Origin of the sequence: Novosphingobium mathurense, assembly GCF_900168325.1 — a bacterium.
In the GTDB taxonomy this organism is placed as follows: domain Bacteria; phylum Pseudomonadota; class Alphaproteobacteria; order Sphingomonadales; family Sphingomonadaceae; genus Novosphingobium; species Novosphingobium mathurense.
In genome coordinates, this window is record NZ_FVZE01000014.1 from 1 (window position 1) to 57,671 (window position 57,671).

Genomic DNA, 57,671 nt, shown 5'->3' on the forward strand with positions numbered 1-57,671 from the left:
GATCGGCCGCGAGGTTCAGATTGCACCCGTGACAGTTGCCGTGCCGCAAATGGCTCACGCTAGAACACCGCGCGGATTTCCACGCGCCGTTCGGCTTGGCCGACCATCCCATCGACGTCGGCTTCAGGCTGATCGCCAGGGAAAGCGCCTGAGCGCAAGCCTTGCGCTCAGATGCGACCTTGCCTGCTCGCTTCCGACCTTTCGGTTTCAGCGCCGGGCGCCTGCGAACACGCCGGCAGCCTCGTAGATGCCCTGAAAGGCCGGCGGGAACGCTGATCCGGAGGGGATTTCGATGGGGACTTGCCAGCGGCCGCCGACTTCTGCGGCGTCCGGGCCCATGAAACGGCCTTCGAACGTGGCGGGGCCGGTCAGGCCAGCAGGGGCGGTGAAGTCGCCGGAGAAGGTCGTACTGCCAACCGGATGGACGCCGTTGGCGACCGGGTAGGCCCCAATGGATTGGTATTCCCCGGTCCCGTCACTGGCCGTGAGGTCCATTTGCCCTGACAAACCGTTTGAGGCGAAATCGAAGTTGAGCTGGAGGGTGCCCTTGATGTTGGTCGCCGCGGTCGATTGGCCTCTCACCTGCGCGGAATACCGGGCAGACCCGGCAAGGGGAATCTCGGCTTGCGGGGTGGGAATTCCTGTGACGAACTCCAAGTAAGCGCCTCTCCAGGAAAAATCTCCGACGGCGGTATAGGTCAAGTTTATCCTTACCTTCTTTTCGACTGATACCCAACCTACCCGGGCGCCTTGGGGATCGATCACGTCGAAGTAGCGAAACCCGGGGCTTGGAGTGGCGTCTGTCGTGTTCTCGGCGGTGCGACCGGCAATCTGGCCAGGGATGGCAATCGTGTAGTCCTGTGTCGCAGGATCATAGCCGATCTTCATTTCGTCGGAGCCGTAGGTCTCAATGGTTTGCGTCTGCATCGAACCTTCACCGGTTTGCCTTATTCCTGCGACCATGGAAACGAGCGCAGCGTCGCTGTCCAATGGGTAGAAACCGGCCGGTCCGGACGTATCGAAGGCCGGGCCCGGCGAAGGGGTGTCAGTCGGGGAGGGGGCGCTTGCCACGCCGCCACTGCCACCTCCCCCGCAGGCGGAGATCAAGCCTATAAGCGGAAGGGCCCAGATGGCGCGCTTTGTCCGATCGTGCTGCATGATCAACCTCTCGTTTGAACCGGAGAAGATGATCGCGTCTTGGGCCGAAAGGGAATGATGGCGACCCGATGGTTTGCCGATATTCTCGCGCTGGTTCCGCTTTGGGCCCACGCCATCCGATGTAAGAGACATGGGCTGGGGCGTTCGATGCGAACCGGCCATATCCGGTGTCTCCCCAAGTGGAATTGTACTACGGTAAGCCAGCGCGCAAAGGGGCATACCTGCGTGAGCAAGGGGGCTGGCTCGGTCGATCATGCTAGATGCACTGCTTCTCGCTTCGGCTCTTGCAGACGGGGTGCCTCCATCGGCCCCGGCCTCTGTCGACGAAATCATCGTCACGGGCGAGCGCATCGCCCGGAGCCTGCAGCAGACCGCTTCCAGCGTCGCGGTCGAAACCCGCCGCATGATTGCTGACAAGGCAGCCCCCGATCGCATCGAGCAACTCCTGCAGCAGGCAGTGAACGTCCAGCTGGGCTCCGGCGGGGAAGGACCGGTCATTCGCGGCCAGGATTCGACCGGGGTCGTGCGCGACCTGGCCGCTTTCCTGAGCGGGTCGAGGCCGCGCGCCACGATCCAGGTCGATGGCCGCGCGGCATCCTACTACGAGCTGGCATTCGGCCTGACCCCGCTCTGGGATGTCGAACGGGTGGAGATATTCCGCAGCCCCCAGACCACCACGCAGGGCCGCAATTCCATTGGCGGGGCGATCTTCGTCGAAACGCAGGACCCGCAATTCGAGTGGGACGGCAAGGCCCGGCTGCTTGCCGGAGAGGCCATGACACGACAGGCTTCGGCAGCGGTTTCCGTACCGCTCGTAGCGGACCAGCTTGCCTTGCGCCTGTCTGCCGATCTGCGCCGCAGCCGCACGGCCAGTCGCATCACGAGTCCGGCGGCAGGGATCGATCCCGAGCGGGACGATTCCGATATGGTGCGCGCCAAACTGTTGTTTCGGCCCGCAGCGCTGCCCGGTGCCCGATTGCTCGTCACTTACGCGCATGGCCGTTCGCAGATGCCCCAGATCGAAGGCGTCGAGGAGCCGTTCCGGGCCCGCCGCAATCCCGATGCGGGTTACGGGATCTTCGCGATCAACACCGATTCCCTGACCGGGCGCTTCACTTACGCACCGGGGAATGCATTCGATGTCAGCGCCACGCTGAGCTACGGCGATGCCGATGTGCGCCGCTACGCACCGCCGGGTCTCGGCCGTGCCCGCATCGCGACGCAGGATGTCTCGGTAGAGCCGATCGTGGCCTGGCATTCGCAATCGGGCGCGCGCCTGAGTGCAGGGCTCCATCATACCCGGGTGACGCTCGACCAGACCATCGACATATCGGCCCTGCTGCTGGGCATCGGCACGTTCTCCGACCTGCAGAAAAGCACAGGAGTGTTCGGGGAAGCGCTACTGCCCCTGACCGGCACCCTCTCGCTGACCGCAGGGCTGCGCTATCAGACCGACAGCCAGGTGCGGATCGGCGACTTGCGCGGGGGCCTGCGCACGCTGCAACTCGATTATGACCGCACCTTCAGGGCTTGGCTGCCCAAGGTCTCGCTCGCGTGGGAGGCGGCGTCGGGACTGCGCCTCGGCCTGCAGGTACAGCGCGCCTACAATCCGGGAGGCGTGTCGCTGAATACGCAGAGCGGACGGGCGGAGTTCTTCGAAGCGGAGTACCTGTGGGACTATGAAGCCTTCGTCCGGGCCAGACTGGACGACGGCCGGTTGTCGATCTCCGTCAATGGCTTTGCCTACGACATGATCGATGCCCAAAGGACCCAGACGATCGAGTTCTTTGCCGCCAACGGCCAACTCACGACCGCAGTGCAGGTGAGCAATGCCCCGCGCGCGTGGACGCGGGGGCTTGAGCTGGAAGCGGACTGGCAGCCATCCACGCGCTTCAGCCTGCGCGCAGCTATCGGCCTGCTGGGCACGCGGATTACCCGGACGCAGGTGAAATCGGACCCGATGCTCGGCAAGGAGTTCCAGAGGTCGCCGCATCTCAGTGCCTCTGCGGCCCTTGCCTGGCAGCCGGTACCCCCGCTTAGGCTGACGGCGCAGGTTCGGCATTACAGCGGCTACTTCAGTGACGATATCGAAACGCCGGACCGGCGCGTTTCCGGCTCCACGACTGTCGATGCCAAGGCCGCGTGGACCCTCGGGCGGCTTACGGTCTTCGGCTATGCGCGCAACCTGTTCGATGAATTCCATCTTACTTACAGGTTCTCGGTCATCTCCGGACTGGCGACCGCAGGCGACCCGCGCGAACTGGGGCTGGGCATGGAGCTCAGCTTCTGATCCGGCATAAGAAAGGCATCGGGACCGGCGCCGCGCGCCTGCCAGTAGCGGGTCAGACCGATGCCCTCGCACAACGGGGCAAAGCGGGGGTCGGCGCGCATCGCCATCGTCGCCGGGGTGAACAGGTTCATCGTGCGCCGCCAGCGATCGTCAGGTGAGATCATCTGGTTCTGCGCGGGCCAGATGGAGCCGACGAGAGGTCCCTTGCGCAAGAGGAAACCCTGCGCGACGGCAAAGGCCGCATCAAGGTCACCCAGGGCCGACAGAAACATGACGGCCTGAACCGCGAAACCGGGCCTGGCTTCATCTGCCAGGGCGCGGCGCACTTGCGCCAAATTGCCTGCGGTGGGCGCTTCGAGTGCGGTAAGCGCGACCTGCCAGCGCTCTTCGAGTTGGCTCGTGAACATGGCCGGGCGCAGGCTCCTGTCCTTGAGCAGGGTGAGCGCGGCCTGCGTTCGTCCGGTAAATGCAAAGATGTAGAGGCGCGCGCTCCAGATCGCCGGGTACTTCGGCCAAAGTTGCATGGCGCGATCGATGGTCAGGTCGGCTTCGGCGATATCGCCGAATATCCAGTACTTGAGAGCCTTGCGGAACTGGTGCGGGGGCGAGAGCGGTTCCTTCGCGATCGCGCGTTCGTTCAGATCCCACGAGGCCCGCGCATGCCCGACAGATTGCAGCAATGTGACGAGATGGAGCAGCACATTGGGATTGTCCGGGGCGACTTCCAGTACGCGGCGCATGCGGTCTTCGGCCGCTTCCCAGTCACCAAGGTAAGGGCGCAGGGTGGCGAGCGCGGCGAGGGCATTGCCTTCATTCGCATCGAGCGCCAATGCGCGCCGTGCCGCCTCTTCGCACCCGGTGACGGCAGCGGAAACCCTGTCGGGCGGGGCTCCTTCCGCGACATTGCGCCAGGCCATGGCAAGCAGGCCCCAGGCCTTGGCATTGCCCGGCTCGATCTTTACGGCCTCGCGCAGCACTTCGACGCCGCGCTCATCCTGATCGGGCCAGAGTTCGCGCAGGATGCGGCGTCCTTCGGCGATTTGCCGGGCCGCGGACCGGTTGCCGCTGCCTTCGGCCATCCACCATGTCGATCCGCTTGCCGCGGCAAGGACCGTCAACCCACCGGCTAGCCATGTGCGCCGGTCCAGTCCCGGCCTGACGTCAACATCGCCAGGCGATGCTTCCACCGCGGGCTGCACCGGGACGCTTTCGATCTCGCCGACAAGGCGAAAGCCGATGCGGGGAATTGTCTCGACCACGAACCCGGCGCCGGTCTCACGGGCAATGCGCCGCAGTTCGCCGATGACGCGATTGACGGCATCGTCGCCGACAATTCTTCCGGCCCAGCAGACCTCAAGCAGATCCGCCCGGCTGAGAACCGCGCCTCTCACATCGGCCAGCGCCATGAGCACCTGCATGACCCGCGGCTCTGCGGTGAGAGTGGCAAGCGGTCCCTCCACGGTACGCAGGGAAGGGCGCACGAGGGCGCGGCCCAGACGAAAATCCTCGCGATGGGCAAGCTGCATGGAACCCGGCGGCCTCGGCTCGGCCGCGATTGGTTCGTTCATCGGCAAACCATCGGCCAAATATCATGCCCCCGTCATTCACTTCGGCCTGACTTGATAGCACCTTGGGGGCATTTCAGGGAAGCGGCAGGAATTACCCATGACGCATGAGGCCGCGGCATTTTGCCAACCGATCGACCACGACGCACACGCGCCGGTTGCCGGTTTCGCCAGACGTTCGGGCGAGGACTTCGGTATCGACGCGTGCGGGAAGAATGGGGCGGGCTGGCGCAGCGGCGGTCACTGAAAGTGGAGAGCGGAAGAATGAGACAGGTACCGCTTGCATTCGCCTTGGCACTCTCGACCGCATGCACTGCGCTTGCCGGATGTGGCGGGAGCAGCGGCGGCGTCTCTTCCACGCCCACGCCATCTCCTTCCCCGACGCCAGCACCCCCTCCGGCACCGGTCATCATGCCCGAGCATATCGGCCTCGTCAGTAGCGAACCCTTCAGCGTCTTGGGGTTGGGCCACGAGTTCAGGCCGGAAGACGCGGTCGAGACGCAGCCGGCCTCGCAGGCCCAGCAAGTTGAAATCAGCTACAACGCCGCGGACGAGACGTACCTGATTGGGCTTCCGGGCTTCGAAGCGGGCGCGCTGAACACACTGAGCTACGACGGCACAGGCGGCCAGGTCGCCACGTCGACGTGGAACAGCATCGAACCGTCCGGGGGAGGCTCGCAAAGTGTGCGAGTATCCCTGCAAGTGCCAGGCAGCGGCTTTTCACCATGGACCTATACCAGTCTTGGATCCTGGTACGATGAAGCGGAAGATGACGAAGGCCGTATCGTCCGACGCGAAGGTGTGTTCGCTTATGGTATTCCTACCAGTCCCTTGGACATGCCGCTTAGCGGAACCGCTAGTTATGGCGGGGACGTGATCGGCCGGACGGCGGACGGAAACTACGTCGGCGGCACGGCGGCGCTCGATTTCGATTTTGGCAGCGGTACGCTGACCGGCTCGATGCATCCGCTTCTTTCGGACGGTTGGGACCTGTCCATCGATCTTGGAACCTATGCCTTCAAGGACACCAGCTTTGCCAAAGGCAGCACGACGTTCTCGGGCAGCTTCGACGTCCCGGGCCTGCCGGGCGAGCCGTCATGGTTCGAAGGGGCATTCAACGGGCCTCAGGCGGCCGAAGTGATGGCGCGCTGGCAGGCCCCGTATCTCCTCGAAGGCAAACAGGGCGCGATGTTCGGCATCATGATCGGAGAAAAGTGATGCGGCCGCTGCCCTGTGCCGCCACGCGACCGAGACAGGAGGAGGCAGGTGCTTCGTTGCGGCAGGGCCTTGGGTGAGCTTGCGATCGCCGGGCTTGCCCTGGCTCTGGCAATGCTGCCTGTGCCTGCAAGGGCGCAAACCGCGCAAGATCGCGGCGGCAGCGACCAGTCCGCCCGGCTGAGTGCCGCGGAATTGCTGGCCTTTGCGAACCGGGCGCTCGAGCAAGGCAGGACAGACGTGGCAGAGACCGCATTGCGGGCGCTGACCGCCGATCCCTCTGTCAATGTGCGCAGCGAAGCCCGCTTTCGATTGGCCATGCTTTGTGTCCGTCAGCGCCGTTATACGCAGGCGGCCTTGTTGCTTCGGCAGATTCTCGACGAGCAGCCCGGAGCCCAGCGGGTACGCCTCGAACTGGCCCGTGTGCTGGACCTTATAGGCGACGAAGCCGGAGCGCGGCGGGCCCTGCGCGAAGTGCAGGCCGGCGACCTGCCTCCCGAAGTCGCCCGTTTCGTGGACCGCTATTCCGCGGCGCTCCGCGCGCAGAAGCCGGTTGGCGCAAGTCTCGACCTCGCGCTTGCCCCGGACAGCAACATCAATCGTGCCACCCGGTCATCCACGCTGGGCACCGTCATCGGGGATTTCGTCCTCGACGAGGATGCGCGTCAGCGTTCCGGCCTCGGGCTGGCCTTGCGCGGTCAGGCCTATGCCCGCTTGCGGCTCAGCTCCAAGGTCAACGTGCTCGGGAAGATTTCCGGTTCTGCCGATCTCTACCGGTCCGGCGATTTCAACGACATTGCCGTGGCGGCAACGGTCGGACCCGAACTGCGGCTCGGTGCGGACCGTCTTGCGCTGGAGGGTGGGGGGCTCCTGCGGTTCTATGGCGGGCAACCCTATTCGCGCGCGGCAACAGCCGGATTGACCTACCTGCATCCCCTGGGCCGCAAGGCGCAGCTGCGCGCCGTGGCAAGCGTTGCCTTCATCGACAATCGCCGCAGTGCCCTGCTCGATGGCGAGAGCTATTCGACCTCGGTGAGCTACGAGCGCGCCCTGTCGAACCGGTCGGGCGCGGGCCTGACCGTTGGCATCGACCGTCAGGCCACGCGCGATCCGGGCTATGCGACATGGGGCTGGCGAACCTCGGTCTTTGCCTATCACGAACTGGGATCGGTCACTCTCGTGGCGACGCTGGGAACAGGCGGACTGAAGGCGGATCGCAGGATCCTGCTCTATCCAGCCAGGCGTTCGGACCGCAGCTACCGTGCCAGCCTTGGCGCGACCTTCCGATCCCTGCGCATCGCCAGCTTCGCACCGTTCGTCAGGGCCACCTGGGAACGCAATCGCAGCAGCGTGGAAGTCTACGATTATCGCAGGGTCCGCACCGAATTTGGCTTTACGCGATCGTTCTGAAGGGTCGCCAAGCGCCGATCGATCAGGCTGCAGGATATCAACAGCTGGCACGTTCGAATTTCCGGTAGGGCAGACCGTCGCTTCATATGGACAATTTGCGCTCGTTTGATAGCTGCAGACTTCGGGAATAGGCGGATCGATTTCCCGGCGCAGCAAACAAGCTGTTTGCTCTGCCGCTTCCGTCGATGGGGCGGGACGCAACGCTTACTGCCTTGTCGGCATCGAACGTAGTGATCATGCGTTCACTACCCTGCTGGCCGTTATGTTCGAATGTCGGTCTCGCCAGACAGTCCTGTAGTGATCTGCGATCGTATTCGGAGACGATCTGGCGTTTGCCCAACAGCACCAGTGCAGCGCCTTTTCCATCGCATGTCAGGATTCTTCTTCGAAGCCCTGCAATGCAAATGGATTGAGGAACTGGCGCCCCCACAGAAATTCCTGGTCGACCTGGGGTAGGGCGGCCTCGTTGCAGATATCCATCCACTTCGCGCGGATGGTTTTGATCTGCTTTTTAATGATCGCGCGGGCCTGCGCTTCGGTGAGCAGGAAGTTCTTCGAGGTTTTGATGCAGGCGTTCACTTGGCTAAGCCGCACATCGCTATGGATAAGCATGGCTTGCGTTGCCTCGCCACCCGTGCGTCCTTGCGGACAAATGTCATAGGCTGGTGTCAGCGTCAGCGCCTTGCCATCCCAGAACGCCGCATGGTTGCGGGCATGATCATCCGTGTTGCCCGACAGGATGTTGAACACGATCCGCCCGAACATCTCTTCGAGCGTTTCCTTCGGATCGGTGAAGCGGTGGCGGATCAGTTCCGCCAGTTCCTCGTAACTCGCATAGCGGGCTTCGGTCTCGTCGAGGCCCAGCATCGTCAAGGCCGAGACGATCGCTTTTCGCGCCCAGCTATTTGCGGCTGGCGCTCGGTCAAATCGTTCAACGAGCAGCACGTCCTTGCCGAGGCCTCTGGTGAGTTCAACCGGAGCCACGTCGAGCCCGACTTCCTTCGCCATACGCATGGCGATGAATTCTGCTTTGACGACATTGTACAGGTCGTTGCTCGCCGAGAACTTCGCAATGAACTTGCGGCCCTGATCATCGATCAACGCCTTGGGGCGGGCACCACCCAGCGATGTTCCATGCTGCAAAGCCAGATCGAGTTCCGGTGAAAGCGGCAATCCCTGGTCAACGCGTTCGGCGGCGGCGGCGAGTTCGTCCAGAGATGCATTCTTGCGTTGGCGCGGCCGGTAGTCGGTGGCCGATGCCTGAAAATCGAGCGCACCAATCCGGTCCGATCCCGATTCCATCAGGTGCGTAAGCTCATCCAGATCGATCAGATCCGTTTCGTCCGCCTTTGCACCCGTCACGCGGTTGATGATCACCCTGCGGCCCCAGGCATCAGGCGAGCCATCGCGGATGCAGCTTGGCATTTGCATGCGTGCGGACGGCTCGATCAGGCCTGCGCGCAGCGGCAGCTCCGGATCATAGATCGGGATCGCATCATCGCGTTCCAGGTAGCTGCGGCCATAGTTGAAGCCGAAACGTCCATCACGCTGGCGGCTGAGCAAGCCCGCCACCACCGGCTTGCGCGCGCCCGGCAACCAGATCCAGACATAGGCTTCGTCGTAAGGGCGTTCAGAAGTCATCCTTCACCACGGTCTTTTTCTGGCGCACGGATTTAGGCATCAAGCGTAGCTTGTTTGCCTGCTCGGCTACGCGGTAGGCGAGCCGGCCGCGATCCTCTTCGAACAAGGGCACGCCAACCACGCTGGCCGCTTCGAACACAATACCGATCGTGCAGCGTGGATCGCCATGTTCGATCCGCTGGATCATGTCGCGGGACACGCCAACTCTGTCGGCGAGCTCCTGCACGCTCCACTGGCGTTCCAGGCGGTTGGTGCGGATCAATTGGCCGAGCAGGGTGACGGCCTCGCGCCCGTAGCGCGATAGCGTCCATTTTGCTGGCGATTTTTCCCGCTTTGGCATGTCTCACCTTCCTTCTAGGATTATACCTTGAATCAGGATGAGACTCAATATTACGTCTTATAAATAAGTCATAATGTGCTTTATGACGTTAATATAAGTCAAATCTGATTTGGAAAAATTCATCCTCCGAAGGTGCGCGGACTGATGGCAGATCGCAGGGTCCGCACCGAATTTGGCTTTACGCGATCGTTCTGAAGGGTCGCCAAGAGCCGATCGATCAGGCCGCAGGATATCAACAGCTGGCACGTTCGAATTTCCGGTAGGGCAGGCCGTCTACTTATGGCCCTGGGAGCTTCGATCGCCTGAGAATGCGCAATACGCTGTTCCGACCGGCGCGCATGAAGGGATAGCTGACCCGTGCGACCATTTTGGAACGAAACAGAGCGCCGTTCAGCTTGTTGAACCAGGATTGCCCGTCGCTCAAGAGGGCCATGACGTTGAGCGCGTCCGCGCCGTGATAGAAGGATCCGGAATAGTGGAAGACCATTCCTTCGTTGAGATCCATGCCCATGTTCCGGACGCGGGCGACTTCCGGTCCACCTTCGCGCGCATCGATCAAACGAACCGGGCCCACCGTTTCGCGCAGACGCATGAATTTCACGTATGATGAACAGAAGGGACACTCCCCATCATAGATGAGATAGGTGTCACCAGGGGCGACGCCGGTCCCGGCATCCGCTTCCGAGGCGGGGTTCTTGATCATCGCGTGCTCGCTTCGCCAAGGCCCATCTCGGCCTTTGGGCGCTCTGGCATCCATTTCATGTAAGTCAGCGCCGCTGACCAGGGAATGAACACCAGATAGAGGGCAGTCCACTGCCAGAATGGCGCCTTGAGCATCAGATAGATGCCGATGTGCATGGCCATCCCTATGGGTACATATAGCCATTTCAGCTTCGGAAAGATGAGCGAAAGGAAAAACGTGCTCTGGAAGATGAGCACGGCCCATTGCCCGATGACGCAAAGCCAATGGAACTGACTGAGCCAGACGCCGAGGAGTGAATTCCAGCGCAGGCCGTCCATCGCGAGATAATACTGAAGCGTGAAGCCATTCGGCCAGTCGACGCCGCCAATGGACAGCTTGGAATATGATGCCGACAGGTACATCAGGCCAAAGAGCCATTGGACGATCAGTATCGGCCATTTTGCTTCCCTGCTCGAACTTGTCACTTGCTCCCGGAAGGTGGTGCGCCCGGAACTCCGCCGCAACCACGCATCGAGCGACAGGACAGCTCCGGCAGGTGACAATGCCAGGACGCCCAGCGCGATCATCATTGCCGCTTCGGGATGGTGTATGTCTCCATGCGAGAGCGCCCAGAGCTGCACGAGGATAACGCCTGCCGCGAAGAGGAACAGGGTGACCCGCGTCCAGAGACCCACCAGCGCGGCAAGACCGACTGCGATTGCTGCAATGTGGATGGTCTGGATTTCCGAGATCGTGAAGGTATGTCCGCCCAGGATCGCAAGGATGGGTCTGAAGAAGGGCAGGGGGCGATAGAATGAATCCGGCAGTTCGCTGATCTCGCGCAAACTCGCGAGGCCATAGCGACTGTCGAACACCATCAATGCCAACTGCGTGCCGACGGCAATCACGCGAAGGATCGCAAGGTCGAGCAAAGGCGCTTCCGGGAACCAGTACCGGTCCCACTTCTGTGTGAGAGAAAGCGTCGTCATTTCAGGGCCTCCTCAACCTCGGCCCGTGAGATGGCGGCGATAACCTGCCTTTGCGCCTTCCGCGGTCCATTCCTGGTGATGATCAACGGATAATCTTCGACTTGTAGCTCGGTAAAAGTGGGATAGCGCTCGACGACCATTTCCAGGATCGGCCTGATCCTGTCCAATTTCCTGTCCCGCAGAGGACGGGCAAAACGTCGCTCGTACCTCCAGAAATCGATTTTCAGATCCCTGGAGGGATCGATGTACTGCCGGTCACCGTTCGGCGTGACTGCGTAAATGCGATGTTCGATATTAATGCGCTCACCGTCGAAATGCGCTGTCGCATACATGGGATACCACATGAACGGGAAGAAGCGGTTCGCATGGCCGAATGATGCTACCAACTGAGCGCCAAGCACCAGAATGATAATCAGAGAAAGCAAACGGAAGCGATATAACTCGATCTGAAGTCGCATAGCTTTCACCTTCCGCGTTCGCGTCCTGCCTGCTTTCAACTCATGACTGACTTCAAAAAACTCACCGTACCGTCCGGGATGCTTCAGCCGTAATTGGTCTTCGCGCCGGTTGGGACCGACACAGTCACGGTTCCAGCGGCGCGGAAATCTTGCCTATCTGCGCTTCTTTCCGGATCGCGGCACATCCCTGAAGGTTCACGCGGTGCTGCCAGCGGTAGACGTAGAAGCCGGGAATTCGCGGCTGCCCCAACCGGGTCCTGGCACTGATGAACTCTGCTATCGGCGCATCGAGGAACCCGTATTGCAGCCAGCGCCGCGCCGGTACCAGCAGTACGCCGCGATCGATGCATGAGAAGACCTTCTCCAGATCCTTCACGTTCTCGATGACGGGACGGCCGTTGCGTTTGTCGATCGTGAACCCGTTTCGTCTGAATGTGGCCGTGTCCGGGGGAAGATACATGCCGAAGTTCGGGGTTTGCAGGTAAAGCGTCGTGCGCAGTTCATCCACGCCGATCAGGACCGCGCCTTCGTTCAGGTCCCGGCGGATTGCCTCCAGTCCGCGGTCCCATTCCGGATCGGGCGGGTTCCGGAAGATCCCGCCGGGCGCGCGGGCAAATGCGAGCAGACCTTTGGCTATGAGCTTCGGGCTGTCGACGAGCTTCGTGTTAACGGCGATCACCGAGGCGGCGCAAAGAACGAGTATAACGGGCACCAGCAGCCTGCGCGCCCGCTCTCCCACCGGAATGGCCGTCGTCCGTTCGAAGGTCTCCAGACATTGCACGACTGCGGATTTCAGCCAGGGCGCGGCCGCGGCAAGCGCAATGCCCCAGAAGGCGAGGAAGAAGGTGAAGGCATAGGAGATATAGCGGTCTGCCTTCATGCCTCCGAACGAATGGACCAAAAGGGGGACCAGCCAGAGGGCAAGGCAATAGGTGGTGAGGCGCGGGTATCGTGCCATGGCCGGCAAGGCGGCCAGGGGCATGAGGTACCAGAACAGGCGATAGTCGCGGCTGAGGAGCACGTGGTAGAACAGGTAGTCGAACCTGTGCTTTTCCGCCCATGGCTCTGCTTCGAGGAGCCGGGGGAGCCCCAGATAGACGACCACGGCTGCTGCTGCTGCTGCCAGCAGGACGAGGACGACGGCAAGCCAGCGCATCTTCGCATCGGTCAGCAGGGACCGCGTCTGCGGGCGCGTGGCGAGGAACAGGACGACGAAGATGCCGATGGCGCCGGTCGCCACGATGGTCGTGATCTGCAACTGAGCGGCCAGCCCCAGACAGGCCAGCGCGAGGACCGGGAGCCAGATCCGTTTTCGCGAAGGATGGAGCAGGTATTCATATACAATCGCCGCGGCCACCAGCACCAGCAGGGCCTGCAGGGAATAGAAGCGCGCGAAGTCCGATGTCCGGATCATCAGTTCCGTGCCGCAGACGAGAAGTGCGCCGATCCAGCCTGCGGTCAGGTCAGCCGACCTGCCGATCCAGAGGAAGATCACCGGCACCATCAGCGCGCCGGCGACGATGGCCGGAAGGCGTGCCAGAAATACGCTCACATGTCCGAAGGAACGGAAGCTTTCGCCCGCCAGCACGGTGTAGACCCAGCCTCGTGTGTAACTGCCGTCGCCAAGGCTGAAGCTGCCGTCATCCGCCCAGGATGTCGCAGTCAGGATGTGGAAGATCTCGTCCGGATGGAGCGGGATGATCCGGCTGCACGTCAGGCGGATCGCAAGGGCTGCGAGAAACAGCGCCATGGCCCAGAGGTACACCGGATCGAACCGGTGCGATGTGGTCTGGGGCGGTGGGGCGGTTTGCATGGTCTGCCCTCCTAGGGTCGCGCCGCGGAGAGGATCCGGGTCATCTCGACAAGCGCCGTCCTGCCCTTCTTCGTGACCGCCTGAACAGCGATGCTGAAGCCGTAGGAACAGACGAAGGCGGTTGCGAGCAGCGGAACGGTCGAAAGATGCACGCGCGCAAGCAAGACCAGCGACCAGGCGAGCAGACCGCCGACCAGCGTTGGCAGGATCGCGGCATAGAGATCGCGCGCCGACACCGCTGTGCCGCGGGTGCACCAGTAATAGAGGACCGGGACAGTCACGGCCTGGCTTAGGAAATAGGCCTTCGCCACGCCCACGGGGCCCCATGGCAGGCCGATCACGAAGGCGGCAATGGTCACCGGGGTCGAATAGAGGCCCCACTGGAACATTTCCCTGGTCCGGCCGGAGCTGATGAACAGCCACCCGGTCGCATTGGAGACCGGCTGTGTCACCGCCGCCAGGCTCAGCCAGAAGAAGATCGGGCTCGCGTCGGTCCAGCGCGCCCCGAAGAGCAGCGGAATGACCACGTCGCTGCACATGGCAACCGCCATGATGCCCGGGACCGAGACGATGGAGAGCGTCTGGATCGCTAGCAGGAACATGCGGCGGTAGCGGGCGGGTTCGTCCTGCACGCGCGCAAGGGCCGGCAGCATGACCCGGGCGAGCGGGGAGTTCACCTTTTCGAGCGGGAACATCATCAGCTTGTAGCTGCGGTCATAGAGGCCGAGCGCGGACGAGCCCCACATCTTGGCGATCAGGATGTTGTCGATGTTCTTCCGGATGAAGTTCAGGAAGTTGAAGCCGGTCAGGTTCGCCCCGAACTTGACCATGTTGCGCGCGCTGCCCCACACGATCCGGCGCGAAGGGCGCCAGCGGTCGATGCGCCAGACGAGCGCGGCATTGACGATGGTGCCGCAGAATGCGCCGAGCCAGAGCGCCCAGAAATTGCGCAGCCAGAGCGCAAACCCCACGGTGAACAGCAGCGCGGCCGCCGCCGTCGTTACATCCACGAAGCTGAGCGCGCGAAAGCGCATGGCGCGGTTGAGCAATGCGGTGTGCTGGAGGGTCGTGCCGGTGAGCAGGACGGTCAGCGCGCTGGCTGCGGTCACCATTGCCGGCCGCGGATCGCCATAGAACAGCCCCACCAGCGGAGAGATGGCAAGGAAGATCAGGGCGATCGCTGCCGAAGCGGCAAGGTTGTAGAAGAACAGGGCATTGGTCTGCTCCTCAGTGATCGTGCGGGCCTGTACGACTGCCTGGTTCAGACCCAGATTCTGGAAGATCAGGATGAAACCCGTGATCGGCGTGGTCATCGCGATCACGCCGAACTCGGACGGTGCGAGCAGCCGGGCCACCACGATGACCGACGCCATCGACAAGAGCACCTTGAGCCCTTGCGCAATGCCCGAATAGGCAGCGCCGCGCGCCGCAACTTTCCGGAGCTGGCGCTTCCCGTCCTTTGGCGGGCTTTCCCGGACCGAGGCGTCGTTGCTCTCAGACACGATGTCCATTGGCATCCTTCGAATTGCCAGGTCCAATGATCAGACCGCCCAAGTTTGCCTCCGTTTCATGACACGATCACGGCTCGGATCGGGCCAGATCGACATATAGCTGACGCAATCGCTCACCCTGAGTGACTTCATTGAACTCGGCCATAACCGTCTGGCGGGCCGAAGTTCCCAGACGGTGTCGCAATTGCGCATCGGCGACCAGACGCTCCATCGCGGCAGCAATTCCGGCCGGATCGTTCTCATCGGCCAGAAGGCCGCTCACGCCATCTTCAATCAGTTCGGGAATGCCGCTGTGCCGTGTCGATATGACCGGCTTGCCCAAGGCCATGGCTTCCATGAGGACGACGGGAATGCCTTCCATGTCGCCATCCTCCGCGGTCCGCGACGGCAGGACGAAGACGTCCGCAGCACCAATGGCGGCGAGGGAGCTTTCGTGGCCCAGCGCCCCGAGAAAGACCGCCATGTCTTCCAGATCATCGGCCTTGGCTTGCGCCTTCAGGCTTTCCAGCAGCGGCCCTTCGCCCACCAGCACGAAAGATATCGCCAGTTCCGGACGGCGCCGGCGCAGCATCGCCAGAGCCCGCAGCGCCACATTGTGGCCTTTCTTCGGCACCATGCGGCCGACCATGCAGAACTCGACTTTCGCCGGATCGGGCCTGGCGATCCCGATGCCCTCGATGGTATTTGGGTTGATCCCCATGTGGTGGACGTGAACCCTTGCGGGATCGGCTCCTGCAGCTTTCAGCCGTTCGGCCCAGATCGAATTGACCGTCAGCATCAGGTCTCCGCGCTCGATCAGCGGCGCATAGTAGCGGCTGAGGGGCTGATAGGCCTGCTTGCTGACGTCGTAGCCGTGAAAGGTGGTGACAAGCCTTGTCTGCCAGCGGCCCAGTCGCAAGATCATGGCCGCAATGCGCCCCACATTGCCGAAGTGGCAATGCACGATCCGGGCCGATTCCAGCGTCCTGGCCAATCGCATGGCAAACAGCAGCGTGCCAAGCGCCGCGTGTTTCCCTTCCTCGCGCGACTGCAGAAGTGCCCGCAGTGCCAGGCGAAAGGAACCCGGCTTGCGCAACAGCCCTTGCAGCACTGCGCCGAGCCGCGCCCTGTTTGTGCGTGGAACGTCGAGGTAGGTCACGCGCGGTCGGATCTGCGGATCCAGCTCCTCGAGCGGGAAGTCCGCTGAATCTGGTCCTTCGAGGGCGACGACATGGACATCGGCGCCCGCGCGAAGGTGATCGATGATCTCATTCGTGACGAAAGTCTGCGATCGGACCGGAAAGCGCCGAACCAGATAGACGACCTTCAGGCCCAAGGCATCGTGATCGACGGCCGCTCGCCCGGCGCTTGCGCCGGCGATCAACGGGCGTGCTTCATCCGATGCAGGCTCGCAGACAGCCAGTGAAGGGGCGCCCCGGTTGGATTGCATCAGGCGCGGCGGGCTTCGCCACCCAGAGTGATGAGCAGCACCTCCCAGCATCCTGCAAGCCAAAGCGTTACAAGCAGCATCGAAAGCCGGGCCCGCATCGGCAGGCCGCATCGCTCGCCAGCCAGGGTCTTGAAGCGGCGCATGGTGTCGATCGTCAGTCCCGCCCACCAATGTACGGGATTGCGGCGGTTCCGCTTCATCATCATGCGACCGCCGATGACCCGTCGGGCCTTGGAACACAATTCCGGTACGGTAGCCCGGGCCGGATGAAGGACCAGCGCTTCGGGGGCGAAGACGACCGGATAACCCGCGGCCTGCAGGCGGCGTGTGAGATCGAAGTCGCCGCCGGATTTAAGGTCGCTCCTGAAACCGCCGACCGCCTGAACGACGGCCCTGCGGCAAAACCAGTTGGCGGTGCAGGCTGCGCCGCGCGCAACGTTTCGCTCCTGCTTGAAGGCGAAGATCCGCTCATAGGCTTCGCAGACGGGAGACGACGTGGCCATATTCTCCGAGAAGAGTTCGATCCGGCCAGCTACGACGGCATCTTCCGGATGGCGATCGAGGGCCTCGAGCCCTTTTGCCAGCCAATCCGCGTCCACGGTACAGTCAGAGTCGGTAAATGCGACATATTCACCCGTGGCTGCGCCCAGACCCAGATTCCGCGCTGCGTAGGAACTTGGCCGAGGTTCGACCAGGACATTCACACCGGTATCGCGAGCGACCTTCGGCGTTGCATCGGTCGAGCCATTGTCGACAATGATGATTTCGTAGTCGCTGTCCGGCAAGGTCTGCTGCTGCAGCGACCGGATGCAGCGCTCGATATCCGATGGTCGGTTCCAGACGGGAACGATTACGCTGATGCGCGGAGCTGGAGCGTGAGCCGCTTCGTGGCTGGCAGGTTCCATTTTCGGCACGGGATGATCCAGCTGTGCGTCGTCAATCATTCAAACCCCCTGGTAGACAGCGTTTCTATGCAAGTATCTACTCTTCCATAACGAAGCGTCTGCTGATGGGGCGGGCGACCTCAACTAAACCTAAATCCGTCCTCAAGCCTAGATCACGTCAGTGAGTGAAAGGAATCGCAATTTATGAATTATTGTGCCCAGAATTTACTGGGCGATCTGAGATTAGAGGCGATATTCTGACAGACCGTATCGCATATTTACATCAAATCGATGATGGTAAGATATTGAAGTTATATATATCGAAAGATTTTAATCGCCTGAACCGGCTCAGTAAATCACTCGAAATGGGTATGATCCCTATGCCCAGCGGCCGAACGGCAAGCGCGTGCTGCCTGCCCTTATAGTTTGCTCACCACTTTCGCCGCGGCGTTGGCCTCGACGCTGAGCGCCTGCGCGTAGCGGGCCGGTTGCTGCGGGCTTTTCCACCGCAGGGCCTGCATGATCCCGGCGAGGTCCTGCCCGCTGGCAAAGAGGTCCTGCGTCAGGCCGACGCGGGTGGAGTGGGCTGTCAGCGACTTGCGCCAGTGATCGTAGTCGGCATCGGATATCTCGCCCAGCAGGCCAGCCTCGCGCGCAGCGTCGAGCAGGGCGCGATAGACGAGCGTGACGGATTGCGCTGTCATTCCTGCGCCTGTGGTCCAGATGTCGGCGCCGGTCCTGTCGCGGCTGCGGTGAAAGCGGCGGAAGACCGGGCCTTCGCTGTAGCCCGACGCCGTGCGCCAGTCAGCGAGGGCCGCCATCGTGCGCGGCGAAAGATACGCGTATGTGCCTGCGCCTTCCTGGTCCGACTTGGATCGTGTCACGAAAAGCCTGCCGGCCCCGCCGGAGCCGTTCTCGATGTGGAGCCAGTGGACGGCAACGATCTCGGAGCGCCGCAGTCCGGTATCGAAAGCAAGGCTGAGCAAGGCGCGGTCGCGCTTGCCCTGGAGCGTTTCGGGCGCGGCGGCAAGCATGGCTTCGACGCAGACGCCCATGGGACCGGCGGCAGCCAGAGGATCGGCCACATCACCCTTGAACCGCAGTCCACGCGCCTGCTTCTGACGAACACCCAGCGCACGCCGCTGCGCCTTGAGCTCGAGCCGCACCAGTTCTGCCCGCGTCGGGTCTGGCAAGTCAGCCAGCCCATGTGCCCGGGCAATCGAACTGACGTAGCGCGCCAACGTCGCCGCCTTCTTGCCCGCCGCCGCCTGATCGCGAAGAAACCGCGCAATCGCCTCAGGCGCCGCTGGCAATGTCGCGGCGTCATTTGCTGCGGCCCATTCGGCAAAGACTTTCAGGTCCGCCCGAAGCGCCCGCCAGGAATTCACACTCATCGCCCGCCGCGCCGCGTCGAGAACGTCGTCCCGGACGGATGGAACAGGCTGATCGGATGAGGAAATGAGCTCGGACATATGGGCTGCAAACCTGCCCGTCCCGGCCGCAAAACGCAATCCCACTAATGATACTATGCATTATCGATAGTACGAAAGTTAGTGAATTCTCGTTGTGCAAAGCCTCAATCAAATACAGTCACTGGCCCTACTCCGCGACGGCATTGACATTCTCGCTTACGCGCGCAGTCTTTGCGAGGAGGTGCGTCATGAACAGTGCTCAAATCTGGGATGTCGACCGGATCGTCGCGGTGAGAATATTGGCTGCAATAGGCGTCGAGGCGTCAAAGGAGAATGTCGAGGCCATCGCTCCTCATGCTGCCGCACATCGACTAGATTCTGCTTATTGGGCTGCGAAGCGCGTGCAAATTGCCAACTTGGAGCGACTGGCTGAACAGCTTCGATCCGATTACCGGGCCCATGAAACGGCTTGGTATGATGGTTTCCAAGAAGCTGAGGCTTGCGTCGCGACGACCACGGCGGATGAAGCACTTGGGGTTGCTACCACAACACCTCAGACGGTTGCCGAAATCGTAAGGTCTCAGATTAGACGCGCAAAAGTGAAAAAAGCCCTATATCTTGAGCGTTCTTGAGTGCATCTAACTTTTTCTACAATCGTCCATCAACCAAGATTGTACTTTTCCCGCCCCTGCAATTTTATCTAATCGAAAAATTGATCATCGAGCATGCTGATTGATAGACGCGGGGGAGGTCGCTCCGTTGGAGCACGGACAACATCAATCAGTCTCAACTAGGTCTCTTCACCTTCAGGTCTTCGATCACGCGCGCGACAATGACCATATGTTCTGCCCAAGAGGGGTTGTGCCATTTTGGCAAACGTTGGAGTTGCGCACGAAAATCCAAGCCCTGCACCGCGTAGTCCAACACGGCGGTTCGCCAGCTTGGTCCGTCCAGCGGGTCGAGAAACCTCGGAATCTCGCCACCGACTTCGCGAAGTGCATCGAGATCACTGCACAGCGCGGGCGTACCGACTGACAGCGCCTCGGCCAACGGCATGCCGTAGCCTTCCGCGAATGAGGGCATGACGAGCGTCCGTGCGCCCCTCAGCAGGGCGGAGAGTCGGGCGTCCGGACAGTTGTTGATCTCCTCGACGTGGCATTTCAGCGCGGGGCAACGCTCTAGGAGATCCACGACTTGTTCGTTTTCCCATCCCCTGCGGCCGACGATGACGAGGCGCGGCACTTCGCTTGCCGGCATTGTCTCGGCGAGGTGGCGCCAGAGGTGCAGCAGGAGCAGGTGGTTCTTGCGCGGCTCGATCGTGCCCAGGCACAGGAAATAGGGGCGCCCGTCCGGGGATGGTTCAGGCGCCGCCGGGGCGAGGCGTTCGGTGCCGAGCAACGCGACATGTATCGGTGGTGGGGCAATTCCGTTGCCCTCCGTTTCGATCCAGCGGGTCAGCGATGCACCCGTCGCTGCGGAGTTGACGATGACAGCGTCGGCCAGCTCTGCGACCGTATTCATGCGGCGGCGATGCTGCTCTGCGCCTGAAGGGCGCGCGTATTCGGGGAATTCGATGGGGATCAGGTCATGCACCATGACCATGAAGCGCGCCTGCTCGCGCCGCAGGATCGTGCGCACCTTGTCGGTATTGATCAGGTGGTGGGGCGAGACCTGCAGGTACACGGCACCGGGTGCGCTGCCGACACCTCTGCGGGTCGGGAGCAGCCGGACCAGCCATGGCAACACCGAGGGCAGCGAGCGCTGGCGCGGATTGTCGTCCTGATGCGACCAGCGCTGCTCCAGTTCGTCGAGATAGGCGAGCGCAGCCGAACGCCTGAGGCGTCCGTAAACGCCAGTGGGATGAACCGCCGCAAAGGCCAGGTCCTCACCGTAGATACCGAGCAATCCGCGCGCATAGGCCATCTCTACGCGGTCGACGCCGGAGGGTGTGGAATAGCGCACACGCGAGATCAGGCGCGATATATCGAGAATTACCTGGGTCACGGTCCCTCCACCCTACCGAAAGGTGGCCATGAGCCGCCCTTGCAAGCGACGCAAGGGTTCGATCCAACCCTGCCGATTCGGCGCGTACCTGTGCACGATACGGTCGACCAGTACTTCAGCAGGGCACGGCAGTCCGGTGATCGGGTCGAGATAGCGCGGATAGAGCAGCAGGACGCCTGCAACCAGCGCATCGAGCGAGAGGCTGCGGCCACGGCGCGCAGGCACTTCGCCGAGATCGCGGGTGAGACCCCAACCCGCGTAGAAGGGCGTACCGTGACAGGTCACATCAAGCCCGCGCATGAGCGCTTCGAAGCCGGTGAGCGACGTCAACACGTGGACGGCATCCACCGCACCCAACAGCGGCGCCATGCCACCTTCGCGCACGATGCGGTCGGCATAGCGCAGGGCCTCGGCATCGGCGACTGCCCCCACGCGGTGTCCGGCATCGACATCGGGATGCGGACGCCACCAGATCTCGGCCTCGGGCTCGAGCGCGCGGACCCGGCGCAGCAGTTCAAGGTTAGAATGCAGCCCGCCGCCGCCTGCAATCACCGACATGTCGTCTTCCACCTGCCCGGGCACCAAGACCACGCGGCGGCCCGGCTCACGCGTGGGCAGCGCGCTTTCCGAACCGGCGGCGTACTTGCTGATGCCGGCAGATACGATGGTCTCGCGCAGGGCTCTGGCCCGCTCGATCAGCGCGGGCGGGAACTCGTTCGTTGCAAGGATCGCCTCTAGGTCGCTGGGGCGTGACGGGTCGAAGTGGATCCCGCGCCGGTCGACGACCACCGAGAGCGGCGGGACGAGATTGCTGCCCAAGCCGACCGACCGCACGAAGCCGTCTTCCACGCGCACCAAGGGCACCTTGTCCTTGCGGGCCTGTGCGAGCAGTCCGGAGGAAATGCGCGAAGGCCAGATGGCAACCGCGCCGTTTTGCCTGCGCGCTATGGCAAGCGCACGGCCCGATCGCGAGACGAGCTTCAGCTTCTGGCCCGGCGCCCAGAGGAACCGGCGGATCTCATCGCGCTTCCACCATGCCATGCCGCAGGCCGCGGCAATGCCGCGGTTGCCTTCAAGCACCCGACGCCATTCGGCGAGCAGTTCGACGGTCGCGCCGAGAGTTGACGCAGTGTCATGAAAGGGGTCGCGATAGCGCGTCGCTCCAAGCCTCTGAGCCGCGCACGCCTGCAGTTTGGCGGTGTCATCGCCCGGTTCGCCAAAGGCGCCCGACGACAGGACCTGTACAGGCACGCTGGCGATTGCCGCGATGGCGACCCATTCGTCATCGCCATGGGCCGCCAACGCGCTCGCACCGTCCAGCGCCGACCAGGGATCGACTTCGGGGCGGAAGTTGCCGCCCTCGCGGCGGGCCAGTGCTTCGAGCGCCCGGTCCAGCGCCTTTTCCCCATTGCCGATCCAGAGTGCGGACCGGCGTTGTTCCGGATCCAGGCCGGCCAGCAATTCGGCGATCTCGGCCCTGTCGCGCGGGCGCAGGACAGTGCTGGCCGGGGCGGCGAGGTCTGCCGATGGCGCCCAGAATTCGCCGCCGACGCGTGTCTCGCGAATGCGTGCGAGGAGAGCATCGGCTGCCGGTTTAGGGAACTCCTGCATCGCGCGGGCGAGTGAAACTGCCGCGTCCTTAGCCGGAAATGGCGGACTGCGCAGCAACGGTAGCGCGGGGCTCAAGTGCGTAAGCTCCGATTCTCGCGGATTAGATTCAGTTCTCTTTCACTATGAGCTCGCGCCAGATTAATTCGCGCGACAACTCTTCTTTGAGCTCTTCCAGCAGCAGAGTTATGGCCATAGTGAGTGATCGGGAACATCTTGTGAAGCGCCTAACCCACTCGGATGCACTCGCAAAGAGCAATCGTTCGCATTTCGCGAATGCTATCCGAAGAGCGTTCCCCCTAGAAATGCTCCGCGTCTAGCCCAGGCCAGCACTCACAATATCGTGCATGTGTACAGCTCCGATAAGTCTGCCAGCTTCCACAACGAATAAGACGGACACAGACCTCTCGTTCATTATGCGGAGCGCTTCCGGCAAAAGAATATCGCTGGAAACAGTCACCGGGTTGGTCGACATGTATTCCCCGATGCTGTCTGACATGCTGTTGACTACGATACAACGGCGTAGGTCGCCGTCGGTGAAGACGCCAACAAGCATGTCGTCTTCATCCACCACAGCTGTACAGCCGTAACGCTTGCGGCTCATTTCTAACGTTGCATTGACTAGCGTAGCGTGTCTGTGGACTCGAGGAATGGCGTCCCCGATCCCCATGATCTCCGACACAGTCGCAAGTTGTGCACCGAGACGGCCGCCTGGATGAAAAACACGAAAATCCGACGACGTGAAGCCACGCACCTCTATCAAGGCCACTGCGAGTGCGTCTCCCAGAACGAGCTGCAATGTAGTTGAGGACGTAGGTGCAAGTGCGTTGGGACAAGCTTCACGTACGACCGGAAGCTGCAGGCAAATGTCAGCAGCTCGGCCAGCTGTGCTTTCGGGGTGCGCAGTCGCGACGATCAACTCAACGCCATAATGCCGGCAGTAGTGGAAGATATCGCTAAGTTCTTTAGTCTCGCCAGACCACGTGATTGCTAGAACGACGTCGTTGCGGTCGATAATTCCAAGATCGCCATGACTCGCTTCCCCCGGATGAAGGAATAAAGCCGAAGTACCGGTGGAGCGCATTGTCGCGGCGATTTTTCGAGCAATGTGCCCACTCTTGCCCATACCGGTTACAACAATCCGTCCGCGAGTGCTTGCAAGCGAATGGATCGCTTTCTCTAGTGCCTCACTCAAACCGGGGCTTTGCAGCGCAGCACGCAAGGTTTCCAATGCCTGCATCTCGATGTTTAGCGTCTTGAGAGCGGACGCGGCATATTGCGTTTGCAAAGCTTCAATTTTCATAGAACCCCCTGAAAGCTTGCATTTGTGAACCACCCAAAAAATCAAGCTTTATATTTAGTTAATGTGTATTACCAACTCATCTTGTCTGCTCCGGTTCTTGATGTTGCAGGAACTAGCGAGCAACATCAATCCGGATGAGTCATGAGGTGCAAGTTTAATACTGCGCCGCAGCATACTTACCAAAATCGACACGAGCTAGAGGTTTCAAATATTTAAGCTGAGTTAAGCGGCCCTGTAGCAGCGCAATTATGGGATGAGGTGCACCTCATTTGCGATAATCGGAAGGGGTTTACAAAGGCGACAGCGTGTGGAAGCTGCGGCACTCCAATGGCCTATCTTTGCTAGGAAACTCAAACGACTGACGGATTGAACGAAAAATTATGAGCAAAATTGCGGATAAAGACCTGCGAGCGTTCAATCTGCAACAAGCTTGCCAGCCCGCTCGATCGCCTTGCGGATGTCCTGCACGAAGCGCGAATGGCGCACGCCGAACATGAAGAGGTTCTGGATCAGGTTGCCCCGCCAGCGGCAGGGGCGCTTGATCTGGATGAGCAGGACATAGCGATCCTCGTCGGTCTCGTTCCAGACCTCGTGATTGAACATGTCGTCAAACAGGAAGGACTGCCCATCCTGCCAGTTGAGGACATGAACGGTTTCGCCCTCCTCCACGTGCATGCGGCACTTTTCCCACTCCCGCGGGGCGCGCAGCGTGAGATGGTAGGTCAGCATGCCCTTGGTCATGCCCCAGTGCCGGGGGATATGGCCACCTGCCTCCAGCACCGAGAAGTTCGCGGTGACGAGGCCCGGCACCTTGTCGAGCAATGACGCAGTAAGCGGCGCGCGGGCCGCATTGGCCTCCATGCGATAACCGTAGCCCTTGAGGAAGAACGCGCGCCAGCGCTTGTCGGCGGCAATGCGGCCGTGATCGAAGGAGATGTCGCCCAACGAAGGAATATCCTCCGCCCGGATCCGCACGGCCTCGTCGCGGATGTCCTGCCAGCGTGCCTCGAGCTTGGGAATCCAGGCGAAGAAGCCCTTGTCCTGAATGGCGCTGTCGGGGATCTTGGAATCGCGCATGATCACCCGATCGATCTTGGGCCGCAGCTCTTTACCGATCTGGAACAGCGACTTGTTGACGAAGGGGATTTTCCACCCGCGGGAATTGAGTGTCTCGTTCCAGTTCAAGAACCGGCTCCATAATCGCGATCATGCTTCGAACGGGCGCCTATACCCCATCGCATGAGATTTTCCATGACTGCCCTCGTCTTGTCCAGAGCAGTGGCGCTTCTGAAAACCACAGATGGGCTTGCCATGACCCCATGCTTGGCGGCAATGGAGGGTGATGCACAGCACCGAGAGGGTCCGGGCATGACGTTCCGGGCCAAGGCAAAGACGATCCTTCTGTCCCCGATCTGGGCGGTGCAATTGCTGACGTCTGCCAAGAGCTTCCTCGACAATCCGCTGATCGGATCGCACCGGCTGAACAGCTGGGGGCTTCACCGCGGCCGGGTCCGTCTCGCCGATGCGCTGTGCCGCTGGCGCCGGCGCCGCCTTGCGAGGTATCTGCGGCCGGACTGGCGCGAAGCCTTCGAGCGCGACGGTTTCGTAGTCGTGCGCGATGTCGTTCCGCCTGCAGAGTTCCCCGCCCTGCGCGCCGCCCTCCTCGCCTACGAAGGCCCTGCGCGCGAAATGCGACAGGGCGATGCGATCACCCGCCGCCTGGCTATCGACGCGCAGATGATGGCGGCCATTCCAGCCTTGCGGCGCCTGCTCGCCCGCAAGGACCTGATCGCCCTGTTCCACTATGTCGCGGGCTTTCGCACCACCCCGCTGCATTACATCCAGACGATCGTCAGCCACTGCGGCGGCAATGAGCCCGACCCGCAGGAAGCTGTCCACGCCGACAGCTTTCATTCCTCGATGAAGGCATGGCTGTTCCTCAATCCCGTCTCGGTCGAGGAAGGCCCCTTCACTTACGTGCGCGGTTCCCATCGCTTCGACAAAGCCCGTCTCGACTGGGAGAAGCGGCGCAGCCTGCGCGACCCGAAGGCCATAGACCGGCTCTCCGCCCGCGGCTCCCCGCGCGTCTCTCCGCAGGACCTGGAGGACATGGGCCTCGGCCAGGCCGAACCGCTTGCCCTGCCCGCCAACACCCTGGTCGTGGCCGACACCGGCGGATTTCACGCGCGCGGCCAGGCCGAAAAGAGCGGGGAGCGCGTCGAGATCTGGTCCTACGCCCGCCGCAACCCGTTCCTGCCCTGGCTTGGCGGCGACCTGCTCAGCCTGCCCGGCATTGCCGAGCGCCGCATAGGTTGGCTCTGGTCCTTCCGCGACCGTTTCGAAGCCCGCATCGGCCAGCCTTGGAAATCGGTAGGCCAGCGCCGGCCTATTGACGCGTCCCATGATGTGTGATCTTCGTAAGCTGCAAGCAAATTGATTTAAGACAAAATCTGGTGTTTTGTATTTGTCCAGCGTTTGAATTGATCAGCATTGTATGCTCGAGTTTATTCTTAATAGCACTGATGCTGTTCGCATACTGTTGAGTTTTTGCTATTAGCTTGCGATAGTGGGGATTCGGTTCTCAATATTTGGAACGCTTCTGATCCGCATCGCCGGCAGCGCGTAGAGAGCGGAGGCACATAAATGTGCGGTCCTGCAGCCTCTGGTGCGATGTCCATATTCCGACGATGCGTGGACGCAGCATTCCTCTACAGACCTCTTCGCGGTTGCAATTAGCCCGGAAATCCGACTATGCGGCGGGGGTCATCTTTGCCTAATCGGGCATTGTGTTCTAGAGGAAACCGCGTGTTCGAATTGGCCAGATTCCGTCACCGGCCTAGCCGGCTGTTCACCGCTACCGTCATCATTCCCGTCGCTCTTTCCTCCTTATACTTTGGCCTGCTGGCCAGCGATGTCTATGTTTCCGAATCACAATTCGTCGTCCGTAGTCCTGAGAAGGGCAGCGGTGCCACAGGGCTGGGAGTTCTGCTCCAGAGCGCTGGCTTCACAAATGCGGGCGAAGAAGTCTTTACTGCGAAGGCTTATGCGACCTCACGAGACGCTCTTCGAGCGCTCGATAAGGATGGGGCATATCGCAAGGCCTATTCGCGACCTAGCATATCATTCGTCGACCGCTTTGCCCCCTTCGGATTGCGTTCGTCATTTGAGGATTTGTACAACTACTTTGGTAATCATGTTCGCGTTGATGCTGATGCGACGTCTTCAATCAGCACGTTAACCGTGCGCGCATACACGCCCGAAGATGCCTACCGGTTCAACCGCCAGTTGCTTGCAATGAGCGAGGCGACGGTAAATGATCTCAATGAGCGTGGGCAGCGTGACCTCGTGCACTATGCTGAGGTCGAAGTGGCTTCGGCAAAAGAAGATGCCGAAAACGCGGCATTAGCGTTGGCGCGTCTGCGCAATACTTCGGGCATGGTAGATCCTGAAAAGCAAGCTGACGTCCAAATGCAAATGATATCTAAGCTTCAGGATGAATTGATTGCATCAAAGACCCAACTCACCCAACTTAAGGCATTCGCGCCGAACAATCCCCAAATACCAGCGCTCAATGAGCGGATTTCAGCCATCCAGGCAGAAATTGACGAGCAATCGGGCTTACTCGCAGGCGGGCGCAAATCGCTGGCTAACTCGGCGGTCCAATTCCAACGGCGAATGCTAGAAAACGAATTGGCCCAGAAGCAACTTGCAAGCGCGCTCGCGTCTTTAGCGGACGCAAAGAACGAGGCACGCCGCCAACAAGTATACGTGGAGAGGATCGTCTCGCCTAACCTGCCGGATAGCCCGGTTGAGCCGCGCCGCCTGCGTGGCATCATGGCAACCTTAGCAATCGGCATTGCTGCATGGGGCATTCTTTCCATGCTGTTGGCGGGTGTGCGCGAACATGGAAACTAGGAAATTGGCGCAGACCAGCCAAACGTCACTAGCGACTTCGCTCGCCATCCAGTGGCGCGTGATTTGGGCTATGATTCTGCGCGAGATGCTGACTCGCTACGGGCGCAATAATATTGGCGTGCTTTGGTTATTCGTGGAGCCGATGCTATTTGTCGCCGTGATCACCGGCATTTGGTCAGCGACCCGATCAATCCACAATTCCGACATTCCGATAGCCGCATTCGCGCTCACCGGATATTCCTCGATGCTGCTTTGGCGCACACTGCCGGGTCGCTGCATGGGCGCGGCCGAAACTAATAAGACTCTGCTGCACCACCGCTACGTGAAAGTCTTGGATATTTTCATTGCGCGGATAATTCTGGAGCAAGGCGCCGTCACCACAAGTTTTGCAATTCTCGGTGTGGTCATGGCGATGCTCGGTTGGCTCGATCCGCCCGAAGACCTGTTGCAGCTTTTCGCGGGATGGCTGTTGCTTGCTTGGTTCGGTGCGTCGTTAGCCCTAACGCTTGCTGGACTTGCGGAGCGCTGGGAGGTCATCCAGAAGTTTTGGTCACCCTTCTCGGTGATCCTGTTTCCTTTTTCAGGTGCTGCGTTCCTTGTTGATGCGCTTCCCGAGAAGGCACGGAATGTCATCCTCTACCTACCTATGGTGCACGGCGTAGAATATATCCGTGAAGGATTTTTTGGTACCCGGATGGTTGCACATTATGATTTATTTTACTTGTTCGTGTGGAATGTATCCTTGACGCTTTTTGGCCTCGCTCAAGTGCGGCGTATCGGTACGGATCAGGATCTAGCATGATCGATTTGATCGATATAAAGAAGCAATACAAGACGGGCGCAGGTAAGCTCACCGTATTTGATAACGTCAACCTAAAGGTTAGCCCCGGCGAACGGATTGGCGTAATGGGACGCAATGGCGCCGGAAAATCCACGTTGGCGCGCATCATTTCGGGCGCCGAACGCCCCACGTCGGGCCGTGTTGAACGCAACATGACAGTTTCCTGGCCGCTCGCGTTGAATGGTGGATTCCACCCGCGCCTTACTGGCGCAGACAATTTGCGGTTTATTTGTAGGGTGTACGGTGTAGATTTTGACCCGCGGATGGATTTCGTAAAGGAGTTTTCTGAGCTTGGACCATTCCTTTACGAGCCTACCGGCACCTACTCTTCAGGTATGCGCGCTAGGCTAGCTTTTGCCATTTCGATGGTCATCGATTTCGACTGCTATCTGATTGACGAGGTCACTGCAGTTGGCGACGAGCGGTTTCGTGACCGTTGTGCAGTGGAATTGTTCGAGAAACGCGCTGACCGTGCAATGGTCCTAATATCACATAGCCGGCGTTATCTTGAAGAGGTCTGCAACCGGTTCCTACTGCTTCACAATGGCAAACTCGAAGAATTCGGGAGCTTTCGCGAAGTTTATCACGAGTATAAAAAGATTCTTCAGAGCGCGAGCAATCCACTCATCGAGTGAATCACGCCCGACACCCCTATGGAAGGATGTCGGGCGTCTAAAGTGACTCTTAGGGACTATTCTAATTCTCGACCAATCCCCGCTCGAATTCGCTCCGAGCCCAAGCTACGAGCTGGGCAATACCACTAGCCGGGGCGACCTCAGGTTTCCAAACTCCTGTCCTGAGTGTGCGGTGAATATCAGCAACAGCATAGCGAATGTCGCCTGGACGGAAGGCACCATTGACCGAGACATTTTGCTCATCAAGTCCAAGTTCTCGCATGATGAGGCGCGCCGCAGTAAGGATTGCTGTGGGTTCGCCAGTTCCAATGTTGAAAGTACCGCCTAGCAGCGCTGGTTCATGGCACCCAGCGACGAAGGCCGCGACGACGTCATCGACGAAAACGAAATCGCGATAGATCTCGCCGTCCTCGTAAACGAAGATTGGTTGGCCACGCATGGCTTGGTTCGCGAAAATAGACAGAACTCCAGTATAGGGGTTCCGCAGCGATTGGCCCGGCCCATAAACGTTCTGCAGACGCAAGATTACAGACTGCCAAGGCGCGGGTGTCTGCGCCAATAGGTATTCCTGCATGAGCTTGCTTGACCCGTAGACAGAGCCTGGCATCGGCGGGACGTCTATATCAGTAGGTACAGGCTCAAGAGGCGTTCTATCGGCTCCATAAACCGCGAAACGTCCTTCGTGCATAGCTTCAAGATCTCGCGGTGCTGGCACCACAATTTGACCGCTGTTGGTGCGATAAGCACCTTCACCGTACACGGCTCTGGTCGCAGCGAGGACGAAACGCTCTGGTGGGGCCGCTTGGTCACGCAATATTTCGATGAGTTGGGCCGTCCCCACCACATTCACTTCAGTGTAGCGTGTTGGCTCGTCGGCCGATTGGCCTGTTCCGGTCTCGGCGGCGAGATGAACTACGACTTCAGGATTGCTTGCCTCAACTGCAGCCTTCATTGTCGCTTTGTCGCGGACATCACCGACCACTAGGCGAGCGGGAAGGTCGAGGCGCGGGCTCGAGCCGTGGACCTGCTCCAGCAGATTGTCGTAGATTGTTACGTCAGCGCCCTGCGCAGTAAGCGCGCGAGTCAATCGTGAACCGATGAAGCCTGCGCCACCAGTAATAAAGATCCGCTTGCCCTGAAGTGCCTCAATGCGCACGTTCGCAGTCACAGTGCATTCTCCGAATTAGTTGCGGCCCGGACTTGGGCCTCGTCAATCTTTCCGAGCACCTGATCTCGTAGGCGTTCGACAGAATAATCGCGCGCGATCTTTGCCTGTGCGTTTAGAACAAGCTGGTAGCGCAATTTAGGATCATTGCAGAGCATATGCATGGCATCACACCAGCCTTCAGCGCCGTCGATCAAGATACCGCAATCATCGGCACAGCATTCATCATAGGCCATACCCGCTGTAGCGACCACTGCGGCGCCGACCGAAGCATATTCCACCCACTTGGTGTTCGCTTTGACGACATTGAAGTCCGTGGTTGCCAGGGGGCAAATTCCAATATCCCACTGACGCTCGGCAAAAGCTGCCAGAAAAGCTGAATAAGGACGTACGGGCGGTACTATCGTGACCCGTTCTGCGAATTCGTCGAGTTCAGAAGGCTTCGGAATCGATCCGAATAGCTCGAACTGGATATCAGGCCTTTCCCGCAGGAACCGCACCAACTCTGGAAGAACTAGTTCGAAGTCGTGTGCATGGTCAAATCCCATGTAGCCGACCTTGTGCACAGGGCGTTCGACAGCAGGTGCGAGAATTTCGGCTGAACAATAGATTGCGCCGGCGGCCATGTTTGCAGTGTCGAAACCAAGTCGGCCAAAACGCTGAAGCAGCGGCGGAGTCGAGCAGTAAACCAGATTAGCTTCGCGTAGCAGCGTACCAACTGCATCCAGCCTTTCTGGTTTGTTGTGTTCAAAATGCTTCGCTTCGCCAATTTCAATTGGCACATTGAGAAGATCATCGTCGATATGGAACATAATTGGAACTTTATGTTCACGCAGTTCGCCAATCATCTTTTCCGCAAATGGCCCACTGTAGCGACAGAATACTGCGACGTCTGGTTGAAATTCCTGAATTTGCGCCGAAATCCAATCCTGCGCGGGTCGCGGGTTGGGTTCCTTTTTGCCCAATATCCGGCGCATTTGCGCTTCAGTTAGCAGGCGTGTTTCGATCACACCGGCATCAATCAGGGGTTGCAGTGGCTTGAAGAAGCCAAGCTGGAGCGTGGGAATTTCCGAGTTAGCAACAAAGAGTATACGCCTTGGGGCAGGACGACCACTCACCATCCAAAGGAGATTGAGAAATCGTTTCCTCACTTCATCGTGATCGACGAGAATTCCAGTTTGTTCCAGAAACGCGGTTTGACGCAAAAGGAATGGTGTCGGATTAGCGATCGCGGCTTCGGCAAAGGTGCACCACTCCTCGAGCGAACTCACCCGGGCAAGGCCGGCGTAATTTCCAGTATCCAGTTGATCTCCACCATCATGCCACACAGCAGTTGGGATCCCAGCTAGAACCATATCTATGAGCACGGATGACGGAGCGGAAATACCATAAGCGTAGCGCGAAAGATCAACCCGGTACATTGGTTCGTTTTCCAACACGACGTTGGGCGGAAGCTTCACTCCATTGCGGATGACGTATTGGCCCCCGGGATGAGGCCGCAAGGCGACACTGCGCCCTGCGCGATCCATCGCTCCACTGAAACCGAAGAAGGTATCCATGTAACTGGCCTTGAAATCGCCAGCTATGTTCATCCGTACCGAATGTAGATTTTCACAAATGAGCCCAGTCGCTGCCGCTGGCGTCGGCGAGCGAGGACTTTGATGCCCTGCTTTAAGCCGCGCGCTAGGTCCGGTCACCATAAGCTTAGCACGTTCGGTCGGACGGAGATGGTGCAGATGCTCGCCGTCCATCCAGCTGCAAACGATGTCTGCAGCAAATCGAATGTCCTCGCCGAAAGCCATCGACTGCTCTCGGTTCTGCAAAAAGCCTACACATTCGTAACCGTGCTGAAGGGTTACCTTCAGAAAGTCCGAAGGAACGAAGCGGAAAATTCGATGGCTGGTCGCATGGGCATTGAGATCAGATTCGCTGCCGGCGAACAAGATGCCACGTTTCGACGCAAGGTATGAGTAGACTTCGAAGTCACTCTGGAAGTGGAGAACACTTGCTCCCGTTGTCTTGACCAATTCGCTTAATTCAGTCGCCCATAGGCCTTGGCTATCCCGATCGGTAAAACGTTTAGATACAAGTATCGAGACAGGCATATCGGTCTCGAAAGCTGCCAGACAGGCTATAGGCCGCAGGATGTTAAAGTCCTGGAGTAGGTCTAGGATCAGAACGACGTGGGCACTTTGCTGCATTAGGGACACGCTCGGTTTGCTTGCTTTTCAAGCTCTCTGGCTTCGCACAGGAGTGGGTTCAGTTCGGAATCGATGAAATCGAGAGGTCCGAACAATTCGGAGTAGATTGCCCTTACATGGTAAGAGACGCGCGGTTGTAATGCCATTCGGGTGCCGGTCATGCCTTCGCGTGGCATTTGTGCTAGATGCGCGAGCGCTGGGTCGATAGAAATGCCGAGATCGTCTGGAAAGAGTTCCAGTACGAAACCACCGCGCACATCTTCGATCGGATGCACGCAAGTTCTTGCCTCTGGCCTTAACCAGTCTGTCGCTCGCGCATTGAGGCGGATCGAGACCCGGCCCGCTGATGTAAAGACCGAAAGATGTGCGTCACAAGCTATACCGGTGGGCGTGACTGGAGATGCCAGAGAGAGCCAATCGCGGCGTTGTGCAAATTTGTGGATGGCGCCCGTTGTGCGCTCTCCATGAATGATAGCCAGTCTCGGTTGCTCTGGGGGCTTGGTTATGCCTGCGATGTTAGTCCCGATTGGCGAGTTCACCGTTTCAAGAAAAGTGCACAAAGCCGCTGCTTCGACATCTGGATTGGACAGTTTGTCCAGCTGCTCACGCAACGCTGAAAAGTGTGATCTAGATACGCGCAGATTACCTTCGTTGAGGTCTTTTATTAGGGCCTCGGGCCGGTGATACAAGAAGTCATGGAGTGGGGCGTAGAGCGGATAACCCGCGCAGAGCACCTGTGTGCCTCCGGTCAATGCTGTAACGGCACGATTGAGTGACTTGGCTATACTGAAGCCTTGAGCATTCACAGGAAGGAACGCGACGAGGCTGTCCTCAAGGCAGGCAACTTCGCGTGCTTCGGTCCATTCTTCTACTGCTGGGCGAAACGGCAACCTGCGCAGCATTGCCAGACCACCCCCGTCGAGCGCACGCAAGTTTGTTAGCACTTTGAGATCGACTTCGAAGCCCGTCGTTACGAACGACTTCAACAGCCGCCCATAACTTACCAAGTCATGCAGCCCGACGGGAAAATTCGGATTGTCGCCCATCCCGAACCAAACCACGCGAATTACCCGTGTCTCTAAGGCCCTACGTCGCTTATTCTCGATTACCGCGGCCAAACGATCAGGCTCGAAGGTCGAAAAGGGATCGTTTAGAACGTGCCCTGGGGTGTCTCCAAAATAGGTTTTGGCAACATGCTGCATTCGTGGTGTAGAACACAGAAAGAAATCTGAATTATGCGCCATCTGCTCGAGCCAAAGCCGCTGCGGTGCGAAGCGCGCATCACTCAACTGGCTGAAGTAATCGTCGAATAGGTCTACCCCAACGCGCGCACCCTTAGCGCGCAATTCACGCGCAAGCGCCAGTCCGCGGGCGTCTTGGATCTTGCTGAATAGATAGGTGACGCTGGGTGAGAGAGGTTCCTCGGCACCAAGGCTATCGATTGTTGCAACATCAATCGAGCAGCCCAAGCGAGCCAAAGCTGGTCGCAGACGCTGATAACGGATTCGGCTCCCTGCTGAAGCTAGAAATTGGGCTGATGAAGCCAAAACTGACAGTTTCACTGCCGGAAGCTCCGGAGGCGGAGTGCTGAATGTAGGACCGTGCTTTCTTCAATTGACGCATGCTCGCACCGGGGCGCGCTTGTGGTTGCCGCAACGGTTGTAAGACATAAGTTTGCCAAGCCCGCGTTGCACAGGCTCAGTCCGAAACCTAAGTCATCTTCCCCAGCTGCACCGGATGCGATCAGGTGGGCTGCGTCAACCATTGCGCAGCGCAAATCGGGCGCAACCACTGGTAGTACTGCGGGCAGCGAATAGTCCGCGAGGTCCACAACAGCGAAGCTAGAATTTCCTTTAAAATCAATCATCTCAATCCAGCCTGCCGTTAGGTGCACATGCATCCTACCCTTCGCGCCCACTAATTCGCTAACCAGCGGGCATGATGCCGAGCCGACCCCCTCCAACTCGCAAGCACTCCAGAGCAGGTCGGCAACGCGGGCGTCATGAAGTACCACCGTCTCGTCAAGCACAAGTACGCGACCGGCGCACTCACCGGCATTGGCGGCCTGGAGCGCTTCTGTTAGCCGCCGCGTTCCCATATTGCGAGAGACGGACACAATCTGCATCTTGTCTGCTAGTCCTTCAGGCACCACCGGGGGACTTGGTTGCTCTCCGGGGGCATGGCAGACGATAACTGATTTTATATCAAAAGCTTTACGCAGTGAATCGATCGAGAACAGCACCGCCGAAATATCAATTTGTCCGCTAGTGGCATCGACAATGACTGAGAGCGGTCGCGCTTCTGCTGGCACCTCTAGCGGGGCCGAAATGTCCGCAACTCCGGAAGGGAAGAAGGCTTGGACCGCGACTGGCGGGGTCTCAGGCCAATAGATAGCCAAGTCGACCATGCTGGTGGCGCTCAAACCGGGATCACCGACGATGTCTCCTTGGAGTCTTGGCATCAATTTACCCTGTGGGGGTGTGAGGCGATCGATCAGTTCTGCATCTTGAAGGTAATCGAATCCGTGAGTGGCGCTACCTGCTACTGCGCTCATGTAGAGCGTACGGCATGCGCCGCCAGCTAGGTCACCCTTCGTGGCGAAAAGCGCGCCAAGTGTCGGCACGGCGCGGGCCGCGAGCACGAGGCAGGCTCCTGCGGGACGCGCCGCCGCTGGGCTCCCGAAAGCAGCAACCTGAGCTTTGATCGCAACGTTCGAGGAGTCGTTGACGCTTCCTGAACGCACTGTGACGTTCATGCCAAGGTCGTTTATCAGCCAGTTAAGCAGATCACTATCGAGCGCAGGCTCTGTCCCGTCAGCTCCGTCGATCCCAATCTCAATGTGAGAGAGCACAGTGGGCGGGCCTCCAGTTGAGGCCGCAATATGCTTATTAAGTAGTTCCAAGGACCGCTCACGTGCCGCCACCAACATTCCGGCGTCGCAAGATGAGGTAGCGAGTTCACCGAAATGTACGCCGCCGCGGCAAAGTGATGGAAAGACCAGCAGCGTGCTGTCGACGAGATAACCTGCCGTATCGATCAGCGTCAGCAGCAGTGGCGCGAAGTGCGTCCGCAGGTTTAGGCGTACGATAGTTTCGCCTGTCCCCGCCCCGCCAGCTTCGCCGCAATCGAACCAGCCTCCAGAAGCATCGGGTTGGTAGGCGCGTAGGACTACCCCGGTCGTGCCAGGACTTCCGCGAAGCCGGAGGTTCAATTCGGTCAGGTTGGCGAACCAAGCATCAACTAATGTGAGTTCACCGCCATTCAGCGCGAGCCGCAGTGCTTCGGTCGCTGTTTCCGCGGGTGGAGGCAATCCGACGGCATCTGACTGCGGGCCCATTAGCCCCAGCCACGCACCCCATTGACACGCAGCCAGCGCGCTGGAGGCTGCTACTTGGCTCTTCCCGCACGCGACTTGGATGTCGCCGACCATCACGGGGGAGTCTGTCGCAGCACCGGCTGCTTCGCCTACGGCGGCGATATCGCGATCAAGATCAGCGAAGGACGATAACGATGAAAACGAGAGACTGCGCGCTAACCAACGACTTGCTTTGCTAGATCCTAGGCCGATAGTACGAAACGCTGAAGCGTCCGGCGAATTAATTAATCCGCTGCCAGCCACATCTGAGTTCTTGTCACGACTACCTTTTCGCGGGATACTAAAATGGGTTGTAAACTCAGGAGAACGTTTTGACGCAGCGTGCAACTCGGATCTAGAATTGGGGCCGTTTGTACGGATTGTGCCTGCCGGGGCATCGGCAAAAATTCGCTGTCGTTTCGAATCTGCAAGCGACCGGATTTCGCGTCCTTCACCGCGGCCGTGTTCGAGGTAATGCAAGAGTGGATTGACGCCCGCCTCGCGAACGTCCGGATTGATTTCGAGATACCAACGCGCATCGAAATCCGGGCCTGGCGAGCGACCTTCGGCTGCTCCGTGATCGAGATAGTGTTCGGCCGGATCTAGGCCTTGAATGCGTACGTCCTCATACTTGGACAGATACCACCAGCCATTAAACAACTCTGTCGTCCGCAGCAGTTCCAGTTGATCGGTGCGCCGCCGCGTGGTGAGGGCGCCTGGTAGGCGCAGCCATAGTCCGACCCGCATTGGCAGCGACCCCTCAGCTGCGGGCGGACTAGAACGTGCATTTGCGATTGAGAGCTGAACTTGAAGGCTCTCGATTTGCGTCTCGAGCTTCCGAATGCGTTCATCACGTTCCGCGACTCTTTTCGCGCGATCTTCACGCAGATGCTCAATTGCAGCTTGCCTCTCTGCTGCGACGCTCTGCTGCTCTTCAAGCTTCAGGCCGATCGCCGTAATCTCCGAGCGCAACTCATCGAGCTTAGCACTCGAGGCTTTACGCGCCTCAATGCTGAGGCCATGTTCGACGCGCAGAGCTTCGAGCTGGGTCGTGCGCGCCTCGAACTTGCGCGCATTTTCATTGGCGAGTCGCGTTTTGCGGTCGCAATCCTGTTCTATTTGGCTGAGCTTGCTGCGAGCCTGTTCCAGTTCACGAACCGTACCGTCTAGTTGGGTTAGTTCACGTTGAAGCGCTGCAATCTTCTCTTCTCTGCGAACTTGATCAAGCTGGGCTTCATGAACTTGCGCTAGCAGTGTTTCGCAATCACGGCGAGCCGCCTCGAGCTTCGCCTCGAGCCGTTCGCAGGTGTCGAGAGCCGCCTTACGGTTCGCCTCTGTCGCAACAAGACGCTCTTCTAGACGGGCCTGCATGATCCGTGCATCTTGACATTCTTTTAACACCCTAGCCTGAGCGGCTTGGAGAGCGCTTAGCTTGTCAAGCGCATCTGCGAGGGCGGCTTGGGCTACTCCTTGGCGTTTCTCGGCATTGCTTTGCGCAACATCGGCCTTTGCCTCGGCCACCCTTGCCCTTTCTTCGACAGCCTTAAATTGGGCGTCTCGTTCCTTGTCGTGACTTTTAAACCGACGCAGCTGACTGCCCTGGTGCAATGCAAGCGAAACCGGCTCTCCCAGTAACGCGAGCGCCCGGTCTAGTTCTTCACGTGAGCGGTCAAGCGTGGGACGATCGCCCGCGACCTCACCTTCAAGAGCCCACCGCGTAAGGATCGCATAGACATCAGCTAGAAGAGGCGTCAAACCCCGTTCCGATCCCGTTGTCGGATCCAATTCACGTGCGTGATGACGGTGTGATGCGGAAAGGAAGCCGGAAATCTCGCCATCAGTCTTAAGCGATGCACGCGGCCAAACCAGATCCAAAGAGGTTCCGATCCGGGCGGTCACGTCACCGGCATTCTCGAGGAGGCGATCATAAGTAACGAACACGCGAGAAATCGCACGGCTCGCTGCTTCTGCGTCAAGAACGTAGCGCAGCCAAAGCAGTTGGCCGATCGACAAATCGAAACCATTACGAGCATGCAGTGAAGCGGCCACCTCAAGGGGGCTACGCAGAATTGAAACGACCCGAGTTGTGACACCGAATTGGTCGAGCACGTCGAGCCAAAATGGCATGAGCTTGCAGACTCTTGGATCCTTAAACACAAAGAGCGGAGAGTCGCCGAACTCGTCTTTAAGAAGCCGGACTGCCCTTTCACGCATCTCTTGATAGCGTGACGAATGATACCAAGCAGGTGACACCGGCTCGGGACTGCGCCAGTCGGTGCCTGCCGAATCAAGCACTATATCGCCCAAGCGCGCTGCAGCCTCAGACTCCCAGTGCCCGCTGGCATTGCTGACCTTGTTTGCCTCAGACCCTTCCATCAACGTTCGCGGGAGGTCCGCACCAAGAAGCGACAGGACTCGCGCCAGTGCTGAAGTACCGCTACGATGCATCCCGGCAATCAATAGGCAGGTGCGCTCGGGATGCTGGATCTCACTGGAAGTTGACTGCTCGATTCTGTCCTGTGACCGCGCCATTAAATACCTTGGGAAAATTTTGTCGGGCAAGCCTGTCGCTTGTGGTCGTTTTTGGCTAAACATGCAAGGTAACGGTCGGGCTTTTGAACGGCCAATGCGGCAAAGGAGCGGATGCCTGCTCAAGCAGGATAGACATTATGCGAATTGTGTTTTTCGGAGATAGTCATGCCCATGCGCTCATTCGGGCGTTAAATAAATCGGGCGATCAGAGTGGTTTGACTGCTGTGGATATCCGGAGGATTGAAGACGGGAAAACTAATAATAAGACGATCCTCACCAATCTGGCGCAATCCTATCCAGCAGATCACCTCTTCTGCTGCTTGGGCGGGACTGAATATAACTTGTTGGGTCTTATTGAAGCCGACGAACCTTTCGATTTTCTGGTGACGCCGGATGACACCATTCTTCCGGATCGCAAGCCGGTACCGAATGGGGTAATACGTTCGGCTCTGGCTGCCCGAATGCGCTCCGCTCTGGGGCGCATGAGCGAAGTTAGGGCCCAGTATAGCTGCCCCTTTACTTGCGTGGCGCCGCCGCCGCCTTTCGCCCACATCGATGATACGGCAAGCCTGCCGCGCGCATTTCTGCCGCACTTGACCAAAGGTATTGCCCCCGCCAGCGTTCGGAGGAAACTTTACATGGTCCAGATTGGCCTTCTCGAGGCGCATTGCCGCGCTGAGGGAATAGGCTTTTTGCCTGCTCCTGTCGCTGTTCAGGACGTCGACGGTTTCCTACTCCGGAACTGCTGGAGGAACGATCCTACCCACGGCAACGCAAGGTACGGCGCCGCTGTCATCGGACAAATGAGGGACTTTCAGCTTGCCTAACTCACATCCCTATCGTGGCTGCCCCGATTACCAGTTCTGGCGCAAAGAACCGGCGATACAAGAGCCCCGAGCGTTTGATCCGGTAGTTTCGCCAGCGTTTCACATCGCACCGGATGACGCCGTGGTCACCGCAGGCAGCTGTTTCGCTCAACACGTGGCAAGATATCTGGCATCCAACGGATTCAACTTTCTAGTCACTGAAAGGCTCAATTCAGCCTTCGATCCAAAGTTCGCAGCAGAATTCAATTACGGTTTGTTTCCCGCCCGATACGGCAATCTCTATACGGCACGTCAGCTAAGACAGCTCATCGAGCGCGCCTATGGAATGTTTGGGCCGGTATGCGACACTTGGGCTGCCTCAGACGGCAGCGTGGTTGACCCATTCCGACCGCAGATCCAACCCGGCGGGTTCATTTGTGCCGAAGAACTTGCTCTCGATCGCGCCGTTCATCTCGCCGCGGTGCGCAAAGCCTTTGAGAAGATGAAAGTGTTCGTCTTCACGCTCGGCTTAACCGAAACTTGGATGGACCGCCGCGATGGCGCGGTCTATCCGCTCGCGCCTGGAGTAGCGGGCGGAGAATTCGATCCCGAAATTCACGTGTTTCATAACTTTACAGTCGAAGAAACAGTGGCCGACATGCAAGCTTCAATCGACTTCATCCGAACGCGCAACCCTGGCGTTCGTATTATTCTCACCGTATCCCCGGTCCCACTCAATGCGACCGCCGTAGATCGACACGTGTTTACATCAACGACTTATTCTAAGGCAGTCTTGCGCGTGGCAGCCGAGGAGATTTGCCAACGCAATAAGGAATGCGACTACTTTCCTTCATATGAGATAATCACCTCGCCGTATGCGCGCGGACAATATTATGCAGACGACTGCCGCGAAGTCCGGCCAGAAGGCGTTGAGCATGTGATGTCGACATTCCTTCGGCACTACGCTGAAACAGGAGCCAGAACAGTGACGCGTCAAACAAAGTCCTCGACTTCGCCCACATCAACTGTGCCCGAAGCGCCATCAGTTGAGAAGCTCCTGCAAGTCCTTTGTGACGAAGAAGCCATTGATAATGAATGACGTTGCCCGCCAACTACCAATAGCAGAACCGTTAACACTATTGTGTATGGCGTAGCGTGTGAGCTGCCGAATGCTGCGACCGGAAGATTTTTTCTGCGTCATTTCCCTGTATTAGACGACATCCCTACCAAGGACCTAAACTTGACCCATTCGATTACCTTGAAGAATGGCATTACATTCGCCAACGATGCACCATTTGTTCTAATCGGTGGCATGAATGTCATTGAAGACCGCGAGATTGTTCTGGAGGTTGCCCGTACTTTCGTTGAAGTCACCGCGCGTTTAGGCATTCCATATGTCTTCAAGGCCAGTTTTGACAAAGCAAACCGCTCATCAATCAATTCATTTCGCGGCCCCGGGCTCGACAAGGGCCTCGAAATTCTCGCTGAAGTGAAGGAAACATTCGGTCTGGCCGTGCTCACTGACGTACATGAGCCATGTCAGGCAGCGCCTGCCGCCCAGGTTGCGGACATCATTCAACTACCCGCCTTTCTGGCTCGGCAAACCGATCTAGTGATAGCCATGGCTAAGACTGGCGCTGTTATCAATGTCAAGAAGCCGCAATTTTTGGCGCCTCAAGAAATGGCTCATATACTGCGCAAATGCGAGGAAGCGGGTAACCGTCGTATAATTCTTTGTGAGCGTGGCAGCAGCTTCGGCTACAATAATTTGGTGGTCGATATGCTCGGTATGGACTTAATGAAGGCGATGGCGCCTGTTGTGTTTGATGCCACTCACGCGCTGCAGCGGCCCGGCGGCCGTGCTGATAGTGCCGACGGGCGTAGAGCCCAAGCTTCCGCACTGGCGCGCTCGGGGATGGCGCTCGGCCTCGCCGGACTGTTTCTGGAAGCTCATCCAGACCCAAACAACGCCCTGTGCGACGGTCCTTGTGCGTTGCGCCTCGATAAACTCGAGCCTTATTTGGAACAGTTGCTAGCACTTGATCGCCTAGTCAAAACGTTTCAGTCCATCGAGTTAGATTAATTTCAGTAGTGTCGTCGGTCTGAGGGGGCCGCGTTTAAAGATTCTGAGCGAGCCACCCTCACATGAATTTGGGGTATCGCGCGTGGAAGGAAACAGTATGAGTGAACAGGCAATTCTCAAGGTATTCGTCGGCTATGACAGTCGGGAAGATATTGCTTGGCAGGTTTGCAAACACTCGCTCCTTCGCCATTCGGGCGACGATTTGCTCGTTTCTCCGTTGCGGCAAGATGTGCTTCGCGAATTAAATCTCTACACCCGTCCAATTGACAAGTCTGCGTCAACGGAGTTTTCGCTGACTCGTTTTTTGACACCCTATTTAGCCGCTACGTCGGGCTGGGTGGTCTTTTGTGACTGCGATTTCCTCTTTACGACCGACATCCGCAAAGTTCTCGAAAATCTCGATCCGGCCAAAGCAGTTTACTGCGTGCAGCACGATTACACGCCGCACTTCGGGGTCAAAATGGACAACCAGAAGCAGACCACTTACCCTCGGAAGAATTGGTCTTCATTCATGGTCCTCAATTGCGATCATCCCTACGTTAAGGCACTAACGCCGGAGGTCGTAAACTCTGCGTCCCCTGCCTATTTACATCGCTTTAGCTGGGTTTCGAATGATGCCGCCATAGGCGCCCTCGATCTTGATTGGAATTTCCTCGAAGGCGAGTATGCAAAGCCCGAAACGCTACCGCGTGTGGTCCACTATACAAATGGCGGGCCTTGGTTCGATGAATGGCAAGACGTAGATTATGCCGATGAGTGGCGCGAGGAACGTGCGCTATATGAGGCATCGGCTAGCAGATCCCGAGAGGCGGCGTGAACCAACCTGCCGCAACTGAAAATCTTAGATCTGAAATCTTCAGTCGCGGCGCTGCATTAGCGTATTCTTTCCAGGCCAGTACGCCCTAATGCGGTCGCACCACATTCGTGGTCCAATTGTCCAACTAGCTCCCCCGGCGCGCAATTCTCGTATGATTGTGGTGAGATCGCGCCAGACCGAGGTGCGTTCGTCAAGACTCTCGTACAGTTTGAGAAATTGATGAACACCAAGCACATCGACCATGTGGAAGACCCCATGGAAGCCAAATGACATGTGCAAGTTGCCACTTCGCTCGCAGGAAAAGCGTGCGGCTAGTGTTGTTTCAGCAAACCGCAGTCCGCGCTTTTCTAGTGCGGATCGGTTCACCCGCCCGATCATGACATCCTCCGGATGGCCAATTGTCATTCCCGGAGCACGGCACGCCTCCATTAGATTCCGGCTTCGTAGTGAGAACCCTCCGTTGCCGACATTATGTCCATCGCTGAATTGGGGCCAGGGGGCGCCAATGTAGTCACATTCGAGGAAGGCGTCTTCCCAAAGCTTCGGATGGGTCGGATAGCCATCCCACTGGACTAACATACAGTGCTGCAATGTCACATGATCGACTAGGTCACGCAACACGAACTGCGAATAAGCCGCGCTACTGACGATAGGTTCTATCGTCACAACGCGGATCCCTGGAGTCGCAATTTCATGCGCTGAATCGGTAAAAAGCACACAATCGCCAAAATTAGCTACTGTCATTGCCCGGCGCAGTGCCGCCACGGTAGCCAGAATGTTGACCGAGGCGACCGCACAAAGCATTACTCCGGGTAGCGACAACTTACGAGCCCGGACAGAACCGCTATCGTCTAAAAGCGGGCTCATAGGTCAACGACAAACTGTTCGCTGTAAGGGCTCAGCGATGGATGGTGATAGGGATCTGGCTTCTGGTCGGTGTGCCAAATTGCCTTGAGGGCCGCCAGTTCACCTGCCAGTCGGCGTGCGCCAATTGGATCGCGATCATGACCGCGCGATTTCGATTCATGATGGATCAGTCGGGTTCGGGGTTCATACAGAGCGGCATACCCGAGCTTCGCTAGTTTCAGACACAAGTCGACATCATTGAAAGCGACTGGAAAGTTCTCCTCGTCAAAGCCGCCCGCCAATTTGAAACGGGCGCGTTGGACGACGAGACAGGCACCCGTGACAGCTGAAACAAACTGTGGGAGCGCGTGACGGCAGAAATAGCCGTGTTCCTCGGGGCGCACATCGCGATGTGCATGCGCAGCGCCCCCTCCTACACCGAGCACTACGCCGGCGTGCTGCACGCTTCCATCAGGATAGACTAGCATCGGTCCAACTGCACCGACATCATCACGCCTTGCTTGCGCAACAAGGATCGATAACCAATTGGGATCAAGAATCTCAATATCATTGTTGAGGAAGCACAAGAAAGGCGAGCTGGTCTGACGGACCGCTGCGTTGTTGATTGCCGAATAATTGAAAGGACCGGGGTGGCGCAAAATCTTGTGCCGCGGCAATTCAAGTTTCGAGAGTAGATCTAAAGTAGTGGGATCGTCGCTGTCATTATCAACGATGACGATCTCCATTTCGGGATAGTCGGTCTGTGCCAGACCCTCAAGACAGGTACGCAAAAGCTGGGTGCCGTTTCTCGTCGGTATAATCACAGAAACCTTTGGCATTTGCGCACGGGCGGGCAGTTTCACTGCCGCTGGCGTGGTAGGACTTGGCCGCTTGGCGCGGTGGTGGAGGATGGCAGGCAAATGGTGCGGCGCCCATTCTCCATTAGACCCGCGCAGGACCTTTAGGGTCAGGCTATCAATCCAGTCAGGGAGGTCGATGACAGCCAGCAGAGCATCTTGATCTACCCAGACAATGCTTGCACCTGACAGGTAGTTGTGATGACGGAATAGCTCGGGATTCCAGTCTGGCTTGAAATGCGGCGCGCAGCGCTGTCCTGAGACATCACAAACATCATCGTCTGCATAGACGACGAAGCCTTTCACCTCCATTGAGACGTGCGCATAACGGCGTTGGGCATTCGGAGCCAGTGTATCGCCGGCGCTTATCGGCAGTAACCAACCGCCACCTTTCCCCAACGTTACGGCAACCTGCTCGAATGAAGATCGCCGCGCAGCGCTACCGACCGCCCCCTCGATAACAATCGCCGCTTGAGGGTTATCAAGGCTTGCGAGAGTTCTCGCCAAGGCAACTTTGTCAACACCTGCTTCAACGACGACGGTGAGAGTTGGTAAAGCGCTGAAATTGCCATGATTGGCCGGCTGAGCACCTACGACGGCACCGTAAGCAGCCCGTGCGCATCTTCGCGCTAGCCAGACAGCATAGGCATGCCGCGATCGACCGAGGAGCGGTGACAGGCGGGATCTCGCCCGCAGCCGTTTGCCGAGCAAGCGCCACCAAAGCCCGCTTACGTAGGCACGAGGCGACAGTCGGAAAGCATCTACGTGTATCAAAGCCTCAAGTTTTGCCTGACTGAGCCAAGCGGCACCAGATCGAGCTCCTGTCCGCCGCTCCTGCGCTCTCCTGTCGCAAATTGGCGTTAGCTTTGGCATTTGAGCCCTCAGGCGATACCCCTCTCTGCTAGGATTTTCTCGATCACTGCCTTGTCGCTGGGATTGTTGAGCTCAATCGAATCCCACGCAAGCGGATCGAGTTGCACAACAGAGACCGGCAACCCCAAACTTAGGAAGCGTAACTGCTCGAGTCCTTCAAGCTGCTCCAGTTCGCTCACCGGCGCCGTGCTGTAGGCTGCCAACGCATCTGGCCGGTAGGCGTAAATTCCGAGATGAAGGTGAACAGGAGGAACCTCCGCCTGCGCAGCGCTCTCACTCAGATACGGGATAACCCGCTTGGAAAAATAGAGGGCGCGCTGCCTGTCATCAAACACCACGGTGGTACCACCGACTCGTCCCTGTGCCTGATCACCCAACAGATGCGCCAAGACTGAACGTGAACAGCGCACACCTGGCGTCGCCATAAGTGCACTACGGTCCTCGCTAAGCCTTCGCACTAAATCGGTCACAATATGCCCAGGTGAAAGCGGAGCATCACCTTGTAGGTTCACAATAACATCGGCGATCGCCCCAAGCCGCGCTACAGCATCTGCGCAGCGCTCGGTTCCGTTGGCGCAATCGGGCGAGGTCATGACTACGTCACCTCCAAATCGCCGGACTTCCTCGGCGATCCGCTCATCGTCGGTCGCAACCCATACTCCGACAGAGCCCTTGACCGAAAGCGCGCACTCCCAGCTGCGTTGGATCAGCGCTTTGTCGATGCCAGTCGAACCACGCAGAGGAACCAGCGGCTTGCCCGGATAACGCTGCGAAGCATACCGTGCCGGAATGATAATCGCGAAACTTTCCAACGTAGCCTCCGTGGATTAAGCGATACCAAGACGGAGAAAGTCATGAACATGGACGATGCCGATGGGTACGGCTCCGCTCACTTCGACCTCCTCATTGCCAATGGCGTCGATCACAAAAGCGCAAGTCACATGCGCATTGTTAAGGATGTGTACGGCATCTTCTGCACTAGTGTCCGAACGTAAAAGGCGCGGTTGGCCAGTCATCACCTCGCTCGCCGTTGCAGTTTGCAACATCGTGAAATGACGGCGTAGATCGCCATCAGTAATGATCCCGATAAGACCGCCACTCTCATCAACGACGCCAGCAACACCAAAACCACGCGCAGTCATTTCAACGATTACATCGACCATCGCAGTTTCTGGTCCGACCAAGGGCAGTTGATCCGCTCCGTGCATCAGTTCCGAAACAGCCAAGAGGCGTAGACCGATCGAGCCACCCGGGTGAAGTTCCTTCATCATGTCACGCGAAAAGCCGCGCATGTCCATTACCGCCATCGCTAACGCGTCGCCAAGCGCGAGTTGTAGCGTAGTAGAAGTGGTCGGCGCGATGTTCGCCGGGCAGGCCTCTCTCATAGCCGGCAAACAGAGGGAAACGTCAGCCTTCTCGTTGACCAAGGACTGCGGATTCGAGGTGATGCCGATGACCTTCACGCCAATACGCGATGCGTGATGAAGGATTGCCCTCAGTTCAGACGTATTACCTGAGTTGGAGATGACCATTAGAATGTCGCCGTGCACGAGCATGCCGAGATCTCCGTGAGCGGCCTCGGCAGGATGTACGTAGCTTGCAGGCGAGCCCGTGGCGGCAAGCGTTGCGGCAATTTTGCGGCCAATGTGGCCCGACTTCCCCATGCCGGTCACGACCACACGTCCATCTTGTTGATGAACTAGACGGCACGCCTCCACGAATGAACTGTCGAGCATGCTAGCCAACGCCTGCAGCGCATTGGCTTCAATGCTAACTACCTCGATGCCTCGACCAAGAATGGCGGCATCATCGAGTTGCGGCGTTGATATAGGCGCATCGACTGCTGCAGCATCTTGACCCAAAGAACGAGATAAAGTCATAAGAGGCCGGTTCTTCATTAAATTCATTGCAGACATTTCCGAGGGTCAAGCGATATGTTTTCGTATCGCAATTGTTTGTAGAAGGAAGCAGAATAGTACTAGTTGTTATCCTGCCACGTTAGGACCTCCCTCGAGAATCCCCCGCAAATAAATCCCATAAGTAGACTTGCCTAGACTATCGACAGCGCGCTTCAGGCCGGCTTCATCGATCAGCCCCTTTCGGAAGGCGACTTCTTCTGGGCAAGCAATCTTGAAACCTTGACGCTTTTCGAGCGTGCGGACAAACTCAGCGGCCTCAATGAGACTTTCAGGTGTGCCGGTGTCTAACCATGCAAAGCCTCGGCCCATAAGTTCGACAGATAGTTGCCCACGCTCGAGGTAAACTAGATTAACGTCGGTGATCTCAAGCTCGCCGCGTGGAGACGGTTTCAGATCGGCCGCGATATCGACCACCTGCTCGTCGTAGAAATAGAGGCCCGTAACTGCCCAGTTTGAACGCGGAACTTGTGGCTTCTCCTCGATTGAGATCGCCCTTTTCTCTGCATCGAACTCAACCACGCCGTAACGCTCCGGATCGGTTACGTGGTAGGCTAAGACGGTGGCGCCACTCGGGTTGCTAGTGGCACGGTCGAACAATTCTCCAATTCCATGTCCGTAGTAGATATTGTCGCCAAGGATTAGCGCGGAGCTCTGACCTCGCACAAAATCAGCGCCGATAACATACGCCTGCGCAAGACCATCAGGGCTAGGCTGCACAGCATATTCGATCTGCATGCCCCATTGTGTTCCATCACCAAGCAAAGCCTGGAACATGGGTAAGTCGCGCGGAGTGGAGATCAGCAAAACTTCGCGAATGCCAGCCAGCATTAGCGTCGTTAGCGGATAGTAAATCATTGGCTTGTCGTAGACCGGCATGAGCTGCTTAGAGACAGTCAGCGTCATCGGATGGAGGCGGGTTCCCGATCCACCAGCCAAGATAATGCCCTTCACGCTTAGTTCTCCCCGATTTTAGTGGAACCAACGGCTGTAGACCAATCGCCTGAGCAAAGCTCCTCGACAATTTCAGCAACAGCGACTTGCCATGGGCGTGGGATGATTCCGAAATCGTCTGCGATGCGGCCTGTCTGGAGCCGTGAATTGGCGGGCCGCCGCGCGCGGGTAGGATAGTCGGCAGTACCGACCTTTGCCACCTCGGGCATAGGAGCACCGTATTGACTTGCCTTATCAAAGATCATGCAAGCAAGCTCGTGCCAGGTCGCTTCGCCAGCATTCACGAAATGGTACACTCCGAATGGAGCGTCGGGATCTGAAAGTTGCTGCAATAAGATGGTACTTACCGCGTGCGCTATGTCCGCCGCAGAAGTCGGACAACCTAACTGATCAGCAACAACGCCTAAACTCCGACGCTCGCCCCCCAAGCGCAGCATCGTCTTCAGGAAATTATTGCGATGCGCACTAAGGACCCAAGCAGTTCGCAGTACGATTGCGCGGGGGTGTGCCGCGCGTACCGCCAGCTCTCCAGCAAGCTTGCTGGCGCCATAGGCTCCAACCGGTGCCACAGAAGCGCACTCGCTATATGGTTCCAACGCCAAACCGTCAAAAACATAGTCCGTCGAGATCTGGATGAAGCTGGCGCCCGCCCTATACGCAGTCTCTGCTAGCCAAGCTGGTCCCTGCGCATTGTAAAGAAACGCATTCGCGACATCATCCTCAGCAGCGTCGACTGCGGTATAGGCAGCACAGTTGATTACCGCATCCCAAACTCCGTTCTCGAAGATCTCGACAATACTACTACGATTGCCGAGATCGAGTGCGCCACGATCTGGGAACACCAACTCGACACCTTGAGGCCAAGTGATCCTCGCCAGTTCTAGGCCAACCTGGCCTGTGCCGCCAGTTACTAAAATACGGTTCATATCAGCCCGTCACCAAACCAAGACGCGCGGTATCGTAACGATCGCTGATCAGCGGCTGCCACCAGTCAGATCGTTGCAGATACCAGCGCACAGTAGTCTCGATGCCTTCTTCGAAAGTCACTTGAGGAGCCCAGCCAAGCTCCCGGCGGATTTTGCTTGCATCAATCGCGTAGCGGTGATCATGCCCGGGGCGGTCGGCGACGAACGTAATTTGTGAGGCATAGCCTTGACCATCCCCACGCGGACGCAGCTTGTCGAGTACCGCGCAAATCGTCTCAACGACCTCAATGTTGCGGCGCTCGGCATTTCCGCCAACGTTGTAGGACTCACCTGGAACTCCGCGCTCGAAGACCGTCTGCAACGCGCGAGCATGATCCTCTACAAACAACCAATCACGCACGTTGGCGCCATCGCCATATATCGGCAGAGGTTCGCCTGCGAGTGCACGAATGATAATGAGGGGAATCAGTTTTTCGGGGAAATGATAGGGGCCGTAGTTATTTGAGCAGTTGGTCAACAGGACCGGCAGGCCATATGTATGGCCCCAAGCGCGCACCAGATGATCTGACCCGGCTTTCGATGCCGAATAGGGCGATCGCGGATCGTACGCTGTGTCCTCAGTGAAAAGGCCATCATCGCCGAGAGTGCCAAAGACTTCGTCGGTCGAAATGTGGTGGAATCGGAAATTCGCTTTACGCTCGCACTCCAACCCTTGCCAATAAGCGAGCGCTTGCTGGAGCATCGAAAAAGTGCCCACCAAATTTGTTTCGATGAATGCGCTCGGGCCATCGATGGAGCGGTCAACATGGCTCTCAGCGGCCAGATGAGCGACGATATCAGGTTGGAAGGTCTCGAACACCTGTGCCACTGCCTGCACATCGCAAATATCAGCGCGCGCGAAACTGTAACGGGGGTTACCCTCGACGTCTGCAAGCGAGGTCAGGACACCCGCGTATGTCAGCTTGTCAAAGTTGAGAACTTCATGTTCGGTGTTCGCCAGAAGATGGCGTATCAGCGCCGACCCGATAAAGCCAGCGCCGCCAGTCACCACAATACGCATCTACTTGCTCCTGAATTTCAAGCCTCGATCAACTCGAGTGGCTTCCCATCGTAGGCGAAGGGGCTGTCGAAGTCAGCAAGGTCGGGCAAGTCGGCATCCTTGCCGGAAAGTTCTGGCGTGCGCCCCTGCAAGGGCCAGTCGATCGCAATTTTCGGACAGTCCCACCGAACGCCCCCATCGCATTCAGGCGCGTAGTAGTCAGAAACCTTGTAGATGACCTCGGTGTCCGGCTCTAGTGTGATGAACGCGTGCCCGAATCCCACGGGGATGAACAGCTGAGTGCCATTTTCAGCGCTGAGTTTGGCAGCAACATGACGCCCGTAAGTGGGCGATCCCCGCCTTAAGTCGACAGCATAGTCGATGATACTACCACGTACGCAACGAACTAACTTTGCCTGCGCATGCGGCGCCGACTGGAAATGGATCCCACGGATCGTGCCCGGGATCTTGGAGTAACTGTGGTTGTCCTGAACGAATTTACAGTCAACACCGAACTCTGCCCAGCGCCTCTCAACAAACGTTTCGCTGAACCAGCCTCGATTATCACCGAAGCGTTTCGTGCCAATCAAAATTACCGACATGCACCTGCTCATTTAAAGAAGGAAGTCGCATTAACCGCGCCTACTCGAAACACCACAAGGCCTAGCGGCCACATCTGCTGCAATGCAACCATTGGATCATGTTTTTCACAACTGATGCCAGCCCGCCACAAAAAGCTCGACCTGCACCGCGCTATTTTACCGCATTGCTTATGCCAATGATCGAGTAAGCCATTGATGATACGATACTAACGAACTTCTGCAAATCAGCGAGCGGCGCGTTAGAAACATAGAGAACGTCGCCATTGCGAATCGGAAAACCTTGAGCAACGAAGAACGATCCAGGATCGTTGAGATCCAGTTTGTAGATCACCGGAAGGCGTCCATCGGGCGTCAGCCTTCGTCCTGTCAATGCGGCCGGATCCATGACTGCGGGATCTTCAAGACGGAATATGAAAACGCCTCTGCGGTTCGCGCGGTTGTCGAGCAACCCTCCAACTCGCCCAAGCGCTTGGGCAAGCGTGAAGCCAGTCCCTTCAAAAGGCACTTCCGAATTGGAAGCCACAGCTCCCAATGCAGTAAACGTATAAGGCTGATAGAGCGCGGTCAGCACATCTCCTGGAAGCAGATGGATGTTCTGCACAGGGTCGAGTAGAACTGATTCAAGCGGTTGTGACACCGAACGACCGCCTCGCGTCAGACGGAGCGTCACCTTTCCGGTAGGCTGCGATACACCACCGACGCTGGCGAGCGCATCCAGAACCCGCTCTCCCTTCGCAGTCAAAGGCACCGGCGCGTTGGTTCGCACGTCGCCGACGACGGTCACACTGGACGAGCGATTGCCAGCAACGCGCACCATCACTTGCGGCAAATGCGCCTTGCCGGTCAGACGCGCTACGATCGCCCGCTCAAGTTGCTGCACACTGAGGCCCGCTGCCTGCACGGCACCGACAAATGGAATTCGAATTGTCCCATCCTCAGCCACCATCTGCGCGGGCAAGCTCGAATTCTGAATCACTTCCGGCGCTAGTATCGGCACGCTGGAGACAGCCATCCCACCTCCTACCGCACCAAAAAGAGCTGCCGGCGGCGCCTCCCAAATACTGATATCCAGTGTGTCACCAGCGCCGATCATCTGAACGCCTGCGGGGTCATCGCCGAAAACTTGGGCAAAAGTCTCACCCTGTCGCGAAGCAATCACGCGGCGCGCCACGTTATCTGTCAAATCGACCAGCGCAATTTGAGCGCCATCGAGCTTCTTGCTCACGCCGCTTTCGACCTTCGCGCTTTGCGGACCGCTAGCCCCCAACGAAGCGCAGCCCGAGAGAACCATGGCAATTGCCGCCACGGTCAGACTTAGAGTGAGGCGACGAGAACTCGTAGGACGAGAACTCGTAGATAGTCGCTTTGAGCCCCTCAAGGCCCGGCAAGTCGCATGGCGATGCATGTGATTAGACAGCATGCGGCCGCTTTTATGAGCTTCCCGCCATCGGTCAAGAGCGCGCTAGTCAAGTCTTTGCCTCCGCACGGCGAACTATGTGAAAAAAAATGAAAATGGCCACAGCATGCACGAAGCCGTTGCCAGCTTCGCTCGGGTGGGATACTCCGACAAGCAAAAGATGAGATGGTGCCGACTTTCGGCTAATGCACTCATTTATTAGACGGTAATATTGCATCCGAGGTAAGTATTTAGCATGAATGTTCTCTGGTTATATTCATACCCGAAGACAGGCTCAACTTGGGTCAGGCGAGTTATTCAAGAAATACTTGCGCCAGAACTCTCCCCGTTCGAGGCCATTTCGTCTGTTCAGCATGAATTGCCAAAAGCTCCGGTTAGCTTTGAAGTCTGGGGAACGGAGATGGCCATATTCAAAACCCACAATCCTCCTGGGCATCCCGCCGACGGCCGAGTAGGTTTGAAGGATGCAGGGTATATTTCGGTCTATCGGCATCCACTTGACGTGTTACTCTCTTCGCTAAATTACTCCTTCATCAAGGGGGAAAGCCGGATCTTCAAGGGGGGTATCCTTAAGAACGTCGACCAGATCATCCAAGACGATGAGATCGGCCATTACATCGGCCAGTTCATCCACCATCAGGGCTGCCGTCGATATGTGAAGCTCTGTGGTGGCTACGCAGAATACTATCGTAATTGGGAGACTGTCGCCGCACGAGGCCCTCATTTGATGCTCCGGTATGAGGACATTGTCGCGGACAAGGTTAAGGCGATCACAAGCATCGCACATTTCATTGGGCGAGAGGACGCCGACTGCACGAAGATCTATGAGAAAATAGAAGAGAAAACTGCAATCGATGGTCGGTTTCACTGGCGGAAGAAGGCATACAACTTTGAAGGATATGTACCCCGACGGTTCATTTCCAAATTTGAACGTAGTTGTGCCGATGTACTGAACTATTTCGGTTATGAACCAACCATCCAGCAGCGGCAGAAACAAGCCGAAGTCGCGCTGCCTGGAGACACCACGCCCCCCACGAGGAGGAAGCCCGACAAGGAACTTTAAGTTACTGATCTTTCAATGTTTTTTGAAGGACTGCCAACATAGATCAACCTTCTTCAAAATGCTGCGTCCTCCCTTCAAGTCGTCGCGACACGCTGCGCTATTTAATCGCGGTTAGCGCAGCTTTTGCCGCTACCAACTTTACTAGCGCCGCGCGCGCTAAGGGTGCTGCCAGCGTCACAGATCATGGCGCACTCGGAAATGGAATTGCAGACGATACCACAGCGTTCGAGCGCGCCATCAACAGCGGCGCATCGATTATTTCGATTCCGAAAGGGATCTACCGGCTGACCCGGCAAATTGCGATTCCTTCGGGTATCTCATTGCGAGGATCAGGGGCGCCGCAGATTGTTCTAGACGTCAAGCACTTTAACGAGACGCGCATCTCGAGAACTTATGCCCCCAATGCATGCGCCTTGCTCTTCCTTGGCAGTCAAGGCGGCGGCGCATCTGGACTTACCTTCACGCTAAGCGCATATGGCAGCGAACTCGTGGTTATGGCGCTCGCCCTGCGGGCTTCTACGCAGATCCAAATTCTTGACTGCACATTCTACGGCTTCAGTAAAACCAAGATTATACGGATCGACAGTTGCTCAGACTGCGTTATCGCAGCCAACCATTTCTATAACTGCCACCTTTCTTGTGAGGGTCCAGCCCAACTCACTTGCATCGACGTCGATGACAACAGATTGAGAGACGGTAGCAGCAAACTACGGATCATCGGCAACATTATCCGAAATATTACGGTCTCTCCAGCGTTTCTCACTACCCACGGCAATCAAACCGATGGCATCAATATTAGCCATGAGACTAGCTCAGGCCATCTAATCGCGGGCAACACCATCGATACTGTCGGCGATGGGATCGACTGTTTCGGCCATGAATGCATGATAGAAGGCAATATATTACAGAACTGCCACAATTTTGGGGTCAAGTTGATCCATGGCGCACACCGCAACATAGTACGCGACAATAGAATAGAGAACCCTGGGTTGGGCGGCATCGTGCTGACAGGAAGTGGTGCAAATGCCACTGATACAGCGCAGAACATTGTGACAGAAAATAGGATCAGCGGTGTCGGCGCTCACAATCAGTGGCCTGGCGCGACAACCTTCGGGATAAAGCTTGAGGATGATCATGGAGAAAGAATTGCGCGAGACAATATCATTCGCTCCAACACAATCGAACGCGGCCCAAGGATGGAGATCGGTATCCTCATAGCGGACCGGGCTTCGGGCAACGTCATCACCGACAATTCGGTAGAGGGCTACCATCGGGCAGACTATTTTCTAAAAAATCCGAGCCTTCAGACTCTAAAGCGCAAAGTGGAGAAATAACGTCGGTACTGCCGCTTCACATGCGCCATAAAAGGCCTGATAACGTACTATGCGCTCCTCGAATTTTATTTCCCCCTCATTTCCTATATTACTGTAGACGCAAGGTACCCATCCGGTGAAGGCCGCGGCGGCCGTGGCTAGGTCGCCTTTGGTTTGACGATGCGCTTTGCTGCGGCGTTGCGCCTGGCGGCGATACGCGCGAGTGATGCCTCGATCGGCAAGGTGTCGAGTTCGCCGGGGTCGTAGCCATCGAGCCAGTCGTTGATTTCGGCATGCTGCTCGTGCGTGGGATCGGACCTGATCTCCAGCATGTCGTAGAATCCCGAGATGCCTCCGCAATCCTCGGGAGGACAGTCGCGCTCGCCGTCGATGAAGCGCGGATAAGCGAGAGCCGGGTCACCCTGTCGAACATCGCTCAGGGTGAGCGTGTGCTGCCAGTCGTCACCAAAGTCGTAGGAATACGCAATCGTGGTCGTGCCGGGAGCGAGAACATCGCGCAGGCGGACGCGCGCGGCAATCTTGCGCGGAGCGGTTCCCCAGTCGTCTTCCATCGGGAGGCCATAAGTCTGACCGTCAATGCGCATCTCCCAGAGATGGTAATCGAACCATCCCATCGCGGCCTGGACGATGTCGTGCAGAACCTTGAGAGTGACCGAGGTCGGCACTTCGACCAATCGCCAAATCGGCGGGTTGCTGTCCTTAAGCTCAATGCGCAGCGTTGCGATCTGCAGAAAACTGTCGATGGCCGTGGGCCTGTCTGTCGATCGGGCGGTCATGCCACCTGCGATAGCACTCCGGGCCGGACTTGCCAGTTCCAGGGAAGCAGTTCGTCGAGCCGGTTGACGGGATGCTCGGCAATGCGGGCCAGGACATCGGCCAGCCAGGCTTGCGGATCGATGTCGTTGAGCCGGGCGGTCTGGATCAACGAGTAGAGTACGGCGGCGCGCTGTCCGCCGCGATCGGAGCCGCAGAACAGCCATGCCTTGCGCCCAAGGGGCACGCAGCGCAGTGCCCGTTCGGCGGCGTTGTTGGTGATGCAGATCCGACCATCGCCGAGGAACCTCGTGAAGGCATCCCAGCGTCGGAGCATGTAGTTTATCGCCTTGGCCAGATCGTGGTTGTGCGAGAGCTTCGCGAGCTGAGCGGTGAGCCAGGCGTGCAGATCCGTCATCAGCGGTTCGCTGAGTTCCTGCCGGACGGCGACGCGCTCTTCGGTCGCCTTGCCGTTGATGCCACGCTCAATCTCGAACAGGGCATCGAGGCGCTGCACGGCTTCCAGCGCGATCGGGTAAATCATGCCGGTGCGCTCGCCACGGCTCTTCCTGCGCGCGGCAGCCTCGACGTCGGCCAGTTCAAAGAACTTGCGCCGTGCGTGCGCAAAGCAGCCCGCCTCGATCACGGATGCAGGCTGACGGCCGGGCGCGTAGAGCTCGTTGTAGCCGCCATAAGCATCGGCCTGCAGAATCCCTGCCCAGGACGCCAGATGCGCCCGAGGATGCTCGCCGCGCCGGTCGCGGGAATAGTGGAACAGGGCTGCGGGCGGATCGCTGCCGGCAAAGGGCCGGTCATCGCGAACGTAGACCCACAAGCGCGCGGTATCGGTCTTGCCCTTGGCAAGGACCGGCACGGTCGTATCGTCGCCATGCAAACGCCGTGCAGCCAGGACATGGGCCTCGATCCGTCGGTAGAGCGGCATCAGCGCGAAGGCCGCCGCGCCTACCTGATCGGCCAGCGTCGAAGTGCTGAGTGCCACGCCTTCGCGGGCAAAGCGCTCGGCCTGGCGGTTGAGGGGCTGGTGCTGGCCATACTTCTCGAACAGCAGCATGGCGAGGAAACTGGGCCCGGCCCATCCGCGCGGCACCACATGGAACGGCGCCGGGGGCTGCGTGATCGCCTCGCAATCCCGGCACGAAAACTTCTCGCGCACCGTCTGGATCACCTTCCACTGGCGCGGGATCACCTCGAGCGTCTCGGTCACGTCCTCGCCTAGCTTCGACAGGCGCGCGCCGCCGCAAGCCGGGCACGAGCACGGCGCAGGAATGACGACGCGCTCGCGCGGGAGATGTTCGGGAAACGGCTTGCGGCTCGGCCGCTTGCGCGCGAATGCGGCGACATCGGCTGTCCTGGCCGCGGCAACTTCGGCGGCCAGGTTATCCTCGCAGGCATCGGCCTCGAGGTCTTCCAGCTGCAGCTCGAGCTGGTCGAGCAGGCGACGACTGCGCTCGGCGCTGGCGCCATATTGCTCGCGGCGCAACTTGGCAATCTGCAGCTTGAGGTGAGCGATCATCGCCTCGGTCGCGCTCTCGCGAGCCCTGGCATTGGCGAGGCGTGCCTCGGCATCGTCGGCGCGTTCGAGCGCGGCGGACAGCAGCGCCTTGAGCGCTTCGACGTCGTCCGGGAGGGGCGATGCGGCCGTGTCCATAAGGGGCATGGAATCACAGATCGGTGCAGCGTTGAAGCCAAAAATGCGCCGGAAGACGAAGAAAGTGCCCGGTCTATCCCGCGCTCTGCGGGCGCCAGGAATACTGCGGGTTACGCCAGTCGATCCCCTCCAGCAGGCAGGACAATTGCGCGTTGGTCAGCGAGACAATCCCGTCCTTCGCCGAGGGCCACACGAAGCGTCCCTTCTCGAGCCGCTTGGAATAGAGGGACATGCCGATCCCGTCGTGCCAGATGATCTTGATCAGCGAGCCAGTCCGTCCGCGAAACACGAACAGGTCGCCCCCGTGCGGATCGCGCTTCAGACCCTGCTGGACCTGTAAGGCCAGTCCTTGCATCCCTTTGCGCATGTCCGTGTGACCCATGGCGATCCACACCCGCGCGCCCGCTGGGATCATCGCAGCGCCTTCAAGGTCGCGGTGATCAGTGCGGCGGGGGCTCCGGCCGAAATGCGAACAAGCCGGCCTTCGCCCAGTTCCACGGTGATCACGGCACACCGATCACAGCCGTCCGACTTCTCCTCCTTGGCGAGGACCGCCTGGGCAAAGGTTGCCTCCACCATCGGAAGGGATGCCCCTTCGGCTTGTTCGCGTCGTAGATTGCGCCGCCAAGTGTAAATCAGGCTGGTCGATACGTCCCGCCGCCGAGCCACCTCCGCGACACATGCGCCCGGCGCGAAGGCCTCGGCCAGGATCTGGAACCGCTCCTCGTCCCGCCACCGCCGCCGCCGCTCTGGCCCCGTCATTACCGTGATCTGCCCCATGCTGCGCTCCTAAGCTCGCTCATACGAGCGCTCTTAAGACCGGTCGTTCACTCGCCGAACAAGGCGGGGCCCACCGGATGGGTACGACGCAAGTACTTATCAAGCGATAAATGACTATAGTTGCGATCTCGAACATAATATATCAGAATTTCGTTCCAATTTATGAATGGTAGATTTTAAAGTTCTCCAATATGCACCGTAACAACACAGAATTCCTGAAAGATAAAATCCAGACTGCGAGGTCGGCCAGTGACTGGCGGACACTGATAAGTGTTGGCGGTGAATTAGAACGGCTAGGGGAATATGCTGAAGCATGGCTGGCCTTGGCAGAAGGTGCCGAAATTCGCAAAGGCACGATTTTGCCGAACTGGGCAGGGCCTAACGATACATGTAAAAGACTTTTGATCCGCCGCCGCATCAGACATTTGGGCGCTGAGTTGCGAAACGCTAGATTCATTGGCTGCGCTTTGCGCGACGTCGACAAGGTCACTGTAGCCACTGAAGCGCGCCTCATCCCACTTCTACAGCGCAGTTTTCCTGCTGCCCAATTTGTTGATGCAGAGGCAGCTTCGTCAATTGA

49 protein-coding genes (1 of these 49 running past the window's edge) are annotated in these 57,671 nt (G+C 58.6%); 16 read left to right on the plus strand and 33 right to left on the minus strand.

What is annotated here, in order from left to right; all coding sequences use genetic code 11:
- Positions 1-207: 207 nt before the first annotated feature.
- A complete protein-coding gene (locus tag B5483_RS21125) occupies positions 208-990 on the minus strand; it encodes a transferrin-binding protein-like solute binding protein (RefSeq protein ID WP_217698236.1) in 783 nt (260 codons plus the stop codon).
- A gap of 421 nt (positions 991-1,411) precedes the next feature.
- Here B5483_RS21125 and B5483_RS21130 point away from each other — a divergent pair, with 421 nt between their 5' ends.
- On the plus strand, positions 1,412-3,448 hold the full coding sequence (locus B5483_RS21130) for a TonB-dependent receptor (RefSeq protein WP_079731884.1): 2,037 nt from the start codon (positions 1,412-1,414) through the stop codon (positions 3,446-3,448).
- On the opposite strand, the gene B5483_RS21135 is transcribed toward B5483_RS21130, so the two are convergent.
- Positions 3,367-5,016, minus strand: coding sequence for a winged helix-turn-helix domain-containing protein (locus B5483_RS21135; RefSeq protein WP_079731885.1), 1,650 nt, complete (start codon positions 5,014-5,016; stop codon positions 3,367-3,369). The genes B5483_RS21130 and B5483_RS21135 overlap by 82 nt on opposite strands.
- A 97-nt stretch (positions 5,017-5,113) precedes the next feature.
- Here B5483_RS21135 and B5483_RS23315 point away from each other — a divergent pair, with 97 nt between their 5' ends.
- From B5483_RS23315 to B5483_RS21145, 3 genes are all read left to right on the plus strand, one after another.
- The gene (locus tag B5483_RS23315) at positions 5,114-5,260 is read left to right on the plus strand and encodes a hypothetical protein (protein ID WP_176168157.1); all 147 of its coding nucleotides are present in this window, start codon (positions 5,114-5,116) and stop codon (positions 5,258-5,260) included.
- Between the two features lie 164 nt (positions 5,261-5,424).
- Positions 5,425-6,231 (plus strand): HupA family protein, encoded by an 807-nt coding sequence (locus B5483_RS21140; RefSeq protein WP_079731886.1) that lies wholly within the window; start codon positions 5,425-5,427, stop codon positions 6,229-6,231.
- Positions 6,232-6,279: 48 nt separating this feature from the next.
- Positions 6,280-7,638: a surface lipoprotein assembly modifier gene (locus B5483_RS21145; RefSeq protein WP_245829502.1), complete on the plus strand. Its 1,359-nt coding sequence runs from the start codon at positions 6,280-6,282 to the stop codon at positions 7,636-7,638.
- A gap of 372 nt (positions 7,639-8,010) precedes the next feature.
- Here the strand turns inward: B5483_RS21145 and B5483_RS21150 are convergent, their stop codons facing one another.
- The 10 genes from B5483_RS21150 to B5483_RS21195 all read right to left on the minus strand — a co-directional run bounded on the left by B5483_RS21150 (position 8,011) and on the right by B5483_RS21195 (position 18,857).
- Positions 8,011-9,279: a type II toxin-antitoxin system HipA family toxin gene (locus B5483_RS21150; RefSeq protein WP_079731887.1), complete on the minus strand. Its 1,269-nt coding sequence runs from the start codon at positions 9,277-9,279 to the stop codon at positions 8,011-8,013.
- The gene (locus B5483_RS21155) at positions 9,269-9,619 is read right to left on the minus strand and encodes a helix-turn-helix domain-containing protein (RefSeq protein ID WP_079731888.1); all 351 of its coding nucleotides are present in this window, start codon (positions 9,617-9,619) and stop codon (positions 9,269-9,271) included. Before B5483_RS21155 ends, B5483_RS21150 begins: the two co-directional genes overlap by 11 nt.
- A 277-nt stretch (positions 9,620-9,896) precedes the next feature.
- Positions 9,897-10,322: a DCC1-like thiol-disulfide oxidoreductase family protein gene (locus B5483_RS21160; RefSeq protein ID WP_079731889.1), complete on the minus strand. Its 426-nt coding sequence runs from the start codon at positions 10,320-10,322 to the stop codon at positions 9,897-9,899.
- Positions 10,319-11,290: a hypothetical protein gene (locus B5483_RS21165; RefSeq protein WP_079731890.1), complete on the minus strand. Its 972-nt coding sequence runs from the start codon at positions 11,288-11,290 to the stop codon at positions 10,319-10,321. Before B5483_RS21165 ends, B5483_RS21160 begins: the two co-directional genes overlap by 4 nt.
- The gene (locus B5483_RS21170) at positions 11,287-11,748 is read right to left on the minus strand and encodes a hypothetical protein (RefSeq protein ID WP_079731891.1); all 462 of its coding nucleotides are present in this window, start codon (positions 11,746-11,748) and stop codon (positions 11,287-11,289) included. Before B5483_RS21170 ends, B5483_RS21165 begins: the two co-directional genes overlap by 4 nt.
- 124 nt (positions 11,749-11,872) lie before the next feature.
- The gene (locus tag B5483_RS21175; protein ID WP_139384108.1) at positions 11,873-13,561 is read right to left on the minus strand and encodes a hypothetical protein; all 1,689 of its coding nucleotides are present in this window, start codon (positions 13,559-13,561) and stop codon (positions 11,873-11,875) included.
- 11 nt (positions 13,562-13,572) lie between these two features.
- On the minus strand, positions 13,573-15,072 hold the full coding sequence (locus B5483_RS21180; protein WP_176168158.1) for a lipopolysaccharide biosynthesis protein: 1,500 nt from the start codon (positions 15,070-15,072) through the stop codon (positions 13,573-13,575).
- A 67-nt stretch (positions 15,073-15,139) separates the two neighbouring features.
- The gene (locus B5483_RS21185) at positions 15,140-16,435 is read right to left on the minus strand and encodes a glycosyltransferase (RefSeq protein ID WP_176168159.1); all 1,296 of its coding nucleotides are present in this window, start codon (positions 16,433-16,435) and stop codon (positions 15,140-15,142) included.
- 65 nt (positions 16,436-16,500) lie between these two features.
- The gene (locus B5483_RS21190; protein ID WP_079731895.1) at positions 16,501-17,445 is read right to left on the minus strand and encodes a glycosyltransferase family 2 protein; all 945 of its coding nucleotides are present in this window, start codon (positions 17,443-17,445) and stop codon (positions 16,501-16,503) included.
- Between the two features lie 359 nt (positions 17,446-17,804).
- Positions 17,805-18,857, minus strand: coding sequence for a tyrosine-type recombinase/integrase (locus B5483_RS21195; protein ID WP_079731896.1), 1,053 nt, complete (start codon positions 18,855-18,857; stop codon positions 17,805-17,807).
- Between the two features lie 188 nt (positions 18,858-19,045).
- Between B5483_RS21195 and B5483_RS21200 the strand changes: the two genes are divergently transcribed.
- The gene (locus B5483_RS21200) at positions 19,046-19,429 is read left to right on the plus strand and encodes a hypothetical protein (protein ID WP_079731897.1); all 384 of its coding nucleotides are present in this window, start codon (positions 19,046-19,048) and stop codon (positions 19,427-19,429) included.
- Positions 19,430-19,583: 154 nt separating this feature from the next.
- Here B5483_RS21200 and B5483_RS21205 read toward each other — a convergent pair whose 3' ends face one another.
- The 4 genes from B5483_RS21205 to B5483_RS21220 form a co-directional block, all read right to left on the minus strand.
- Positions 19,584-20,801 (minus strand): glycosyltransferase family 4 protein, encoded by a 1,218-nt coding sequence (locus B5483_RS21205; protein ID WP_079731898.1) that lies wholly within the window; start codon positions 20,799-20,801, stop codon positions 19,584-19,586.
- Positions 20,802-20,813: 12 nt separating this feature from the next.
- Positions 20,814-22,487, minus strand: coding sequence for a capsular polysaccharide export protein, LipB/KpsS family (locus B5483_RS21210; protein ID WP_079731899.1), 1,674 nt, complete (start codon positions 22,485-22,487; stop codon positions 20,814-20,816).
- A 238-nt stretch (positions 22,488-22,725) separates the two neighbouring features.
- On the minus strand, positions 22,726-23,712 hold the full coding sequence (locus B5483_RS21215; protein ID WP_079731900.1) for a KpsF/GutQ family sugar-phosphate isomerase: 987 nt from the start codon (positions 23,710-23,712) through the stop codon (positions 22,726-22,728).
- Positions 23,713-24,126: 414 nt separating this feature from the next.
- Positions 24,127-24,897, minus strand: coding sequence for an aspartyl/asparaginyl beta-hydroxylase domain-containing protein (locus B5483_RS21220; protein ID WP_079731901.1), 771 nt, complete (start codon positions 24,895-24,897; stop codon positions 24,127-24,129).
- Positions 24,898-25,080: 183 nt separating this feature from the next.
- Between B5483_RS21220 and B5483_RS21225 the strand changes: the two genes are divergently transcribed.
- The 4 genes from B5483_RS21225 to B5483_RS21240 all read left to right on the plus strand — a co-directional run bounded on the left by B5483_RS21225 (position 25,081) and on the right by B5483_RS21240 (position 29,103).
- The gene (locus B5483_RS21225; protein WP_079731924.1) at positions 25,081-26,124 is read left to right on the plus strand and encodes a phytanoyl-CoA dioxygenase family protein; all 1,044 of its coding nucleotides are present in this window, start codon (positions 25,081-25,083) and stop codon (positions 26,122-26,124) included.
- Positions 26,125-26,517: 393 nt separating this feature from the next.
- Positions 26,518-27,627, plus strand: a complete 1,110-nt coding sequence (locus tag B5483_RS21230) for a KpsE/RkpR family capsule polysaccharide export protein (protein ID WP_176168160.1) — start codon at positions 26,518-26,520, stop codon at positions 27,625-27,627.
- Positions 27,628-27,631: 4 nt separating this feature from the next.
- A complete protein-coding gene (locus B5483_RS21235; RefSeq protein ID WP_245829504.1) occupies positions 27,632-28,429 on the plus strand; it encodes an ABC transporter permease in 798 nt (265 codons plus the stop codon).
- Positions 28,426-29,103, plus strand: a complete 678-nt coding sequence (locus tag B5483_RS21240; protein WP_079731903.1) for an ABC transporter ATP-binding protein — start codon at positions 28,426-28,428, stop codon at positions 29,101-29,103. Before B5483_RS21235 ends, B5483_RS21240 begins: the two co-directional genes overlap by 4 nt.
- Before the next feature lie 61 nt (positions 29,104-29,164).
- Here B5483_RS21240 and B5483_RS21245 read toward each other — a convergent pair whose 3' ends face one another.
- The 4 genes from B5483_RS21245 to B5483_RS23005 all read right to left on the minus strand — a co-directional run bounded on the left by B5483_RS21245 (position 29,165) and on the right by B5483_RS23005 (position 38,386).
- Positions 29,165-30,271 carry an NAD-dependent epimerase/dehydratase family protein gene (locus B5483_RS21245; protein ID WP_217698237.1) on the minus strand — a complete coding sequence of 369 codons (1,107 nt, stop codon included), beginning with the start codon at positions 30,269-30,271 and terminating at the stop codon, positions 29,165-29,167.
- Positions 30,268-32,211, minus strand: a complete 1,944-nt coding sequence (locus B5483_RS21250; RefSeq protein ID WP_176168161.1) for a glycosyltransferase family protein — start codon at positions 32,209-32,211, stop codon at positions 30,268-30,270. The genes B5483_RS21245 and B5483_RS21250 overlap by 4 nt, the downstream gene beginning before the upstream one ends.
- A 257-nt stretch (positions 32,212-32,468) precedes the next feature.
- Positions 32,469-34,031, minus strand: coding sequence for a hypothetical protein (locus B5483_RS21255; RefSeq protein WP_139384110.1), 1,563 nt, complete (start codon positions 34,029-34,031; stop codon positions 32,469-32,471).
- Positions 34,028-38,386 (minus strand): hypothetical protein, encoded by a 4,359-nt coding sequence (locus B5483_RS23005; protein WP_139384111.1) that lies wholly within the window; start codon positions 38,384-38,386, stop codon positions 34,028-34,030. The genes B5483_RS21255 and B5483_RS23005 overlap by 4 nt, the downstream gene beginning before the upstream one ends.
- Positions 38,387-38,493: 107 nt before the next feature.
- Here B5483_RS23005 and B5483_RS21270 point away from each other — a divergent pair, with 107 nt between their 5' ends.
- The 4 genes from B5483_RS21270 (at position 38,494) to B5483_RS21285 (ending at position 42,062) form a co-directional block, all read left to right on the plus strand.
- Positions 38,494-39,183, plus strand: coding sequence for a hypothetical protein (locus tag B5483_RS21270; protein ID WP_139384112.1), 690 nt, complete (start codon positions 38,494-38,496; stop codon positions 39,181-39,183).
- The gene (locus B5483_RS21275; protein WP_079731909.1) at positions 39,176-40,261 is read left to right on the plus strand and encodes a GSCFA domain-containing protein; all 1,086 of its coding nucleotides are present in this window, start codon (positions 39,176-39,178) and stop codon (positions 40,259-40,261) included. The genes B5483_RS21270 and B5483_RS21275 overlap by 8 nt, the downstream gene beginning before the upstream one ends.
- A 141-nt stretch (positions 40,262-40,402) precedes the next feature.
- Entirely contained in the window at positions 40,403-41,245 is an 843-nt protein-coding gene (gene kdsA / locus B5483_RS21280; RefSeq protein ID WP_139384113.1) for a 3-deoxy-8-phosphooctulonate synthase, read from the plus strand.
- A 97-nt stretch (positions 41,246-41,342) separates the two neighbouring features.
- On the plus strand, positions 41,343-42,062 hold the full coding sequence (locus B5483_RS21285) for a glycosyltransferase (protein WP_079731910.1): 720 nt from the start codon (positions 41,343-41,345) through the stop codon (positions 42,060-42,062).
- 39 nt (positions 42,063-42,101) lie between these two features.
- Here B5483_RS21285 and B5483_RS23010 read toward each other — a convergent pair whose 3' ends face one another.
- The 9 genes from B5483_RS23010 to B5483_RS21325 form a co-directional block, all read right to left on the minus strand.
- The gene (locus tag B5483_RS23010; RefSeq protein ID WP_176168162.1) at positions 42,102-42,827 is read right to left on the minus strand and encodes a DUF5672 family protein; all 726 of its coding nucleotides are present in this window, start codon (positions 42,825-42,827) and stop codon (positions 42,102-42,104) included.
- 98 nt (positions 42,828-42,925) lie between these two features.
- Positions 42,926-44,476 carry a glycosyltransferase family 2 protein gene (locus B5483_RS21290; protein WP_245829507.1) on the minus strand — a complete coding sequence of 517 codons (1,551 nt, stop codon included), beginning with the start codon at positions 44,474-44,476 and terminating at the stop codon, positions 42,926-42,928.
- A gap of 170 nt (positions 44,477-44,646) precedes the next feature.
- Positions 44,647-45,450 carry a 3-deoxy-manno-octulosonate cytidylyltransferase gene (locus B5483_RS21295; protein WP_079731912.1) on the minus strand — a complete coding sequence of 268 codons (804 nt, stop codon included), beginning with the start codon at positions 45,448-45,450 and terminating at the stop codon, positions 44,647-44,649.
- 15 nt (positions 45,451-45,465) lie between these two features.
- Complete coding sequence (locus B5483_RS21300) at positions 45,466-46,554, minus strand: KpsF/GutQ family sugar-phosphate isomerase (protein ID WP_245829508.1); 1,089 nt, start codon at positions 46,552-46,554, stop codon at positions 45,466-45,468.
- 69 nt (positions 46,555-46,623) lie between these two features.
- Entirely contained in the window at positions 46,624-47,508 is an 885-nt protein-coding gene (gene rfbA, locus B5483_RS21305; protein WP_079731913.1) for a glucose-1-phosphate thymidylyltransferase RfbA, read from the minus strand.
- 2 nt (positions 47,509-47,510) lie between these two features.
- On the minus strand, positions 47,511-48,434 hold the full coding sequence (gene rfbD, locus B5483_RS21310; RefSeq protein WP_079731914.1) for a dTDP-4-dehydrorhamnose reductase: 924 nt from the start codon (positions 48,432-48,434) through the stop codon (positions 47,511-47,513).
- 1 nt (position 48,435) lies between these two features.
- On the minus strand, positions 48,436-49,494 hold the full coding sequence (rfbB, locus tag B5483_RS21315) for a dTDP-glucose 4,6-dehydratase (protein ID WP_079731915.1): 1,059 nt from the start codon (positions 49,492-49,494) through the stop codon (positions 48,436-48,438).
- A 17-nt stretch (positions 49,495-49,511) separates the two neighbouring features.
- Positions 49,512-50,075, minus strand: coding sequence for a dTDP-4-dehydrorhamnose 3,5-epimerase (gene rfbC / locus B5483_RS21320; protein WP_079731916.1), 564 nt, complete (start codon positions 50,073-50,075; stop codon positions 49,512-49,514).
- Positions 50,076-50,226: 151 nt separating this feature from the next.
- Positions 50,227-51,300, minus strand: coding sequence for a polysaccharide biosynthesis/export family protein (locus B5483_RS21325; RefSeq protein ID WP_245829510.1), 1,074 nt, complete (start codon positions 51,298-51,300; stop codon positions 50,227-50,229).
- 427 nt (positions 51,301-51,727) lie between these two features.
- On the opposite strand from B5483_RS21325, the gene B5483_RS21330 reads away from it, so the two are divergent.
- Complete coding sequence (locus B5483_RS21330; RefSeq protein WP_079731917.1) at positions 51,728-52,555, plus strand: sulfotransferase domain-containing protein; 828 nt, start codon at positions 51,728-51,730, stop codon at positions 52,553-52,555.
- Between the two features lie 104 nt (positions 52,556-52,659).
- On the plus strand, positions 52,660-53,889 hold the full coding sequence (locus B5483_RS23390) for a right-handed parallel beta-helix repeat-containing protein (RefSeq protein ID WP_281251266.1): 1,230 nt from the start codon (positions 52,660-52,662) through the stop codon (positions 53,887-53,889).
- A 137-nt stretch (positions 53,890-54,026) separates the two neighbouring features.
- Here B5483_RS23390 and B5483_RS21340 read toward each other — a convergent pair whose 3' ends face one another.
- The 4 genes from B5483_RS21340 to tnpA form a co-directional block, all read right to left on the minus strand.
- Entirely contained in the window at positions 54,027-54,665 is a 639-nt protein-coding gene (locus B5483_RS21340; protein WP_079731919.1) for a plasmid pRiA4b ORF-3 family protein, read from the minus strand.
- On the minus strand, positions 54,662-56,311 hold the full coding sequence (gene tnpC, locus B5483_RS21345; RefSeq protein ID WP_079731920.1) for an IS66 family transposase: 1,650 nt from the start codon (positions 56,309-56,311) through the stop codon (positions 54,662-54,664). Before tnpC ends, B5483_RS21340 begins: the two co-directional genes overlap by 4 nt.
- 73 nt (positions 56,312-56,384) lie before the next feature.
- The gene (tnpB, locus tag B5483_RS21350) at positions 56,385-56,726 is read right to left on the minus strand and encodes an IS66 family insertion sequence element accessory protein TnpB (RefSeq protein ID WP_079731921.1); all 342 of its coding nucleotides are present in this window, start codon (positions 56,724-56,726) and stop codon (positions 56,385-56,387) included.
- Positions 56,723-57,091: an IS66-like element accessory protein TnpA gene (gene tnpA, locus B5483_RS21355; protein ID WP_079731922.1), complete on the minus strand. Its 369-nt coding sequence runs from the start codon at positions 57,089-57,091 to the stop codon at positions 56,723-56,725. Before tnpA ends, tnpB begins: the two co-directional genes overlap by 4 nt.
- Positions 57,092-57,282: 191 nt before the next feature.
- Between tnpA and B5483_RS23015 the strand changes: the two genes are divergently transcribed.
- Positions 57,283-57,671: the 5' portion of a hypothetical protein gene (locus B5483_RS23015; RefSeq protein WP_139384116.1), read on the plus strand. 160 nt of this gene lie beyond the right edge of the window; the window shows 389 of its 549 coding nt (coding positions 1-389); it begins with the start codon at positions 57,283-57,285; the stop codon falls past the right edge of the window.

Coding starts and splice junctions, on each gene's coding strand:
- B5483_RS21135 (WP_079731885.1), bottom strand. CDS start 5,016: ATGAACGAACCAATCGCGGCCGAGCCGAGGCCGCCGGGTTCCATGCAG.
- B5483_RS23315 (WP_176168157.1), top strand. CDS start 5,114: ATGACGCATGAGGCCGCGGCATTTTGCCAACCGATCGACCACGACGCA.
- B5483_RS21175 (WP_139384108.1), bottom strand. CDS start 13,561: ATGCAAACCGCCCCACCGCCCCAGACCACATCGCACCGGTTCGATCCG.
- B5483_RS21160 (WP_079731889.1), bottom strand. CDS start 10,322: ATGATCAAGAACCCCGCCTCGGAAGCGGATGCCGGGACCGGCGTCGCC.
- B5483_RS21330 (WP_079731917.1), top strand. CDS start 51,728: ATGAATGTTCTCTGGTTATATTCATACCCGAAGACAGGCTCAACTTGG.
- rfbD (WP_079731914.1), bottom strand. CDS start 48,434: ATGAACCGTATTTTAGTAACTGGCGGCACAGGCCAGGTTGGCCTAGAA.
- tnpA (WP_079731922.1), bottom strand. CDS start 57,091: ATGGGGCAGATCACGGTAATGACGGGGCCAGAGCGGCGGCGGCGGTGG.
- B5483_RS21270 (WP_139384112.1), top strand. CDS start 38,494: ATGCGAATTGTGTTTTTCGGAGATAGTCATGCCCATGCGCTCATTCGG.
- B5483_RS21340 (WP_079731919.1), bottom strand. CDS start 54,665: ATGACCGCCCGATCGACAGACAGGCCCACGGCCATCGACAGTTTTCTG.
- B5483_RS21300 (WP_245829508.1), bottom strand. CDS start 46,554: ATGTCTGCAATGAATTTAATGAAGAACCGGCCTCTTATGACTTTATCT.
- tnpC (WP_079731920.1), bottom strand. CDS start 56,311: ATGGACACGGCCGCATCGCCCCTCCCGGACGACGTCGAAGCGCTCAAG.
- B5483_RS21150 (WP_079731887.1), bottom strand. CDS start 9,279: ATGACTTCTGAACGCCCTTACGACGAAGCCTATGTCTGGATCTGGTTG.
- rfbB (WP_079731915.1), bottom strand. CDS start 49,494: ATGCGTATTGTGGTGACTGGCGGCGCTGGCTTTATCGGGTCGGCGCTG.
- B5483_RS21200 (WP_079731897.1), top strand. CDS start 19,046: ATGAACAGTGCTCAAATCTGGGATGTCGACCGGATCGTCGCGGTGAGA.
- B5483_RS21155 (WP_079731888.1), bottom strand. CDS start 9,619: ATGCCAAAGCGGGAAAAATCGCCAGCAAAATGGACGCTATCGCGCTAC.
- B5483_RS21165 (WP_079731890.1), bottom strand. CDS start 11,290: ATGACGACGCTTTCTCTCACACAGAAGTGGGACCGGTACTGGTTCCCG.
- B5483_RS21285 (WP_079731910.1), top strand. CDS start 41,343: ATGAGTGAACAGGCAATTCTCAAGGTATTCGTCGGCTATGACAGTCGG.
- B5483_RS21225 (WP_079731924.1), top strand. CDS start 25,081: ATGACGTTCCGGGCCAAGGCAAAGACGATCCTTCTGTCCCCGATCTGG.
- B5483_RS21215 (WP_079731900.1), bottom strand. CDS start 23,712: ATGAAAATTGAAGCTTTGCAAACGCAATATGCCGCGTCCGCTCTCAAG.
- B5483_RS21130 (WP_079731884.1), top strand. CDS start 1,412: ATGCTAGATGCACTGCTTCTCGCTTCGGCTCTTGCAGACGGGGTGCCT.
- B5483_RS21180 (WP_176168158.1), bottom strand. CDS start 15,072: ATGGACATCGTGTCTGAGAGCAACGACGCCTCGGTCCGGGAAAGCCCG.
- B5483_RS21195 (WP_079731896.1), bottom strand. CDS start 18,857: ATGTCCGAGCTCATTTCCTCATCCGATCAGCCTGTTCCATCCGTCCGG.
- rfbC (WP_079731916.1), bottom strand. CDS start 50,075: ATGTCGGTAATTTTGATTGGCACGAAACGCTTCGGTGATAATCGAGGC.
- B5483_RS21170 (WP_079731891.1), bottom strand. CDS start 11,748: ATGCGACTTCAGATCGAGTTATATCGCTTCCGTTTGCTTTCTCTGATT.
- B5483_RS21240 (WP_079731903.1), top strand. CDS start 28,426: ATGATCGATTTGATCGATATAAAGAAGCAATACAAGACGGGCGCAGGT.
- tnpB (WP_079731921.1), bottom strand. CDS start 56,726: ATGATCCCAGCGGGCGCGCGGGTGTGGATCGCCATGGGTCACACGGAC.
- B5483_RS21140 (WP_079731886.1), top strand. CDS start 5,425: ATGCCCGAGCATATCGGCCTCGTCAGTAGCGAACCCTTCAGCGTCTTG.
- B5483_RS21190 (WP_079731895.1), bottom strand. CDS start 17,445: ATGATTGACGACGCACAGCTGGATCATCCCGTGCCGAAAATGGAACCT.